The organism is Gilliamella sp. Choc6-1, from assembly GCF_001690385.1.
GTDB classification, from domain to species: domain Bacteria; phylum Pseudomonadota; class Gammaproteobacteria; order Enterobacterales; family Orbaceae; genus Gilliamella; species Gilliamella apicola_A.
On sequence record NZ_LZHI01000039.1, the window covers coordinates 1 to 56,837 of the forward strand.

Annotated in this window: 57 protein-coding genes, 1 pseudogene and 1 CRISPR repeat array; of the genes and pseudogenes, 31 read left to right on the forward strand and 27 right to left on the reverse strand. The window is 33.7% G+C overall.

Annotated elements, in window-relative coordinates; translation table 11 throughout:
• The first annotated feature begins 1,242 nt into the window (after nt 1-1,242).
• Complete coding sequence (locus A9G36_RS05460) at nt 1,243-1,521, forward strand: hypothetical protein (RefSeq protein WP_065569343.1); 279 nt, start codon at nt 1,243-1,245, stop codon at nt 1,519-1,521.
• A 228-nt stretch (nt 1,522-1,749) separates the two neighbouring features.
• On the opposite strand, the gene A9G36_RS05465 is transcribed toward A9G36_RS05460, so the two are convergent.
• The 6 genes from A9G36_RS05465 to nlpD form a co-directional block, all read right to left on the reverse strand.
• Nucleotides 1,750-2,190 carry a hypothetical protein gene (locus A9G36_RS05465; protein ID WP_034945078.1) on the reverse strand — a complete coding sequence of 147 codons (441 nt, stop codon included), beginning with the start codon at nt 2,188-2,190 and terminating at the stop codon, nt 1,750-1,752.
• 23 nt (nt 2,191-2,213) lie between these two features.
• Nucleotides 2,214-2,807 (reverse strand): UbiX family flavin prenyltransferase, encoded by a 594-nt coding sequence (locus A9G36_RS05470; RefSeq protein ID WP_065585484.1) that lies wholly within the window; start codon nt 2,805-2,807, stop codon nt 2,214-2,216.
• Between the two features lie 558 nt (nt 2,808-3,365).
• On the reverse strand, nt 3,366-4,574 hold the full coding sequence (locus tag A9G36_RS05475) for an aldose 1-epimerase family protein (RefSeq protein ID WP_034945071.1): 1,209 nt from the start codon (nt 4,572-4,574) through the stop codon (nt 3,366-3,368).
• 183 nt (nt 4,575-4,757) lie between these two features.
• The gene (locus A9G36_RS05480) at nt 4,758-5,336 is read right to left on the reverse strand and encodes a thymidine kinase (protein ID WP_034945068.1); all 579 of its coding nucleotides are present in this window, start codon (nt 5,334-5,336) and stop codon (nt 4,758-4,760) included.
• A gap of 113 nt (nt 5,337-5,449) precedes the next feature.
• On the reverse strand, nt 5,450-6,202 hold the full coding sequence (gene gpmA, locus A9G36_RS05485; protein WP_065574032.1) for a 2,3-diphosphoglycerate-dependent phosphoglycerate mutase: 753 nt from the start codon (nt 6,200-6,202) through the stop codon (nt 5,450-5,452).
• 117 nt (nt 6,203-6,319) lie between these two features.
• The gene (gene nlpD, locus A9G36_RS05490; protein ID WP_065569346.1) at nt 6,320-7,384 is read right to left on the reverse strand and encodes a murein hydrolase activator NlpD; all 1,065 of its coding nucleotides are present in this window, start codon (nt 7,382-7,384) and stop codon (nt 6,320-6,322) included.
• 362 nt (nt 7,385-7,746) lie between these two features.
• On the opposite strand from nlpD, the gene rsmI reads away from it, so the two are divergent.
• From rsmI to moeA, 3 genes are all read left to right on the forward strand, one after another.
• On the forward strand, nt 7,747-8,574 hold the full coding sequence (rsmI, locus tag A9G36_RS05495; RefSeq protein WP_034945059.1) for a 16S rRNA (cytidine(1402)-2'-O)-methyltransferase: 828 nt from the start codon (nt 7,747-7,749) through the stop codon (nt 8,572-8,574).
• 188 nt (nt 8,575-8,762) lie between these two features.
• On the forward strand, nt 8,763-9,854 hold the full coding sequence (gene ychF, locus A9G36_RS05500; RefSeq protein WP_034945056.1) for a redox-regulated ATPase YchF: 1,092 nt from the start codon (nt 8,763-8,765) through the stop codon (nt 9,852-9,854).
• 155 nt (nt 9,855-10,009) lie between these two features.
• On the forward strand, nt 10,010-11,236 hold the full coding sequence (gene moeA / locus A9G36_RS05505) for a molybdopterin molybdotransferase MoeA (RefSeq protein WP_065585485.1): 1,227 nt from the start codon (nt 10,010-10,012) through the stop codon (nt 11,234-11,236).
• On the opposite strand, the gene A9G36_RS05510 is transcribed toward moeA, so the two are convergent.
• From A9G36_RS05510 to folB, 3 genes are all read right to left on the reverse strand, one after another.
• Entirely contained in the window at nt 11,228-11,656 is a 429-nt protein-coding gene (locus A9G36_RS05510; RefSeq protein ID WP_034945049.1) for an EamA family transporter, read from the reverse strand. The genes moeA and A9G36_RS05510 overlap by 9 nt on opposite strands.
• Nucleotide 11,657: 1 nt before the next feature.
• On the reverse strand, nt 11,658-11,861 hold the full coding sequence (locus A9G36_RS05515) for a hypothetical protein (RefSeq protein ID WP_034945046.1): 204 nt from the start codon (nt 11,859-11,861) through the stop codon (nt 11,658-11,660).
• Between the two features lie 259 nt (nt 11,862-12,120).
• On the reverse strand, nt 12,121-12,486 hold the full coding sequence (folB, locus tag A9G36_RS05520; protein WP_034945043.1) for a dihydroneopterin aldolase: 366 nt from the start codon (nt 12,484-12,486) through the stop codon (nt 12,121-12,123).
• Nucleotides 12,487-12,589: 103 nt separating this feature from the next.
• On the opposite strand from folB, the gene rsmE reads away from it, so the two are divergent.
• The 7 genes from rsmE (at nt 12,590) to A9G36_RS05555 (ending at nt 18,778) form a co-directional block, all read left to right on the forward strand.
• Nucleotides 12,590-13,315, forward strand: coding sequence for a 16S rRNA (uracil(1498)-N(3))-methyltransferase (gene rsmE, locus A9G36_RS05525; protein WP_065569348.1), 726 nt, complete (start codon nt 12,590-12,592; stop codon nt 13,313-13,315).
• Between the two features lie 194 nt (nt 13,316-13,509).
• Entirely contained in the window at nt 13,510-14,466 is a 957-nt protein-coding gene (gene gshB / locus A9G36_RS05530; RefSeq protein ID WP_034945037.1) for a glutathione synthase, read from the forward strand.
• 1 nt (nt 14,467) lies between these two features.
• Nucleotides 14,468-14,920 carry a GNAT family N-acetyltransferase gene (locus tag A9G36_RS05535; protein ID WP_065569349.1) on the forward strand — a complete coding sequence of 151 codons (453 nt, stop codon included), beginning with the start codon at nt 14,468-14,470 and terminating at the stop codon, nt 14,918-14,920.
• A gap of 21 nt (nt 14,921-14,941) precedes the next feature.
• On the forward strand, nt 14,942-15,499 hold the full coding sequence (locus tag A9G36_RS05540) for a YqgE/AlgH family protein (RefSeq protein WP_034945031.1): 558 nt from the start codon (nt 14,942-14,944) through the stop codon (nt 15,497-15,499).
• Nucleotides 15,500-15,502: 3 nt separating this feature from the next.
• Entirely contained in the window at nt 15,503-15,913 is a 411-nt protein-coding gene (gene ruvX, locus A9G36_RS05545; protein WP_065569350.1) for a Holliday junction resolvase RuvX, read from the forward strand.
• A gap of 95 nt (nt 15,914-16,008) precedes the next feature.
• Complete coding sequence (gene purM, locus A9G36_RS05550; protein WP_065569351.1) at nt 16,009-17,046, forward strand: phosphoribosylformylglycinamidine cyclo-ligase; 1,038 nt, start codon at nt 16,009-16,011, stop codon at nt 17,044-17,046.
• Between the two features lie 430 nt (nt 17,047-17,476).
• A complete protein-coding gene (locus tag A9G36_RS05555; RefSeq protein ID WP_034945021.1) occupies nt 17,477-18,778 on the forward strand; it encodes a tetratricopeptide repeat protein in 1,302 nt (433 codons plus the stop codon).
• Nucleotides 18,779-18,995: 217 nt separating this feature from the next.
• On the opposite strand, the gene A9G36_RS10370 is transcribed toward A9G36_RS05555, so the two are convergent.
• Complete coding sequence (locus A9G36_RS10370; RefSeq protein ID WP_255305672.1) at nt 18,996-19,127, reverse strand: hypothetical protein; 132 nt, start codon at nt 19,125-19,127, stop codon at nt 18,996-18,998.
• A 170-nt stretch (nt 19,128-19,297) separates the two neighbouring features.
• Between A9G36_RS10370 and A9G36_RS10275 the strand changes: the two are divergent.
• From A9G36_RS10275 to A9G36_RS05570, 6 genes and pseudogenes are all read left to right on the forward strand, one after another.
• Nucleotides 19,298-19,492: pseudogene (locus A9G36_RS10275) on the forward strand (transposase); the annotation flags it as partial.
• Between the two features lie 105 nt (nt 19,493-19,597).
• Nucleotides 19,598-19,762 (forward strand): hypothetical protein, encoded by a 165-nt coding sequence (locus tag A9G36_RS10280; protein WP_218055769.1) that lies wholly within the window; start codon nt 19,598-19,600, stop codon nt 19,760-19,762.
• Between the two features lie 21 nt (nt 19,763-19,783).
• Nucleotides 19,784-20,041, forward strand: a complete 258-nt coding sequence (locus tag A9G36_RS10285; protein ID WP_081296673.1) for a hypothetical protein — start codon at nt 19,784-19,786, stop codon at nt 20,039-20,041.
• Between the two features lie 58 nt (nt 20,042-20,099).
• Nucleotides 20,100-20,279: an integrase core domain-containing protein gene (locus A9G36_RS10400; RefSeq protein WP_304364039.1), complete on the forward strand. Its 180-nt coding sequence runs from the start codon at nt 20,100-20,102 to the stop codon at nt 20,277-20,279.
• A gap of 244 nt (nt 20,280-20,523) precedes the next feature.
• A complete protein-coding gene (nifJ, locus tag A9G36_RS05565) occupies nt 20,524-24,066 on the forward strand; it encodes a pyruvate:ferredoxin (flavodoxin) oxidoreductase (RefSeq protein ID WP_065585486.1) in 3,543 nt (1,180 codons plus the stop codon).
• Nucleotides 24,067-24,345: 279 nt separating this feature from the next.
• The gene (locus A9G36_RS05570) at nt 24,346-25,527 is read left to right on the forward strand and encodes a pyridoxal phosphate-dependent aminotransferase (protein WP_034945015.1); all 1,182 of its coding nucleotides are present in this window, start codon (nt 24,346-24,348) and stop codon (nt 25,525-25,527) included.
• A gap of 83 nt (nt 25,528-25,610) precedes the next feature.
• On the opposite strand, the gene A9G36_RS05575 is transcribed toward A9G36_RS05570, so the two are convergent.
• From A9G36_RS05575 to zapB, 4 genes are all read right to left on the reverse strand, one after another.
• On the reverse strand, nt 25,611-26,144 hold the full coding sequence (locus tag A9G36_RS05575) for a C40 family peptidase (protein ID WP_051825136.1): 534 nt from the start codon (nt 26,142-26,144) through the stop codon (nt 25,611-25,613).
• Nucleotides 26,092-27,450: a GTPase/DUF3482 domain-containing protein gene (locus tag A9G36_RS05580; RefSeq protein WP_065569354.1), complete on the reverse strand. Its 1,359-nt coding sequence runs from the start codon at nt 27,448-27,450 to the stop codon at nt 26,092-26,094. The genes A9G36_RS05575 and A9G36_RS05580 overlap by 53 nt, the downstream gene beginning before the upstream one ends.
• A gap of 5 nt (nt 27,451-27,455) precedes the next feature.
• Nucleotides 27,456-28,757 (reverse strand): DUF2868 domain-containing protein, encoded by a 1,302-nt coding sequence (locus A9G36_RS05585; RefSeq protein WP_141670379.1) that lies wholly within the window; start codon nt 28,755-28,757, stop codon nt 27,456-27,458.
• A gap of 80 nt (nt 28,758-28,837) precedes the next feature.
• Complete coding sequence (zapB, locus tag A9G36_RS05590) at nt 28,838-29,083, reverse strand: cell division protein ZapB (protein ID WP_034945009.1); 246 nt, start codon at nt 29,081-29,083, stop codon at nt 28,838-28,840.
• Nucleotides 29,084-29,183: 100 nt separating this feature from the next.
• On the opposite strand from zapB, the gene tpiA reads away from it, so the two are divergent.
• A complete protein-coding gene (gene tpiA, locus A9G36_RS05595; protein WP_065569356.1) occupies nt 29,184-29,951 on the forward strand; it encodes a triose-phosphate isomerase in 768 nt (255 codons plus the stop codon).
• A gap of 63 nt (nt 29,952-30,014) precedes the next feature.
• Here tpiA and A9G36_RS05600 read toward each other — a convergent pair whose 3' ends face one another.
• A complete protein-coding gene (locus A9G36_RS05600) occupies nt 30,015-30,251 on the reverse strand; it encodes a helix-turn-helix domain-containing protein (RefSeq protein ID WP_034945004.1) in 237 nt (78 codons plus the stop codon).
• A gap of 149 nt (nt 30,252-30,400) precedes the next feature.
• Between A9G36_RS05600 and A9G36_RS05605 the strand changes: the two genes are divergently transcribed.
• The 8 genes from A9G36_RS05605 (at nt 30,401) to A9G36_RS05640 (ending at nt 38,663) form a co-directional block, all read left to right on the forward strand.
• Complete coding sequence (locus tag A9G36_RS05605; RefSeq protein ID WP_065569357.1) at nt 30,401-31,090, forward strand: LexA family transcriptional regulator; 690 nt, start codon at nt 30,401-30,403, stop codon at nt 31,088-31,090.
• A 291-nt stretch (nt 31,091-31,381) separates the two neighbouring features.
• Nucleotides 31,382-32,509: a tRNA 2-thiouridine(34) synthase MnmA gene (gene mnmA, locus A9G36_RS05610; RefSeq protein WP_034944999.1), complete on the forward strand. Its 1,128-nt coding sequence runs from the start codon at nt 31,382-31,384 to the stop codon at nt 32,507-32,509.
• Nucleotides 32,502-33,149, forward strand: a complete 648-nt coding sequence (hflD, locus tag A9G36_RS05615) for a high frequency lysogenization protein HflD (protein WP_065574035.1) — start codon at nt 32,502-32,504, stop codon at nt 33,147-33,149. Before mnmA ends, hflD begins: the two co-directional genes overlap by 8 nt.
• Before the next feature lie 49 nt (nt 33,150-33,198).
• Entirely contained in the window at nt 33,199-34,566 is a 1,368-nt protein-coding gene (purB, locus tag A9G36_RS05620; RefSeq protein WP_065585487.1) for an adenylosuccinate lyase, read from the forward strand.
• A gap of 81 nt (nt 34,567-34,647) precedes the next feature.
• Complete coding sequence (gene hemC, locus A9G36_RS05625; protein ID WP_065585488.1) at nt 34,648-35,568, forward strand: hydroxymethylbilane synthase; 921 nt, start codon at nt 34,648-34,650, stop codon at nt 35,566-35,568.
• The gene (locus A9G36_RS05630) at nt 35,565-36,311 is read left to right on the forward strand and encodes a uroporphyrinogen-III synthase (RefSeq protein WP_034944987.1); all 747 of its coding nucleotides are present in this window, start codon (nt 35,565-35,567) and stop codon (nt 36,309-36,311) included. Before hemC ends, A9G36_RS05630 begins: the two co-directional genes overlap by 4 nt.
• Nucleotides 36,312-36,322: 11 nt before the next feature.
• A complete protein-coding gene (locus A9G36_RS05635) occupies nt 36,323-37,774 on the forward strand; it encodes a uroporphyrinogen-III C-methyltransferase (RefSeq protein WP_065585489.1) in 1,452 nt (483 codons plus the stop codon).
• Between the two features lie 10 nt (nt 37,775-37,784).
• Nucleotides 37,785-38,663: a heme biosynthesis HemY N-terminal domain-containing protein gene (locus tag A9G36_RS05640; protein ID WP_065569362.1), complete on the forward strand. Its 879-nt coding sequence runs from the start codon at nt 37,785-37,787 to the stop codon at nt 38,661-38,663.
• Between the two features lie 48 nt (nt 38,664-38,711).
• Here A9G36_RS05640 and A9G36_RS05645 read toward each other — a convergent pair whose 3' ends face one another.
• Nucleotides 38,712-39,041 carry an AzlD domain-containing protein gene (locus A9G36_RS05645; RefSeq protein WP_034944982.1) on the reverse strand — a complete coding sequence of 110 codons (330 nt, stop codon included), beginning with the start codon at nt 39,039-39,041 and terminating at the stop codon, nt 38,712-38,714.
• Complete coding sequence (locus A9G36_RS05650) at nt 39,038-39,733, reverse strand: AzlC family ABC transporter permease (protein ID WP_034944979.1); 696 nt, start codon at nt 39,731-39,733, stop codon at nt 39,038-39,040. Before A9G36_RS05650 ends, A9G36_RS05645 begins: the two co-directional genes overlap by 4 nt.
• Before the next feature lie 221 nt (nt 39,734-39,954).
• On the opposite strand from A9G36_RS05650, the gene gmk reads away from it, so the two are divergent.
• Nucleotides 39,955-40,587 (forward strand): guanylate kinase, encoded by a 633-nt coding sequence (gmk, locus tag A9G36_RS05655; protein ID WP_034944976.1) that lies wholly within the window; start codon nt 39,955-39,957, stop codon nt 40,585-40,587.
• 107 nt (nt 40,588-40,694) lie between these two features.
• Here gmk and gloA read toward each other — a convergent pair whose 3' ends face one another.
• Together gloA and A9G36_RS05665 are read right to left on the reverse strand one after the other, a co-directional pair.
• Nucleotides 40,695-41,102 (reverse strand): lactoylglutathione lyase, encoded by a 408-nt coding sequence (gene gloA, locus A9G36_RS05660; protein ID WP_034944973.1) that lies wholly within the window; start codon nt 41,100-41,102, stop codon nt 40,695-40,697.
• A gap of 222 nt (nt 41,103-41,324) precedes the next feature.
• Nucleotides 41,325-41,822, reverse strand: coding sequence for a glycine zipper 2TM domain-containing protein (locus A9G36_RS05665; protein WP_065585490.1), 498 nt, complete (start codon nt 41,820-41,822; stop codon nt 41,325-41,327).
• A 208-nt stretch (nt 41,823-42,030) separates the two neighbouring features.
• Here A9G36_RS05665 and A9G36_RS10165 point away from each other — a divergent pair, with 208 nt between their 5' ends.
• From A9G36_RS10165 to pgm, 3 genes are all read left to right on the forward strand, one after another.
• Nucleotides 42,031-42,183 carry a hypothetical protein gene (locus A9G36_RS10165; protein WP_176701018.1) on the forward strand — a complete coding sequence of 51 codons (153 nt, stop codon included), beginning with the start codon at nt 42,031-42,033 and terminating at the stop codon, nt 42,181-42,183.
• Between the two features lie 22 nt (nt 42,184-42,205).
• Nucleotides 42,206-42,718, forward strand: a complete 513-nt coding sequence (locus A9G36_RS05675) for a hypothetical protein (RefSeq protein WP_034944961.1) — start codon at nt 42,206-42,208, stop codon at nt 42,716-42,718.
• 84 nt (nt 42,719-42,802) lie between these two features.
• Nucleotides 42,803-44,440 carry a phosphoglucomutase (alpha-D-glucose-1,6-bisphosphate-dependent) gene (gene pgm / locus A9G36_RS05680; RefSeq protein ID WP_065585491.1) on the forward strand — a complete coding sequence of 546 codons (1,638 nt, stop codon included), beginning with the start codon at nt 42,803-42,805 and terminating at the stop codon, nt 44,438-44,440.
• 956 nt (nt 44,441-45,396) lie between these two features.
• Here pgm and rluB read toward each other — a convergent pair.
• The 3 genes from rluB to rnm form a co-directional block, all read right to left on the reverse strand.
• Nucleotides 45,397-46,272, reverse strand: a complete 876-nt coding sequence (gene rluB, locus A9G36_RS05685) for a 23S rRNA pseudouridine(2605) synthase RluB (RefSeq protein ID WP_065569365.1) — start codon at nt 46,270-46,272, stop codon at nt 45,397-45,399.
• A gap of 115 nt (nt 46,273-46,387) precedes the next feature.
• Nucleotides 46,388-47,008: an L-threonylcarbamoyladenylate synthase gene (locus A9G36_RS05690; RefSeq protein ID WP_065569366.1), complete on the reverse strand. Its 621-nt coding sequence runs from the start codon at nt 47,006-47,008 to the stop codon at nt 46,388-46,390.
• Nucleotides 47,009-47,112: 104 nt separating this feature from the next.
• Nucleotides 47,113-47,949 (reverse strand): RNase RNM, encoded by an 837-nt coding sequence (rnm, locus tag A9G36_RS05695; RefSeq protein ID WP_218055770.1) that lies wholly within the window; start codon nt 47,947-47,949, stop codon nt 47,113-47,115.
• A 70-nt stretch (nt 47,950-48,019) separates the two neighbouring features.
• Here rnm and rraB point away from each other — a divergent pair, with 70 nt between their 5' ends.
• Nucleotides 48,020-48,418: a ribonuclease E inhibitor RraB gene (rraB, locus tag A9G36_RS05700; RefSeq protein WP_034944952.1), complete on the forward strand. Its 399-nt coding sequence runs from the start codon at nt 48,020-48,022 to the stop codon at nt 48,416-48,418.
• A 91-nt stretch (nt 48,419-48,509) separates the two neighbouring features.
• Here the strand turns inward: rraB and A9G36_RS05705 are convergent, their stop codons facing one another.
• The 5 genes from A9G36_RS05705 to prfA form a co-directional block, all read right to left on the reverse strand.
• Nucleotides 48,510-51,182, reverse strand: a complete 2,673-nt coding sequence (locus tag A9G36_RS05705; protein ID WP_065585492.1) for a beta-N-acetylhexosaminidase — start codon at nt 51,180-51,182, stop codon at nt 48,510-48,512.
• A gap of 11 nt (nt 51,183-51,193) precedes the next feature.
• Complete coding sequence (locus A9G36_RS05710) at nt 51,194-52,609, reverse strand: OprD family outer membrane porin (RefSeq protein WP_202807429.1); 1,416 nt, start codon at nt 52,607-52,609, stop codon at nt 51,194-51,196.
• 418 nt (nt 52,610-53,027) lie between these two features.
• The gene (gene kdsA, locus A9G36_RS05715) at nt 53,028-53,882 is read right to left on the reverse strand and encodes a 3-deoxy-8-phosphooctulonate synthase (protein ID WP_034946047.1); all 855 of its coding nucleotides are present in this window, start codon (nt 53,880-53,882) and stop codon (nt 53,028-53,030) included.
• A 16-nt stretch (nt 53,883-53,898) separates the two neighbouring features.
• Nucleotides 53,899-54,735, reverse strand: coding sequence for a peptide chain release factor N(5)-glutamine methyltransferase (prmC, locus tag A9G36_RS05720; RefSeq protein ID WP_065569368.1), 837 nt, complete (start codon nt 54,733-54,735; stop codon nt 53,899-53,901).
• A complete protein-coding gene (gene prfA, locus A9G36_RS05725; protein WP_065569369.1) occupies nt 54,732-55,817 on the reverse strand; it encodes a peptide chain release factor 1 in 1,086 nt (361 codons plus the stop codon). Before prfA ends, prmC begins: the two co-directional genes overlap by 4 nt.
• Nucleotides 55,818-56,135: 318 nt before the next feature.
• Nucleotides 56,136-56,530: direct repeats of the CRISPR family, unit length 29 nt; unit sequence CGGTTTATCCCTGTGTATACAGGGAACAC.
• Nucleotides 56,531-56,837 lie beyond the last annotated feature (307 nt).

The window sequence follows — 56,837 nt, forward strand, 5'->3', positions numbered from 1 at the left end:
TGGTTAACTTTATTGGTTAATTGGCTAAGCAAGTCTTTCCCTGCTTGTCCTGCTTGTTCGACGATTTTATCTAAATGTTTTACCATTTTTTTTCCTTTACTACCTTGCTACTTATTTTTATTTAGTTTTGTCATATTTATCTATTTTTATCGGTAATTTTAATAATCAGTAATGATAACCAAAATCAGGCATAAAATTACACGATTTTTACACAATTTGCAATATTTAACTGAAGTTAATTTATTGAAATTTAAGATAAGCTTAGTGAGCCATGTTTTTTTAGGTTGCTGCTTTTAAGCCCACTTAAAATATTATCAATTAACTGGGGTTAGGGTTTTAGCATTAAGATAAAGGGGTGTTCCCTGTGTATACAGGGAACACAAAATCTAACTGTTCAGGCTTGATTTGTAGCGCGGTTTATCCCTGTGTATACAGGGAACACAGCCATGTATTACCTCATTTAAATATGTGTCGCGGTTTATCCCTGTGTATACAGGGAACACTCTAATTGTAGCCATCTGTTTTATTTACAGTTATAGCGACCAACAAATTCTACCAGATTTTTTAAATTTTTAAAGATTTTTAACTTATTGATTTTAAAAAATAAAAAAACAAGCTCAATTCAATTTATGTCGCCCTACCAAAATGACTCTATTTTTAATATAAATTCATCAAGATACGAAAATTACATCTCCCTAAATAAAAACAAATATTAATTTTACCCAGTTTTATGTTATAATTTTCGATATTTTTAACATTATGCGGATAAATAGTCTTTGTACTCTCAAGGCTTAAAAAACCCAAACCCCACAAAAAATTGAAAATGGGCTATACTAGCGATAATATGACGCCAAAAGAAGCCCAAAGACTATACTCAAGAATCCGTCAATAATAACTTCAAACCAATAAAATCTTCCTATGCCTATAACGATCGATATTTAGAGATTAGTAGTGGTATGTTTGCAAATTTTAGGAATATTCTAACTTGTATTAGTTTACTTATATTTTTGATTCCTTACAGTGCAGGCTATTTGAATTAAGGTAGTATATTAGATTTATGTATCTGTTATTTCCGCTATATTTATCGCTTTGAACTATTTACCATCCACCATTTTCGGATACGGTTTAATCGAATCACAAAGCAAGTATATATTCAACGCTCTAAATATTGCAGTGGCACTGTGGTATTTAAGTGGGAACATATTATGCCGACCAACTTTGGCGAAATAGGCTCAAACATGGGTGATACCAATATGGTCAACTTATCCCTTGGCTTATAAAATTGGATTTCCCATTGTTCAATCAGTCGGCATTGGCAAAAATAATTATAAGGATCAAGACGATAAATACGAACGGGAATTTATCCGCTGTTATATGGAGCACGGACCTAAAAGCTTGCCTCCATTACCCATGTCCTTTCATGGCTTTGGCGGTCATATCAACCCCATAATTTATGCTTCAAAAAATGCCCCAATTGCATGGATTACTTTATTTTTGGGTGCCTGTGCTGGCAACATCTAGGGCCGAAAGTCATTCGCTATGCAAGTAAAGTGAGCAAGCCTATTTCGAAAGAAAACACCTTCGCGGACTATTCCCTAAGATACAACAAGCTCTATTAGATAGCTATTTAGCATGAATCGTACGAGACGTAAAGCAGGAAAACAGGTTGATTATGGGAATTCATAACATTAATGTGGGTTTTAAAAAAGTAAAACTTTTGTTGAAACAGGCAAAAAAACCAAAAACCAATCATTTATATAAATTTCTTTTCACCCAATGAATTTTGTGAGCAAATCCCATAAGATTATCTGTCATTTTTATTCGCTGTAATTCAAGCGACCAAATAGGTGCTTTTATTATTCTGGCAAAAGGGAATTTTTGATAATAAAGTGAGTAGGCTTGCTTTGCCTTATTGCCTATTAGTTGCAATGCTATTGCTTGAAATTGTATTCCTTGTATTTTTGCCACCGTTTTCGGGGTAAGGCTTATTGTACCTGCTACTTGCGCATGATTTAACATAGCATTACCATGATCAGTTGTTAATTCAGTAAGAATATATAAACACATCAAATCTTCATTAAACACATAAAAAGCATTACATGCCCAAAGGTTAGCATCAGGTAAGATAACACTGAGTGACAACACATGATGTTTTTGTATAAAGGTGATGATTTTTTTATCTGCTTTCATATTAAATTATAGTAATAACGCTATTAAGGCTGTTTAGTGTTTAAAGGTATATCTTCACCCCAGCGAGGTAACGAAGGAATATTAAGATCAAATAGATCAAGCGCTCTAGCTACACTATGCGTAATCATATCATCAAGACTTTCAATATGCTGATATAATGCTGGCACTGGAGGAAATATAACCCCTCCCATAAGTGTAACTGCTTCCATATTTTTAATATGCCCTAAATGCAATGGCGACTCTCTTGTCATTAATACCAACCGACGACGCTCTTTTAACACTACATCAGCCGCTCGAGTGAGCAAATTATCCGATAAACCATGTGCAATTGCAGCAAGAGAACGCATTGAGCAAGGTGCAATGAGCATTCCCATAGTTTTAAATGAACCACTGGCAATCGCTACACCAATATTGTTGATAGAGTAAACTTTATCTGCCAGTGATTTTACCTGAGCTAGGCTTATATTTGGTACTTCGTGAGAATGTGTAAGTTGTGCCGCTTTTGAAATCACTAAATGAGTTTCAATATCCAACGGTTTTAATAGTTCTAACGCTTTTATGCCATAAGCAAAACCTGTTGCACCACTGATACCAATTATCATTCGCCTAGTTGTCATTTTAGTTCCTTTATTTAAAATATAACAAGCCATTTTACATCGACTTCTTTAAAATATGCTCGTTTAAATTAATTTTTTTAGAGTATAAAATATTGTCCAATTAAAAATCATTCTAAGCTTACTGCTTAGTAAAAAAAGCCTATATTCAGGTCGTTATTAAAGATTAAGTGGATGACATCTTATACTTGAAATTATGGAAATGTCTATATCACTGTAACGCCGTGTTTATTATCTATAATACATTGCTATGTATCATAAATATTTATATATTCATCAACCAATATTATCTGTTTTAATTGAGAAAATGCAGAAAAACGAAAATTGCCCTTGTTTGCTAGCAATAGAGAAAATTGGGTAATTCATGATACTTTTAAGTAAAAGCTTTAGTCTATCAGGCTCTTTCAAATCAATTTATAGAGGATAAATTAATTTTTATCCTGGTATAAAAATAATTGATAGGCAAATATAAATATGATTTTTACTAGTATGGTGTGTTCATAATTTGTGTACATAATATCAACCTACAGCTAACTTCCTTGTTAGTTGTAAGATTCAATCTTATTCTTTAGCCATGGGTTGTTCAATAATTTTTGTTTCTTGATCACCTTGAATCGCTTCGATTTGATTTGCATATTTGGCTACTGCATTTTTATCTGTTAGTAAACTATATGTTAAGGTAAACTGCGCACTTTGCCCTGGTCCTAATTGGCGAACGCGTTTTTGTTCTCGTTCAATTGTGACAGGATAAGCAAAACTTGTTCCAGGTTCTAATCCTGTCACATAACCTTGTTTTAACGTATCGGTATTTTTCCATAATGACAATACAGGGAGTTCTTTAATGTTGAAAGCAATTCCTGCTGCTTTATCCCCTGCTTTATTGGTTATCATAACTTGAGTTTGACCGTTTGTATCAGCAAAAGGATAAACATTAAACACCATTTCATCAAAGCCTTTCGTTGGACCTAAATAAGTTTGCCATGTTTTCAAACCAGTTTTGGCATAATCATTAAATGGTGAAATTTCTTTAACTGGTGCAATAAATTTAGCGCCTTCTTCAAGAATTGGTGTGCCAAAGTTACTATGATAGATGATTTGGTAGTCTCGGGCATAATCACTTTTATTGGTGACTACATCATGCACTGTAAATTGCTTGCTACCAGGAACATAACTTAGTGATACCCAAGTTTCTAGATGACTTTTTTTGAAGGTGTTTTCCTTAATCAAGCCTTTAATGGTTATGGTATATGGTTTTTTTTCAGAGACATCAATAATTAATTTTGATACAGGGGTGTTTTGCGCACGCCCATGAAGCGTATACATCATGCCATCCGTTTTTACTGCATGCCCTGTCCATTCAAAACCACAACGCACCATTGTTTCATTAAAACCATCTAGCCAACCTAATCCACCACGACTTTCTAAATTAATAAATTTTGGATTGACAATTTCATCAACGGGTGAATCCCACCCCATGCGAACACCATCACCGATAACAGAAATAATACCTAATCCACGCGTTGGGCTTAATTTAATTGTAAAATCATTGCTGTCTATAGTCAGTAATTCACTGCCTTCTTGTTTGCCACCTTTAAGAACCGTATTTTGAATAGCAAAGCGCTGTTCTTTTATACCCAAATCTTTGCTTGCTATAGACCAATTGCCTTTAGCGATGCCTTTTTCATTATCAATTAATACAAACTCCTTCGCATTGGCTGTGTACGCAGTTAAACTCAACAATACTGCTAATGAAATAGTTTTAAATTTCATGTTGATTCCTCAAGATTTATTAATATACCCGAAACTATATCGTTTCAGGCAATATGACATAAAGCAGACAAAATCAACAAAAAGAAAATATTAAAAATGCGAACTTATTCACACTTTTTATCATGATAAATCATAACAAGAATGGTAACTCACATCTTTAGATAAGAATAAAATATTGAATTATTAAAGGCTCGGTCTTATTTGTCCTACCTTCCAGTGTTTTCGGCATACTGAGTGGTATTCACTGTCTCCTAAATGTATGGAATTACCAAATTTAACAATTTGACCGTCTTGTCCTTCTAATAAGATCATAGTTGCCTTTTTACCACACCAACAAACCGTTTTTAACTCTCTAAAATTATCTGCAATTTCTAAAAGAGTTTTAGAACCTTCAAATAAATGCCCCATGTAATCCGTTTTTATGCCAAAAAACATGATTGGCACACCATAATCATCACAAACATCGGATAATTTCCATATTGTATTTTTAGATAAAAACTGGCTTTCATCAATAAGAATACAAGCGTAATCATTTTGTTTAATGTGTTCAATGATGGCATCAACCGTGTTGTCGTCAAGAAGCAATGCTTTTTTACGTAATCCTAAACGAGAAACAATTTCAATAGCCGAATCACGGGTATCGACTGATGATTTAAGTAATAACGTCTTCATATTATTACTTAAATAATTATGATCAATTTGTAAAAGTTCTGTAGATTTTCCGGCATTCATTACGCCATATATATAATAGATTTTAGACAAAATTAAGTTCTCAAAATTAGATTAAATCAATAAAAGTGGTTAAATAAAATGATAATTTAGATAATAAAAAAGGTAAGTTAAATAACCTACCTCTTTAATAGCTTATTGAATAATTATTTTGCTTTACCTTGGTTGGCAACAGCAGCTTGTTTTGCAGCGATTTCGTCAGCATTGCCTAGGTAGTAATGTTTGATGATTTTCATATTGTCGTCAAATTCATACACTAATGGCACACCAGTTGGGATGTTTAGTTCGATAATATCATCATCGCTGATGTTGTCTAAATGTTTTACCAATGCACGAAGTGAGTTGCCATGAGCAGCAATAATAACACGTTCACCTTTAGCTACACGTGGGGCTATTGTTGATTCCCAGTAAGGTAGTACACGTTTAATGGTTAATGCTAAGCTTTCGGTTAATGGTAATTCTGATTCAGGTAATTTGCTGTAACGCGAATCGTGACCAGGAAAACGTTCATCTGATTTTTCAAGCGCAGGAGGTGTGATTGCAAAACCACGACGCCATAATTTTACTTGTTCATCACCATATTTCGCTGCGGTTTCGGCTTTGTTTAAACCTTGTAATGCACCATAATGACGTTCGTTTAATTTCCAAGATTTTTCAACAGGTAACCAAGCTTGGTCAACTTCATCAAGCACATGCCATAAAGTGTGAATAGCGCGCTTTAATACTGACGTATAAGCATAATCAAATTGGAAGCCCTCTTGTTTAAGTAGCTTGCCTGCTTCGGCTGCTTCTTTACTGCCTTTGTCAGATAAGTCAACATCAGTCCAACCGCAAAAACGGTTTTCTTGGTTCCAAACACTTTCTCCATGTCGAATTAATACTAATTTTTTAACTGCCATGAATATAACTCCTTTGTTACGTAGAATAAATTTTATTATATATCTTGTATTTATTGGTATACACATAAACATTCTTGCATACCCATAGTATTGAGTTAATCATGTTTAACTCGATACTTATAATTTTGGTAAGTATTTTATAGGATCAACAGACTGTGCTTTGTATCGGATTTCAAAGTGTAATCTTACTGATGTAGTGCCTGTTGCTCCCATAGTTGCAATTTGTTCTCCTGCACGCACAACTTGCTGTTCTTTCACTAAAATCGATTGGTTATGTGCATATGCGGTTAAATAATCATCATTATGCTTAACGATAATTAAATTACCATATCCTGGTAAAGCATTACCAGAATACACAACACGACCATCTGCCGCTGCAACAACTTTATCACCTAAAGATCCTGCAATATCTATACCTTTACTTGCATTTGAAAATTTCTCGATTATTTTACCTTTCGTTGGCCATTTCCATGAAATATTAGCGATATTCGAAGCTGGCATACCTGGACTCATCGATTCGCTATTTGAGGCATTAACCGATTGCGTTACTGTCTCAGTAGTTTGCGTTGTTTTAGGTGGATGAGATTTATTATTCGTTGTTGTCGTTGTGGTGGTTGTCGTTGTCACTACAGGCTTAGCATTAGAAGCCCCAACTGTAGTAGGGACAGCAATAGAATTATTTTTCGAGGTCGTCGTTTTTTGGGTAACAACTACTGTAGTTCCACCACTTACATCTAATACTTGACCTACATTAACAGCATAAGGTTCTTTAATATTATTTTTAGCGGCCAATGAACGATAGTCGTTACCTGTCACCCAAGCAATATAAAATAGTGTATCACCTCGTTTAACCGTATAAGTATCGCCTTGATATCCCCCTTTAGGAATATCGTCATAATTACGATTATAAACAATACGTTGATTAGTAATAACCGTACCATTATTACTGTATGTATTTGTATCCACTGTAGTATTGGATGAAGTTGTTTTTGTGTCTGGTGATTTTGTGACCTTGCTATTTGTTGAAATATTTTTAGGTGGTTTAGCATAAGTGGTTGATGTTGAACCAACGGAAGATGTGGTTATATTTTCAATTTTAGCTGGGTTAGTTTGAGTACATGCAGCAATTGTCAAACTTAAACAACTTAATACAAGAATTTTTTTCAAAGCAACACCTTTCATTCATAGCTATTTTTAATTTACACATTTTATCGCTTTTACAACAAAAAGCTATTATATTAATCCTCTTTATGCTAATTCAATAAAATGGGGTTAAAAATAAGCCATCCTGCTTTAAAGCATTAATCGAAATAGCATTAAAATTAATTAAATGAACTAACTGTTAGTTAAGTTCTATATTATGTGTCATTCACTGTTGAAATAAACCCTTTTGTATATAAATTCTAATCATTTATGCATTTTTACAACTACTGAAATAAAGATTATTCGGATTTATTTTGAAAGCGGTGAGTATATACAATAAAATAGGCTTTCGTACAGTCTCTTTATCTATTTTCTACAAAAATTTAATGTGATTTAAAATAATGACTTTATATATTGTTGCAACACCAATTGGTAATTTGGATGATATCTCTCTTAGAGCAATTGAAATACTCAAAAATGTCGATCTTATAGCTGCGGAAGATACTCGTCATAGTGGCTTGCTGTTACAGCATCTAGGCATTAAAGCTAAGCTTTTTGCTTTGCACGATCATAATGAGCAAGAAAAATCAAAAATTTTAATCGAAAAGCTTCAATCTGGATTATCCATTGCTTTGATTTCAGATGCTGGCACACCATTAATTAATGATCCAGGATATCATCTGGTTAAAACTTGCCGAGAAAATAATATCAACGTTGTACCAATTCCGGGAGCTTGTGCTGCAATTGCTGCATTATCTGTTGCGGGATTACCCTCTGACAAGTTCATTTATGAAGGTTTTTTACCCGCAAAAAGCAAGGCTCGACAAGATAGTTTAGCTAAATTAATTAATGAGCCACGTACAATGATTTTTTATGAATCAACACATCGATTATTAGATACACTCAATGATATGTTATCCATTTTTGGCGAAAATAAACAAATTGTATTAGCGAAAGAATTAACCAAAACATGGGAAACGATTGTTAGCTATCCTATAAATGAATTAATCAATTGGTTAAATGAAGATGCAGCTCGTCAAAAAGGTGAATTTGTTTTAATCGTTGAAGGTAATTTTAAACGTGATAATAATATTGATCCTAATGTGATTCATACACTAAAGTTATTACAAAAAGAACTTCCATTAAAAAAAGCCGCAGCAATAACAGCTGAAATTTACGGTCTTAAAAAAAACCAGCTTTATCAAATTGGTTTACATATTGAACAATAAACTTTTATTAAGACCTAATTTACCGCAAGTTGCGCTTTGCAATACATTTGCTACATATAAGAAAAATATGATTACTTTGTTCAGTCAATCACAAACTCATTAATAAGAACATTGGCACAAATAGTACGAACTAGTATATAATCATCCCTCATTTTTTAGATATTTTATGACAAAAGGTAACAAACAATATGGGATTCAAATGTGGCATCGTAGGACTACCGAATGTAGGTAAATCAACGCTTTTTAATGCACTAACCAAGGCAGGAATTGAAGCAGCTAACTTTCCATTTTGTACTATTGAACCAAATACGGGCGTGGTACCTATGCCCGATCCACGTTTAGATCAACTTGCGGAAATTGTCAAACCACAACGCACTTTGCCAACTACAATGGAGTTTGTCGATATTGCTGGTTTAGTAAAAGGTGCATCAAAAGGTGAAGGTTTAGGCAATCAATTTTTAGCTAATATACGTGAAACAGAAGCAATCGGTCATGTTGTACGTTGCTTTGAAAATGAGAATATTATCCACGTGGCAGGTAAAATCGATCCTGCTGAAGATATCGAAATCATCAATACTGAACTTGCATTGTCAGACCTTGAAGCTTGTGAACGAGCTATGACACGTTTGCAAAAACGAGCCAAAGGAGGAGATAAAGAAGCTAAATTTGAACTTGAAATTCTGGAAAAATGTTTACCGCACCTTGAACAAGGTAAAAAATTATTGTTATTAGAGTTGAGTAAAGAAGAACTTAATGCCATTAAATACCTAAGTTTTCTAACATTGAAGCCAACCATGTATATTGCTAATGTGAATGAGGATGGTTTTGAAAATAACCCTTATTTAGATAAAGTTAAAACCATTGCAGCACAAGAAAAAGCAATAGTTGTACCAGTATGTGCAGCTATCGAAGCAGAACTTGCCGAGCTTGATGATGCAGATCGTGATGAGTTTATGCAAGATTTAGGCTTAACTGAGCCAGGATTAAATCGTGTTATCCGTGCAGGATACAGTTTACTAAATTTACAAACTTATTTTACTGCTGGAGTGAAAGAAGTCCGCGCATGGACAATTTCAGTGGGCGATACAGCCCCTCAAGCAGCAGGGAAAATTCATACCGATTTTGAAAAAGGCTTTATTCGCGCACAAACTATCGCTTTTGATGATTTTATTAAATATGGTGGTGAACAAGGTGCAAAAGAGGCCGGCAAGATGCGTTCTGAAGGTAAAGATTATATTGTTCAAGACGGTGATATTATGAACTTTTTATTTAATGTTTAGTGATATGCTTACGTCGCTTTATGGAGACGTAATAATGTAAAGCATTAATAATAATCAATTAATAGTTTTAATCTTATGTAGATAGAAAATCATTTAATTTAATACCTAAATTATCAATAAACCATAATGAGCAATTAACTATAAAGAAAATATATATGTTACTGACTTTCGAACAAGCAAAATGCAAAATTCTACAAGCTGCATTATTAACTAAACCACCTGAAAGTGAAACCGTGCAATTATTCGATGCATTAGAAAGAATCACTGCAGAGCCTGTTATTTCACCAATTAATGTACCTGGATTTGATAATTCGGCAATGGATGGTTATGTGGTTCGATTATCTGATATCAAGCAATCAAAACTATTACCACTATCAAAAACTATTTTTGCAGGCGATGATATCACCAATCTTTACTGGCCAGAACATACCTGTATACGTATCATGACAGGTGCACCGGTTCCACATGGCGCAGACGCTGTTATCATGCAAGAAGATACTGAAAAATCAGATGCAGGCATTGCTTTTTTAGCTGATGTGAAGTTGGGTAATAATATTCGTCGTGCAGGCGAAGATGTAAAAAAAGGTACTGTAACCGTTCCTAAAGGTGAACGTCTTAGTATACCTATTCTATCAACACTTGCGACATTAGGCATTAGCAAACTTGCTGTGTTTAAAAAATTAAAAGTCGCCATTTTTTCCACAGGCAATGAATTGACACCTATTGGCGAACCATTATCTAGTTTTGCTTCAATTTATGACAGTAACCGCTTTACCCTTAATTTATTATTGACCAAGCTCAATTGTGAAATTATTGATTTAGGAATCATTGCTGACGACCCTACAAAAATTAAGCAAGCATTAGAGACAGCTTCACAACAAGCTGATTTGGTAATAACTAGTGGTGGCGTTTCTGTTGGTGATGCAGATTTTACCAAAACAGCGCTTGAACAATTAGGTAACATTAATTTTTGGAAAATTGCCATGAAACCAGGTAAACCTTTTGCATTTGGTCAAATAAATAATGCATTATTTTGTGGTTTACCGGGTAACCCTGTTTCGACATTAGTCACTTTTTATCAATTGGTTCAACCATTGATTTTGGCTCTTTCAGGAATAGAAAACTTATCAAGTGATTCAACATTACGTGTTAAAACTGCAACAAATCTTAAGAAAAGCATAGGTCGAACCGATTTTCAAAGAGGAATACTGCAAATCAATGCTCAAGGTGAGTTAGAAGTTATCACAACAGGTCAGCAAGGTTCTCATATCACACAGTCGTTCAATCAAGCTAACTGTTTTATCATACTTGAGCAAAATCGTGGTAATGTTAATAAAGGGGAACTAGTTTCTGTTGAGCTTTTTAATGAACTACTAAAATAGTGCAACTAATATCGCACCAGCAGAAATCATCACCACACCAATGCCCGCTAACAACGATATTTTTTCACCAAATAAAATAGTGGCAAAGATAACAGCAATGACAACGCTTAGCTTATCAATAGGCGCAACTTGCGATACTTTACCTTCTTTAATTGCCATAAAGTAAAATAACCAAGACAAGGCACCGGCAATACCGCTTAATGCAATAATAAATAACGCCTTTTTGTCATTAATAAACGTATTAATAAGATTAAGTTTTCCTTGAACAATAACAACACCGACTAAAAAAACTGCCATTACAATCGCTCGAATAGCCGTTGCTGTGTTCACATCAAGATGTTGTAAACCAATCTTACCTAAAATAGCTACTAATGCAGCAGTTATTGCTGAAAGTAAAGCATAAATAAGCCATGCACTCATATTAGTTTCTATCGATTTGAATCATAAATTGTTGGTTAGATGAATTTTTTTGGCATTGCTGTGAATTACTCATTACACCACTACAATCTTCAAGAACACCATGAGGCTTTGACCAATGAGATTCTTTACCTTTGCTATTACCACCACAACCAATTAATGCCATGCTTAGTACTACACAAGATAATGGAATAATTTTTACTTTCATGCTTTTCTCCCATCTGATTAAAGGAATGTATGACTCAATTTTATCTTGAACTACTAAAAATCATTCTAATTCGGAATTTAATGATGTATAGGCTAGCACTTATTTTTAATAAATAAAAGACACTTTTTACTCGATAACCGCATAGTAATCGCAGTATTTGATCTGCCAGTTTATTGACCAATTCAAATTCCCATCAATGAATAGCCACTGTAGCATTGCATTTTATCCCTTCAAAAAGAGGTAAGGTTTATTTAATTAACTAAGCAAAACGTTCAATTACTACGGCAACATTATTGGCATTAGCGATCGCTCGTGGTTTTGATATTTTGACTTTTAACCATTGAACAGCAAATTTTTCTATAATTAATTTCGCTATTTGTTCAGCTACACATTCAATTAATTCAAATTGGGTTGATTGAATAAAATTAGTTATTAATTGGCTTACCAAAAAATAATCTAGACATAAAGTGACATCATCAGTCTGCCCTGCTGGCTGATTATCCCATGCCATTTCAAGATCGATGATTAATTTTTGTTTAATCGTTTTTTCCCATTCATATACACCAATAGTTGTATAAACGGTAAGACCTTCAATTAAAACTCGATCGGTATTATTTTTTGTCATATTTTAATTCCAATGCTTTATTTATATTAAATAGAAGATTACCGAATATAAATAAATTACGCTATAATTTATTTTAATTATGATGAAATAATATTTATTCTTTATGACCCGAATCTATCAACCTATTCCCATTGTTCAAAATAGTATTTTTACCCTTGATGATAATGCATTTAATCATCTTATTCGTGTATTACGTATGAAAATAGGCGAAAATATTGTCTTATTTGACGGCTCAAATAACATTACTCCTGCAGTAATACATGAAATTACTAAAAAATCTGTTACCGTAAAAACAGCAATAACGGTTTTAGATAATAAAGAATCCCCACTAAATATCCATTTAGGTCAAGTAATATCGCGTGGTGAAAAAATGGAGTTTACGATTCAAAAATCGGTGGAACTAGGTGTTACGTGCATTACTCCCCTGCTTTCTGAACGTTGTGGAGTTAAACTTGATGTCGCAAGATTAGATAAAAAAGTCCAACAATGGCAAAAAATCGTAATTTCGGCTTGTGAGCAATGTGGACGAAACATTGTACCCGTTATTAATCCTGTGATGAAATTAGAAAACTGGTGCGAAAGTTTAACAAGTGATTTAAGATTAAATGTTCATCCTAAAGCTAAACATGGCATTAAGCATTTACCAAATGATAAACAGAATATCAGTTTGTTAATTGGTCCTGAAGGCGGACTATCAGATACTGAAATCAACAAAACACATAAATATCAATTTACAGATATTTTATTAGGACCAAGGATATTACGGACTGAAACAGCAGCACTTACTGCTTTATCCGCTTTACAAGCCTATTTTGGTGATTTAAGTTGATAAATAGAATCATGACAATTGCATAAGGTTTACATTGCATCTTAAACTGTAACGAGTATGATAGTTTTCATTTGTAGTAATTAAAACACTATCTATTACAACGTTTCATGAAAAACGATAAACAAAAAGATAGAATATTACGTGTTACCACAACGTATACTTAATAAAACAATAAAAACCAGAAAGGAGTTACTATGATTAAACTTGGTATTGTTATGGATCCAATTAGTCATATTAAATTAAAAAAAGATACGAGTTTTGCCATGTTACTTGAAGCACAAAAACGTGGATATCAATTATTTTATATGGAAATGAATGATTTGTTCTTGCGTAATGGACAAGCTTATGCAACCTCACGAAATTTAACTGTTTATAACGATAAAGATCATTGGTTCGATATGGACAATGAGCAAATAATATCACTTAATGATCTCGATGTTATTTTAATGCGTAAAGATCCCCCTTTTGATGCTGAATATATTTATGCAACTTATATTTTAGAACGTGCAGAAGATAGCGGTGTATTGGTCGTGAATAAACCGCAGAGTTTGCGCGATTGTAATGAAAAATTATTCACAGCATGGTTTGCTCAGTTTACACCAGAAACAATTGTCACACGCCAAACACAACTGATTAAAGCTTTTCATCAAGAATTTGGTGACATTATTTTAAAGCCTTTAGATGGTATGGGAGGAGCATCAATTTTTAGAATCAAACAAGATGATCCCAATATATCGGTCATTATTGAAACATTAACAGATCATAACACCCGTTTTTGTATGGCGCAAAATTTTATTCCTGCAATAAAAGATGGTGATAAACGTATCTTGGTTGTGGATGGTGAGCCCGTACCATATTGTTTAGCTAGGATCCCACAAAAAGGAGAAACCCGTGGTAATCTTGCTGCAGGTGGACACGGAGAAGTAAGGGCGTTAAGTGATACAGATTGGCATATCGCTCACAGTGTTGCACCTATTTTAAAAGAAAAGGGATTGCTATTTGTAGGGTTAGATATTATTGGAGATAAATTAACCGAAATTAACGTCACTAGCCCAACTTGTGTCCGAGAAATTGAAGCTGCCAACCCTAGCCTTTCAATTACAGGGTTGTTAATGGATGCAATAGAACACAGACTAAATAAAAAGAGCTGAAATGATTAGAGAATACCAACCTGCGGATTTAGACAAGATCATGGAAATATGGTTGCAAGCTAACCAGCAAGCACATAATTTTATTAATCCGGAATTTTTTAAAAAAAATTATGAATTAGTTAAAATGTTGATCCCTATGTCCACCTTATATGTTCAAGACCTTAATGGTGTTAAAGGATTTATTGGTTTAACAGAAAATTATATCTCTGGATTGTTTGTTGATCATAAATTTCGCCACAAAGGATCGGGAAAAGCTTTGATTGAAAAAGCAAAACAACGACACAATGAGCTGTTTGTTCATGTTTATAGAAAAAATACAGATGCAATTAATTTTTACCTTTCTCAAAATTTTAATATTGTTTCAGAATCTATTAATGAAGAAACAAATGAAGATGAAGTTCTAATGTGTTGCCACGTAGAGCGTAAAGTGAAAATCGGTCTATGTGCATTATAAACTATACAAAAATGTGAGCATATGAATTTAAAAAATCATTTTATTATCGCTATGCCAACAATGAGTGACTCTATATTTTGTCGTTCAGTTGTGTATATTTGTGAACATAATCGTGATGGCGCTATGGGTATTATTATAAATAAACCTATAGAAGAACTAAATGTTGGATCAGTACTTACTCGGCTTGAGATTACCTCGTCTAAAAATTGTGCTGAACTAGAGTATCCTGTTTTTTGTGGTGGTCCTTTAGCTGATGAGCAAGGATTTATTTTGCATACACCACAACTAGGATTTTCCTCTAGTATTCAAATATCAGATGATGTAATGATCACTACTTCTCTTGACGCCTTGAAATCAATAGGTTCACCTCAACAGCCGAAAGATCTGCTGCTGTCATTAGGTTATTCAAGCTGGCGATCTCTACAACTTGAAACCGAAGTTGCTCGTAATGACTGGCTTGTTGCTGAAGCTAATCCGCAAATTATTTTTGAAGTAGCTATTAAAGATCGCTGGAAAAAAGCAGCAGAATCCTTAGGTATTAATATTAATACCATTTCACACCAGTTGGGAAATGCATAATAAATGGCAACCATTATTGCATTCGATTTTGGTACAGCAAGTATTGGAGCGGCAATTGGGCAAGATATTACCAAAACGGCCAATCCTTTATGTTCATTTAAAGCTCGTGATGGCATTCCTAACTGGCAAGAAATTGATAAAATTTTAAAAGAATGGCAACCTGATTTTTTGCTAGTTGGTTTACCATTAAATATGGATGGCAGCGAACAGCCGCTCACAGTAAGAGCAAGAAAATTCGCAAATAGACTACATGGCATGTTTGGATACCAAGTGCATTTACAAGATGAAAGGTTATCAACGGTTGAAGCAAAATCTCATATTTTTTCATCATGCGGGTATCGTGCTCTTGAAAAGGGACATATTGATTCAACTTCAGCAATGATTATTTTAGAAAGTTGGTTCGAAAAAAATTAACTATGTTAATTTTCGTAAGTTTTTAAATAATTGTTAGCAAACAAATTTCTTCCTTGCTAAAATATAGCCAATTTTCTAATGTAAGGACTGCGCCTGTGTCAAATAAGAATTCTCTTAGCTATAAAGATGCTGGTGTCGATATCGATGCTGGTAATGAGCTTGTAAATCGAATTAAATCTGTTGTAAAAGAGACCAAACGACCAGAAGTTATGGGGGGATTAGGTGGATTTGGTGCTTTATGCTCTATTCCCCAAAGGTATAAAGAACCAATTTTAGTGTCAGGAACTGATGGCGTTGGCACAAAACTGCGTTTAGCAATGGATTTAAACCGACATGACTCAATTGGTATCGATTTAGTCGCCATGTGCGTTAATGATCTGATCGTCCAAGGTGCTGAACCACTTTTTTTCCTTGATTATTATGCAACAGGCAAACTCAATGTCGATATTGCTACAACCGTTATCACCGGCATTGCTGAAGGCTGTAAACAATCAGGGTGTGCCTTAATCGGCGGTGAGACTGCCGAAATGCCTGGTATGTATCAGGGCAATGACTATGATTTAGCAGGATTTTGTGTGGGTGTAGTTGAAAAATCAAACATGATTGATGGCAGTAAAGTTAAAGATGGTGATGCATTAATAGCGCTAGCATCTAGTGGTGCTCACTCTAATGGTTATTCCTTGATACGTAAAATTATTGAAAACAATGGTATTAAGCCTCAAAACGAGCAATTAGAAGGTAAATCGCTTGTTGAACACTTACTTGCACCAACAAAAATCTATGTTAAATCAGTGTTGGATTTAATCTCACAAACTAGCGTGCATGCCATAGCCCATATTACTGGGGGAGGATTTTGGGAAAATATACCTCGTGTGCTACCAGATAATACAAAAGCAATACTTAATGAAGCAAGTTGGCAATGGCCTACCATATTTAATTGGTTACAACATGCAGGTAATGTCAGTCGCCACGAAATGTATCGTACTTTTAATTGTGGGGTTGGCTTAATCATTATATTACCTAACCAGTTTGTAGATAAAGCTATTTCACTCTTAAATAGTAATGGGGAAAAAGCTTGGCTTATAGGTGAAATTAAACATACAATATCAGATGAGCGAGTAGTGATTAAATAAACCTAGTTTTTTATATTACCATTTTAATCCTAAATCAGATGAATAGTATAATTTTTAATCCTAACAGAAAATATTATCTCCACTTTTATCTAAAAAGCTGAATGAATTGATATGCAGCTATAGATTTAATGAATAAATCAGAGTTAAAACTTCTGTATTTAACTGCTAATTTAAAAGTGAGAACTGTTTACTTACTATCTCACAGACATCCAGTTTTTAATCCATGAAGCTAGCAATAAATCATGCAATTCATTGTTTAATATTGTTTTTTAACCAAGCCGTTTTGTCAATAACCAAGTGATATTTACATTTTTTTACTAAATAAATGCTTCAATTTTTAATTTGTTTTATAAATTTGATAAACAAACATTTAACTCATTAATAATTAATGTTAAACTGCTTACACTGAAATATAAGATAATGTAGTACTATGTTAATTCGTCATAAATTTTTATTATTAGTTGTCTTTACTATACCCTATTTAACGATTGCACAGGCAAAACCCAAATGTTTACCCACAAAAAGCAATAAGGAAAATATTTCTGCCTGCGCAAGCCTTGCCGAACAAGGCGATGTAAAAGCACAAAATACCCTCGGTGAAATTTATTATCAGACTGCGTTGGAAAACAAAGGCTATCATACTAAAGCAAGAATGCTGTTTGAGAAAGCTGCTAATCAAGGTCTTGCTCAAGCCCAATACAACTTAGGCTCCATGTATCGCGATGAATTTAATAACTTCCCAGTAGCCTTAAGTTGGTTCGAAAAAGCTGCTGCACAAGGAAATCTTGATGCTCAAAATAGTATTGGTTATATTTATGAAAATGGTTCTGGCGGTAAAGCACCTAGATTTTATTTTTTTGATGAAAATGGTGAAAATGATGCGCCAGAACTTACTGATTTATCAGATAAATTTGTACCATATGAATCCTCGTTTCCAATCCAGTCTTATCCTAGAACTATCTTTCCACTAAGTGAATATGGACAAGGTGTAGAACCCGATATGGCTAAAGCTATCGAATGGTATAGAAAGGCTGCCGATAAAGGCCATGCTCTTGCCCAAACTAATTTAGCTTATTTTTACTTAACAGGGATTGGAGTTAAAAAAGACGAAAAACAAGCTTTTGAACTTTATCAAAAAGCAGCTAAACAAAACTGTGTACCAGCATTAAAATCATTAGCTTTTATGCATATGCAAGGCTTAGGTACTAAAGAAGATATACATAAAGCCTTTACTACCTTAGAAAAAGCTTATCGCCTTTTACCTGATGATGAGTTATGGAAAATTATATCACGCATTGAAAATGATAAGAATTATAGAAAATATTCATTAAAAACGACCCTTAAATATCAACCAGAAGCTCATTATGGCAAATCCGAATATACAACTTTGAGCGATGAGGATTTTATTTTTGGGCAATTGAACTATCTTAAATCATTCTATCAATTAAATGTGATAAAAGGCGATGGAATCAAAAATTTTTATTTAAGAAATAGAAAAACATTTTCCATAATTCTAGGAGAGACTGTGGGGGAAGTTACTTCGTTAAAGAATCGTTTCTTACTTAAAAAGGCCATTCAAGGTTATTACAGTGCAATGACTTCACTCAGTCATTATTATAAAGATGAAGAGCAAAATATTGAATTAGCACAGCAATGGCGCCAATATGCAATAAAAATGGGAGAAGTAACTTATAAAAACTTTTGGCCGGGTTATCCTGATATTACGGAATAATGGGGTTTTTAATCCCATTTTCTCTATTTGCTAATGTTATTGAAATAGCTTACATACCTCTTATTTATCACCTTATTAACCTTAAATAAAATATAACATGACAAATAATAACGGAATGATAAGATAAATGTGATATAACAAAATAAACAAGAAAATAATGAAATTGTATTTTGAAAAAAATTACAAAATATGAAATAAAAAATTGCCTAAAAATTGATTAGTCGCCATTAAAATCAAACTGTGTTGATTGTTTTTCTTTTTTAAATTGAGTTAAGTGGTCATAAATATCGTTATAATAATTATTTAAATCTTGAGCAACACCTAATGCATCTTCTATTTCTAGGATCATTGGCGTGTCATCATAGCACTATAATTTTGTATATTTTTGTATAATGTATGCAGTATTGCTCGACTAAAATCGCTTTAATATCTGTCCCTGAAACTGTCATAAAAGATTTTTTTAAAAGGTTCGCATAATTGGTTTGTGCTGTTAAATTTTAGCTTTTCTTTTTTGAATGTATATTAGATAGAATATTCAGTGTTATTTTAAAAGAAGCTGAAGCTGGTATTCCCGTTAAAGAGCTGTGCCGTAAATATGGCATGGGAAATTCAACTTTCTATAAATGGCGGGAAAAATACGGCGGAATGGAAACTTCGGATATCAAACGCTTAAAAGAGCTGGAGGCTGAAACCGCAAGCTTAAGCAGATGTTTGCCGAACTGGGTTTAAAATCCCAGCTTCAGGAAGAAATCATAAAAAAGCTTTAGTGCCCACAAAGGCACGTAAAACGGGGGCACAGCAACGACAACAAAATCATTCATGAGTTGTACCATTGTTGGCTTAAGCCGTTGTGCTTACTATTATAAACCTAAGTTATCGGATGATTCGGTGATTATTTCGGTGTTGAATGCTATCACAGACCGGTATTTACGCTGGGGCTTTCCTAAATGTTTTAATCGTATCAGAAAGCTCGGCTATCAATAGAACCATAAGCGTGTTTATCGGGTGTATTGTGAATTAAAGCTTAATCTCAGAGTAAAACGAAAAAAACGCATTCCTCCACGATGCCCAGAAAAGCTATTGGTGCCTAATAAACAAGGTGAATATTGGTCAATGGATTTTATGAGTGACAGTAGCCGTAATCAACGTCGCTTTAGAACATTCAATGTCATCGATGACTTTAATCGTGAGGCGTTAGGTATTGATATTACAGTAAGCTTACCAACAGGAAGGATTCCCCGTTACTTAGATAAACTGGGCTAAATCACATGATATAGCCATTGATTATATAAAGCCCGGTAGCCCTTATCAAAATGGCTATATTGAACGATTTAATTGTACCTATCGCACTAAAGTACTCTATTTATATCTTTTTAACAACTTAGCACAAGCAAGGAGAATAACCGGAGAATGGCTCACCATTTATAATACCGAAAGACCGCATGAGGCATTAAATAACATGACACCGATTGAGTATAAAACACTAAAACAAGCAGCTTAATTTTCTACGTGAGTTGTGTACTAAATTTGGGGTATTTACAGCTGTTGGAGCACTAAAAATGGAATACAGTAAAATCAGTTGACTTCATAAACAACCCAACTTTTATTAATACTTTTTTCTAAAGTGGTGATGATAAAAAATTTAGCATAAAAATAACGAAAAGCTATGTTAGTTTCTGATACAATAATACAAATTTATACTAAGTTAGTAATGTCATAACACTATAAAATACAAGGTTTTTTTAATGATAATATCAGACGCTAATAGTGCGGTGGCATCCGTCGCTTATCGAGCAAACGAAGTCATTGCTATTTACCCAATCACACCAAGCTCAACCATGGCTGAGCAAGCCAGTACTTGGGCAGAGTTTAATAAGCCAAATGTATTTGGTGATACCCCTAGAGTCATTGAAATGCAGTCGGAAGCAGGTGCAATTGCAACCGTTCATGGTTCATTAATGACTGGTGCACTAGCAACTTCGTTTACTTCATCACAAGGTTTGCTTTTAATGATCCCATCGCTGTACAAAATAGCGGGCGAACTGACTCCTTTTGTTTTGCATGTTGCCGCTCGCACTATTGCAACTCATGCACTTTCTATTTTTGGTGATCATTCTGATGTGATGGCAATTAGGCAAACGGGTTTTGCAATGCTTTGTTCAAGTTCAGTGCAAGAAGCTCAGGATTTTGCGTTAATTTCACAAATGGCAACCTTAAATAGCCGAGTTCCTTTCGTTCATTTTTTTGATGGATTTAGAACATCGCACGAAGTCAATAAAATCTATCCATTAAGCGATGACCAAATCCGTAATTTATTACCACATGAAGCTATTAAAACTTATCGCTCACGTGCTTTAACACCCGACAAACCAGTGACTCGAGGCACATCAGCCAATCCAGATACATACTTCCAGTGTCGAGAAGCGATAAATAGCTATTATGATAGTACCTATCAACATGTTGTTGATGCTATGGATGCCTTTGCTGCAGAAACAGGCAGAAAGTATCAACCTTTTGAATATTATGGAGCTTGTGATGCCGAACGTATTATTGTTATTATGGGCTCAGGAGCAAACACTACCAAAGAAGTTGTGGATGTTTTACTTAAACAAAACGAAAAAGTCGGGGTTGTAATCGTTCGATTATTCCGCCCTTTTTCGGCTAACCATTTACTAAGTGTTATACCTAGTACTGTTAACAAAATAGCCGTTCTTGATAGAACCAAAGAGCCGGGAGCTCAAGCCGAGCCGCTTTATTTAGATATTATAACCGCATTCGCTGAAAGTTTATCTCGTGGGGAACGCACAACTATTCCACTTATTATAGGTGGACGTTATGGGTTATCATCTAAAGAGTTTGATCCTAAGTGTGTACTTGCCATTTTTGCTGAGCTCAATTTAGCAAAACCAAAACCACGCTTTACTGTTGGTATTTATGATGATATTACAGGACTATCTTTACCATTGCCTGATCAATCTATTCCTCAAAAATCTTCACTCGAAGCGCTATTTTATGGGCTTGGTAGTGATGGCACTGTGTCAGCAACTAAAAATAATATTAAAATTATTGGCGATAGCTCGCCTTTTTATGTGCAAGGGTATTTTGTCTATGACTCTAAAAAGGCCGGTGGCTTAACCACTTCTCACTTAAGAGTCAGCTTAGATCCTATTGATTCGCCTTATTTGATAACAAGCGCGCATTTTATTGGCTGTCATCAAGATCAGTTTATCGATAAATATCAAATTGTTGATAAGTTAAAGGACGATGGTATCTTTTTGCTTAACACGCCGTATAGCAAAGATGAAGTTTGGCATCGTCTACCTAAAGAAGTGCAAGCACAATTAATACAAAAACGAGCACACTTTTACATTGTAAATGCAGCAAAAATAGCTCGTGAATGTAATTTAGGCGCAAGAATTAATACTGTTATGCAAGCAGCATTTTTTCATCTTTCTGAAATCTTTAAGAATGATTTTAGTATTACCCAATTAAAAGAAGTCATTGCTAAAAGTTATAGTAGTAAAGGGCAAGATTTGGTTGAAAACAACTGGAAAGCACTTGATTTATCTATTGAATCACTTGAACAAGTTCCACTTAGCTGCGTTGATCAAAGCAGCCCATCAATGCCACCAGTAGTACCTTATAATGCGCCTAATTTTGTTAAAACTGTGACAGCTACTATGTTAGCTGGTTTAGGTGATAATTTGCCAGTATCCGCTTTTCCGCCTGACGGCACATGGCCAATTGGTACAACAAAATGGGAAAAACGAAACATTGCAGAACAGATCCCAATTTGGAAAGCAGAACTTTGTACCCAGTGTAATCATTGTGCTGTTGCTTGCCCTCATGCAGCTATTCGAGCTAAAGTTGTTGATCCTGATGAAATGATCAATGCTCCTAATTCATTAAACTCGCTTGAAGTTAAAGCTCGTGATATGAAAGGTCAACGTTATGTATTGCAAGTTGCCCCAGAAGATTGTACTGGCTGTAACTTATGTGTCGAAGTGTGCCCTGCCCGCGATCGTAATAATTTTGAAATTAAAGCAATTAACATGCAATCACGTATCGATAATATTGAGACTCAACGCACTAACTTTGAGTACTTTACTGCATTGCCTGATCGTGATATCAGCACACTTGAACGCATTGATGTGCGTACATCGCAACTACTTACACCTCTATTTGAATATTCCGGTGCTTGCGCAGGTTGTGGTGAAACACCATACATCAAATTGTTAACCCAACTTTATGGCGACCATTTAGCCATTGCAAATGCCACTGGCTGTTCATCAATTTATGGTGGTAACCTGCCATCATCACCCTATACGATCGATCGCCATGGTCGTGGACCAGCTTGGGCAAATTCATTATTTGAAGATAATGCTGAGTTTGCTTTAGGTTATCGCATATCTTATAACCAACATAAAAAGCGTGCGTTACGATTACTAGAAAAAATGGGCGGTGAAATTTCTCCAGAAATTGCCATAGCTTTACAATCCACAAATATCACTATTGATGAAAAACGGCAACAAATTGCAAAATTACGCGAACAACTTGCTCATTTGGATTCAACTGAAGCTAAAGAATTAATTCAAAATGCAGATTACCTGGTTGATAAATCAGTCTGGGCAATTGGTGGCGATGGTTGGGCTTACGATATTGGGTTTGGTGGGCTCGATCATGTAATGAGCTTAACTGATAATGTGAATATATTGGTGTTAGACACCCAGTGTTATTCTAATACTGGAGGCCAGCAATCAAAAGCCACCCCTATGGGCGCTGTATCAAAATTTGCTGATTTAGGTAAGCATAAAGCACGTAAAGATCTTGGTGTTAGTGTAATGATGTATGGCCATGTCTATGTTGCGCAAATTGCATTGGGTTCACAACTTAACCAAACCCTTAAGGCTTTACAAGAAGCCGAAGCGTATAATGGACCATCTTTAGTTATTGCTTATAGCCCTTGTGAAGAACATGGTTATGACCTTGCTAAATCACATGAGCAGATGAAAGATTTAGTTAAATCTGGCTTCTGGCCTTTATATCGTTATGACCCACGCCGTATGGCAGAAGGCAAGCCAGCTTTAGTATTAGATTCAAAAGCACCAAACAGTGAGTTATTAACTGGTATATTACTAAAAGAACAGCGTTTCCGCCGTTTAGAAACACTTGAACCTATTATTGCCAATACCTTACATGAGCGTTCAACTAACATGGTGGATTCAAAATATAAGTTTTTGCAGATGCTGGCAACCATTTCGACTATCGAGACACCGGCAGATAGTTAACAATGATCACCTATGGTAAAAAAATCACCCATGGTAATTGACTAATCACTATAAGGACTGTATTAATGCAGTCCTTTTTATATACCATTTTTGAGCAATAAAGCACCCAACAGGTGCGTATTTAGATTAATATAATCTAAATAACAACCATCTCCTCATTAATCTTTGATTATTTAATATAGTACAAGTCTATAATCTTAGTAATCTTTAAAAACTTGGTATTATTTTTGCTTAATTAATAATTGACCATATAAATATTAATTAAGTAAGAGGTAAATCATGATATCTAATTTAAATGTCAGTAGAAGAAAATTAATCACATTTTCCAGTGCGGCAATTGCAGGGCTATCTATTAATCAATTATTATCTAAAGCTCATGCAATAGAAATACAAAACTCGGTTTCATTCTCTATACCTATGCTTGAAAATGTAGCAACACCTAATATTAACAATCCAATAAGACTCAACTTTAACGAAAATGCGCTTGGTATGTCGCCACGTGCAAAACAAGCTGCAATTGATGCTGTACCAAAAGCGAATCGCTATGCCAAAGCCGAAATGCCATTGCTTAATAAACGATTAGCTAAACATCATAAAGTCGATGATACTCAAATTTTATTAACTGCAGGATCTTCAGAAGGTATTCGCAGTGCTATTGCTGCCTTTGTTAAGTCAGATGCTCAATTAGTCATTCCAGAGCTTACTTATGGTGATGGAGAACATTTTGCAAAGATCTTTAATCTAAAAATTACTAAAGTACCAAATTTGCCAGATTGGCAGATAGATATAAAAGGCATACAAAAAGCTGCTGAAAATTATAATGGATTTTCAATTGTATATTTGGTTAATCCAAATAATCCTACTTCAACAGTTTTTGCAACAAATGAAATAGAACCTTGGATAAAAAGCAAACCTAAAAATACGATCTTTATTATTGACGAAGCTTATGCTGAATTTGTTAATGATCCTGACTTTAAGTCAGTTGATGAATTTATTGCAAAAGGTTATGACAATATTATATTACTTAAAACTTTCTCAAAAATCCATGCTATGGCCGGATTACGAGTCGGTTATGCAGTCAGTTCAGTTGAAAATATTCAAAATATGGCTCAATATGTAGCTGGCGAGAAACTCAACTATTGTGGTGTTTGTGCAGCGCTTGCTTCTATCGATGATCAACCATTTTTAACTTATTCCAAAAAAGCGGTTGATGTATCACGTCAAATCATGGAAAAAGTATTATCAAATTTAGGTTTACACTATCTAAAATCACAAACTAATTTTATATTTCATCAAAGTCCGATTAATTTAAAGGATTATCGTGAACTCATGAAACAAAATTTTGTTTTAATTGGAAGAGATTTTGCACCTGCAACCAATTGGTGTCGAATATCATTGGGTACGCCAGGTGAAATGTTATATGTAGCGAATGTTATGTATAATTTAAGAAAAAATCAATAAGTTAAAAGAATGATTTCTGTAGAAAAATGAATGTTTTTTAGACTCTCTAATTAAATACAATTAGAGAGCAATTTTTATTGTATCTAAATATCAGTTATACGTCTTGCCATCCAATAACGTTTTTTCCAATAATCTTCTTTTAAACTAGAATAAATAACACCCTTAGATGATGAAGCATGTAAGAATTTACCATCTGCATAATATATTCCTACATGTAAACCTCCGTTACTACGACCTGTTTTGAAAAACACTAAATCGCCGGCTTTAGGTTTACTAACTTTATAGCCTAATTGTGCTTGTTCTGCGGCACTTCTTGGAAGAGTTTTAGAAAGTTTATTCTTGAAAAAATTCATTACTAGCGCTGAGCAATCACTGCCAGCTAAAGTAGTTCCACCATAACGGTAAGGTGTATTTTGCCATTTTTTATAATGTGATTCTATTTTTGCTAGCATTAACAGATCAGATTTAGAATGACTTGTCAAAATCTGACTTTGACAAGATGTGCTACCAAATAATATAAGAAGTGAAAGAAGTAACGTGATAATAAAAGAGCATTTCTTTTCGCTAACACAATTGGTTAGCAACTTCCATGATAGTTGATTGTCTTCTTTTGTCATGTCTTTTCGTTCCCTTATTTAAAGTCGACCAATGCGAATAGCGTCTTGCTATTTTTAAGCTTTTGGGTAATACACCTTTTTCCCAATCGCTTTCATCTAATTTAGACAATTTGATTGGATTAGTATTCGCATGGCTACGATTATTTAAATTTTCTTTTAGACGTATTAAGCGTAATGATAGAAAACATATAATAACATCATCAACACTTAATTTGTTGTATCCAGTTAACTGATAACGTATTCTAGATCCATAATGCTTCGCTGTTTGCATTAAACTACCAACCGCTGCGCCAACAAGCGTTGCTGATCCAAGTGTTAATCCACCTGTTGCCAAATCAATACTTGCTCCTACAGTCGCGCCGGAAACAAATCCTTTAGTCAAATGAATACCCATCATCGTTAAAGCATCTATATTAAAAAGATCTGCTTTATAACGTCCTTTAATTAAAGGTAAATTTTGTTCACTTTCGTGATATACATCAAATTGATAAAGCTTTAGCAACTCATCTATTGCTTTTTGCTCACGATTTCTAACCTTGTTTTGCATATCAATAACAGCTTGCTTGTCATTTGATTTGACCATTTCATAACAAGCGGTAACATCAACCAATGTTTCAGCAATAATTAAATTAGCTGCCTGATTACGAGAGTCACGTTTTTGAGTGATTTTATCTAACCATTCAGCTAATATTCCTTTTGCTGGCTCAACCAATAAAGCAAGACTTTGATATAATCGTTCTTCACCATCCAATGGAGGGAATACAGCATCGAAGCTTATAGTAACATGAATCCCTATTCTAGAAATTAATTTTTTCCATTCATTTTCATTTTGTTCTTCTGATGAAGTAAAATTTAATACAGCCAAAATAGGTTTATCACTTTGAGATAAAATCGCTAATTCATCGCGAAACTTAGCAAGAACTGGTTCTCGCACATCTATAACATAGATAGCTGCATCACTATTCAATAGCTGTCGAATTACTTTTGCTTCTTGATAAAATAAGTTTTCAGCCTCAGGGCTTTTTAAAAAAGTCGTTAATTTATCGACGCCATCAAGCCTTGAGTCTATAGGAGTTAGTTGATTAATATAATCATATAATGCAATGCTGTCTTCTAATCCAGGTGTATCATAAAAAATGATCGACTTCTGTTTTTCCAGTGTTAACTTAATTGACTCCACATGTCTTGTTGTCCCCGGTTTATCCGAAACATCACCAAAATGGCTATTACGAATTAGTGCCCGTAGCAAGGAGGTTTTACCAACATTTGAATGACCAACCACTGCTAATTTTAAGGTTGTAAGCATATTTTCTATTCCTCATTTAACCATGTAGGTATAGATGATTTTAAGGATAGTGATTGCCAATTATGATATTGCTTGCCTTCGTTGATAAACCAAATACGATATTGTTGGGACTTAGTAGCTAGTTGATTGAGTAAGTTTAAAATGCCACGATCTGGCGCTCTATTTGCATCTATAGCAACCAATAATTTTTTAGCCGGTTTTAATTGTAAATAATCTAAAATGTCACGTCTTTGCTGCCGAGTATTAAGAAAACCTAAAAATGAGACAGAATCAGGAACAGGCCAATCTTCAGGAATATCAATTGCCACTAAATAAGCTCCTTGGCTATTTTCTAATAAATTCATAGCTGAATGAAAATGCATCTTTTTTCCCTGCAAATCGTTATCCACTATATCAATTAAAGCAGGTTGTAAATCGTTAGCTAGCAATTGATACTCAGGTAAAGCTAATTGCAGTTTAATTCCACGACAGCTTATTAGCCAACTAATTCCACAAATAATCATGCAAAAAAAGCGTATAGTTAAACCATAAACAATAAACACGCCAAGCAACCAAATAGCCCAAGAAGAACGAACATAACCGGCATTTAATGCTTGGTCGCTAATGCGGATAACATTATCTTGAGGTATAGAAAATCCAAATATGGATGGAATTAAGCCCAAATAATGAGTTAGTTGAATAATAGTATCAGAACTTAATAAAGTTGTTTTCCATTCAAAACTATAATGCTGCGTAGAAAATAAAACGATTAGAACTAACAATGCTGAACTTAGTATAATAGTCCAAAAAAGATTGAGAATAAAACCAATTAACCAGCGGATTTTTCCACCCAAAAGCTGTACAAATGCTGGTATAAGCTGTTGTACAGTTTTTCTTTGTGAAAGTTTTCTAGTTAGCCATAACCAGCAATGAATTAAAACACTACCACCAAAGCTCGAAAAAAAGAAAAAAGAGCAAAGCCAAATAAATAGAGTAATAAAATGAACACCCAATAAACTAAAAAGTGCCCAATAAAGATTAACTGGATTTTGGCTTAATGCACCGAAAGCTAAACTTATACCAATAAAAAAAGAAAAGAATAATAATAAAATAAATGAAAATTTTAAGGCATGTAATAAAGTAATTAATGCAGCGTAAAGCTCACTCTGCTTGGATAACATAACAGCCCGCGTAACAATACGATGAGCAAGTGGTGTTTTCGAAGCGCGTAATTCTCGATTGATATCTTGATCTGCAAACCGTCCAGATTCATTTTCAATCAATCGTATCGTTTCGGTTAGCCATAATGATATTAACTTTTCTCGCATTATACTTAAATCTTTAAAAAATTTTTGTAAAGTATAAATCAACCGCGCCTTTAGTCGCGGTTGCAAATAAGTTAAATAAACTATTGCGCAATTTCACCAATTTTACTTAATAAAGTTTGAATACGTTGTTGCCATAATTGCAGATCTTGTTTTAACTTTTCGTTTTCATCACGTAAAGCTTTCATCTCATCAGAACTGTCATTAATTAATTGTTCTAACTCTTGATTACCTTGTTTTAAGGTTGTAATTTCCTGTTGTAGTGTATTGATTGTATTAATAGTATGTTGAATTTTACTTTCTAATTGATTCAATATTTCTAATGACATATTTTTCCTCAGGCTTTATTTATTTGGTGTATAATACTTACTATTATAACGAATTCATTCTAAAATCAACACCTTTTTAAATCTTAAGTTGGAGAAAATTATGCGTAAACCTCTCGTGATGGGTAATTGGAAACTCAATGGCAGTCTTGATATGGCTAAAAATATAGTTGTAGAACTAAAAAAAGAGCTATCAACAGATGTCGCATGTGATGTTGCTATTGCACCACCCGTCGTTTATTTAGACTTTATTAAACACCAATTAGATAAATCAAATATTATTTTAGGTGCTCAAGATGTTGGAATCAACTTGTCTGGTGCTTACACAGGTGAAGTCTCTGTCAATATGCTAAAAGAAATTGGCGTAACGCATATTATTATTGGCCATTCAGAACGTCGTACCTACCATAAAGAATCAGATGAATTTATTGCAAAAAAATTCGCTATAATTAAAGAAGCAGGTCTAGTGCCAGTTCTTTGTATTGGTGAAACTGAAGCCGAGAATGAAGCTGGTCAAACTCATGCAGTATGTGCGCGCCAAATTGATGCTGTAATTGAAACCCTGGGGATTGAAGCATTTAATCACGCTGTTATCGCTTATGAGCCAGTTTGGGCTATTGGTACTGGTAAATCAGCAACACCTGAGCAAGCACAAGCTGTCCATAAATTTATTAGAGAGCACCTTGCTAAACAGGATGCAAAAGTTGCAGAACAAGTAATTATTCAATATGGGGGATCAGTTAACGATAAAAATGCGGCTGAACTATTTACTCAACCAGATATTGATGGAGCATTAGTTGGCGGAGCATCATTAAAAGCTAGTACATTTGCTATGATAATTAAAGCTGCAGAAAAAGCTAAAGCACAATAATATGTAAAAGACGCCTTATTAGGCGTCCTTTGCCTTAAGCTTGTCTAAATTATTGTTCAATAATTAATATTTCACTTTGTTAGCTTTAAGCTTATAACGAGTAGGCCAAATTTTTTCAGCTGGGACTTTTAAATAATCAGAAATAATTCGTTCATATTTAGGGCAATGACGGTAAAGTGCATTTCTTAGAGTATCAGCTTGCAAACCGCTTGCACGAGATAGACCTCTTAAATTTCCACCTCTAATTTTAATTTCTCCTACTACTCTTGATGGAGTCCAGTCTTGATCTTGTTCGCTCATTATGAGATCCTCTATAAGTTTATTTACTGCTATCGTAAAGATTATCGGTATACAACATCAGTTGATGTAAATTCCAAGCAGAGAATAACACATAAAAAAACGAATTAAAACAAAAAATATAAAAAAGCAATACAGAATGGATTATAAAAATGAAAGAAAGCAGCATAAAAACAACCGAAAACCAAGAAAAAACACGAACACTAACTGAAACTGGTGTTATCAATTTTAAAAATCGACTTACACTGGTATTGGAAGGCTTATCGGGAAATGCATTTGCCAAAAAAGTGGGAATGTCAGAAGCAGTAATTCGGGACTACTTATCAGGTAAAACCTATCCCTCACTCAATAGGCTGGCAATTATTGCTCAAAAATGTGATGTTCCAATTGAATGGCTAGTTACGGGTAAGGGGGAATGTAGATTACTTCCAGATACAGAACATAAAAGCTTTGTAGATATTCCTTTTCATCATTTAAATGAAGTAGGAAATTCTCATTTACAAATTGAATCAATACCATTTAATATCATGCTAATTAAACATCAAGAGTGTAATAATGATGATTTAAGCGCAGTATGGGCAAAAGGTGATAGTATGGAGCCTACTATATCTAATCATGATATTATTATTGTCAATACTTCTCATTGTAAATTGATTGACGGTTATCTGTATGCTGTTCAATATGATGATCAAATCAGTATTAAGCGTGTTCAAAATCAAGGGGCCAACATAGCATTATTGTGTGATAATCCAAAATATCCCACTATCATTATTGATAAAAATGCCCCTCAGGATTTTAAAATTATTGGTCATGTGGTGTATTTATTAAAAGATCTTTATTAAGAACTTTAATTAATATATTGATAAATATAAATAATTATTTATCTGACTTATATAAGTAACTCCATCGATAATTATCGCTGGAGTTGCTTTGCATAGATATTTAATTGTTCGTTTTTTTTCTTTAACGATTGTAAAGATTTATAAAGAAAAAAACGTGGAAATGTTTAACTTTAAGTCTATATTCCAATAAAAAAATTGTAGGCAATTGGAATTCTTATTAGCATTACTTTATGCTTTTTTGGGCATCTATGATAAAATCACCCATCATTTTTAATCTATTATTTAGTTATTATGCAAAAAATAAATGCTTCTCCAAAAGTTGTTGTCGGCATGTCTGGTGGCGTTGATTCTTCTGTTTCAGCTTATTTGTTACAACAACAAGGATACGATGTCATTGGATTATTTATGAAAAATTGGGAAGAAGATGATACAGACGAATACTGTTCAGCCGCAATTGACTTAGCGGATGCTCAAAAAGTATGTGACAAATTAAATATCAAATTACATACGATTAACTTTGCTACTGAATATTGGGATAATGTATTTGAACATTTCCTATCTGAATATAAAGCTGGTAGAACACCGAATCCTGATATTTTATGCAATAAAGAAATCAAATTTAAAGCTTTCTTAGACTATGCAGCCGAAGATTTAGGTGCCGACTATATAGCAACTGGCCATTATGTTCGCAAACGAGAAATCAATAACAAAATAGAATTGTTGAGAGGTATTGATAATAATAAAGATCAAAGTTATTTTCTGTATACCCTTAGTGAAGCACAGATAAGTCAAAGCTTATTTCCGGTTGGTGAACTTGAAAAAACAGAAGTTCGTAAAATTGCAAAACAGCTAGGATTAGCTACAGCTTCCAAAAAAGATTCAACCGGTATTTGTTTTATTGGTGAACGCAAATTTAATGAATTTTTGGCCCGTTATTTACCCGCTCAAACTGGTATTATTCGCACCGTTGAGGGTAAAGCAATTGGTAAACATCAAGGTCTTATGTACCACACACTAGGGCAACGTAAAGGACTTGGTATTGGAGGACTTAAACAAGCCAATGATACTCCTTGGTATGTTGTAGATAAAGATATAAAAAATAATGAATTGGTTGTAGCCCAAGGGCATGATCACCCAGCACTATTTTCAAATGGCCTAATTGCACAACAGTTACATTGGGTTGATCGACAAATAGTTACTAAGTCATTTAACTGCACGGTTAAAACTCGTTATCGGCAACAAGATATTGCCTGCCGAATTAACCCACTTTCAGAAGATAAGATAGAAGTCATTTTTGAACAGCCTGTTGCAGCTGTAACTCCAGGGCAATCAGCAGTTTTTTATCAAAATGATGTGTGTTTAGGCGGTGGAATTATTGAAGAAAGAATTATTGATGCTAAGGAGTTTTTGAGTGAGTAATAAATATTATCATATTGCCATTGCACTTGCAGGTGTTGTACAAAGTACTATGCTTATTCCGCAGCTTGCAAATACCGGCATTTGTAATCCCACTATTTATGAACAATCAATAAAAAGCGTATTTAAAACCTCCCCCCAAACCACCGCTGATGTTTATGATGGTATTAAAAATATTAAAACAGGCTTACTTGCTTTAAAGCAATTATTATCTTCAAATCAAAAAGATCAGGTTGAATTAATACGTTATCTTTTTGGGACACTAAGTATTACCAATAAGCTATTAAGAAATAATGATGTACTCAACAAAATTGATCAACGATTAAAACAAATTTCCGCACTTTATCCGGTTGTGAATGACGAAACGATTAACATAAATATAGATGAACTTTCATACTCGCTAGCTAACATTTATTCGGATATCGTCAGTCCTTTAACAAATAAGATTAAGGTGATAGGAAAAGCACAATTTTTACAAAATTCATTAGTTCAAGCTAAAATAAGAACATCCCTTTTTGGTAGTGTTCGTTCATCCATCTTATGGTATCAGGTTGGTGGAAGCCGGTTACAGCTTCTTTTTGGGCGTAAAGGCATCTATAATGCAATAAACGAATTACTCGATGAAATAAACCAAGTAAATTAATTTATATTTTTCTAAGTGATATTTCAAAATTATCAACGGAGTTAAACCTATGGAATTATCTTCCCTCACCGCCCTTTCACCTATTGATGGTCGTTATGGTGATAAAACAATAGAATTACGCACTATTTTTAGCGAATATGGCTTATTGAAATATCGAGTTCAAGTTGAGATCCGTTGGTTACAAAAATTAGCTTCGCAAGCAGAGATTCTTGAAGTTCCAGCATTAAGCCAATTAGCATTAGATCACCTTAATAAAATCATTGAACAATTTAATGAAAAAGATGCTTTGAGAATTAAAGAGATAGAAAAAACGACAAATCATGATGTAAAAGCTGTTGAGTACTTTTTAAAAGAAAAAGTTAGCACTAACGAAGAGCTACGTGCTATTAATGAGTTTATCCATTTTGCCTGCACATCAGAAGATATCAATAATTTATCTTATGCATTAATGTTAAAAACAGCAAAAGATACAATTTTAGTCCCTTATTGGAAAAAGGTGATTGATAAAATTGTATCGCAAGCTAAAGTCCATCGAGATATACCATTGCTTTCAAGAACACATGGACAACCAGCTACTCCGTCAACCGTTGGTAAAGAATTTGCCAATGTTGCCTATCGTTTACAGCGTCAATTAAACCAACTTGAGTCAATTGAAATTCTAGGTAAAGCAAATGGCGCAACAGGTAATTACAATGCACATATTGCTGCCTATCCAGAAGTAAATTGGCATAAGTTTAGTAAAGAGTTTGTCAATTCTTTGGGTTTAAAATGGAATCCTTATACAACACAAATTGAACCGCATGATTATATCGCCGAATTTTTTGATTGTGTTGCTCGCTTTAATACTATTATGATCGACTTCAATCGTGATGTTTGGGGTTATATTGCATTAAATCATTTCAAACAAAAAACCATCGCAGGTGAAATAGGTTCCTCAACAATGCCACATAAGGTTAATCCTATAGACTTTGAAAATTCTGAAGGTAATTTAGGGATTGCCAATGCAATTATGGGACATTTAGGAAGTAAACTACCGATATCTCGTTGGCAACGTGATTTAAGTGATTCAACAGTATTACGTAATCTTGGTGTGGGTATTGGCTATGCCTTTATTGCTTATCAATCAACATTAAAAGGCTTAAATAAGCTTGAAGTAAACTACGATCATTTACTTGAAGAACTAAACTGTAACTGGGAAGTACTAGCAGAACCAATTCAAACGGTGATGCGTCGTTACAGTATTGAAAAGCCCTATGAAAAATTAAAAGAATTTACTCGAGGTAAACGCGTTAATGCAAAAGAAATAAAACAGTTTATAGATTCATTAGATTTACCTGAAATCGAAAAAACTCGATTAAAACAGTTAATGCCAGCGAACTATATAGGTTATGCTGCTAACTTTGTCGATAATTTGTAAAGAAAGACTAATAAGATTTAGCACTAAAAAAATTATAGTTAGAGCAAACTATATATTTTCAGTATCAAATAGGAAACCCGATTGAAAATCCGTATTGCAACACGAAAAAGCCCTTTAGCACTATGGCAAGCAAATTATGTTAAACAACAATTGCTATCGGTGCATCAAGGTTTAACAGTAGAATTAATGCCTATGGTAACCCGTGGTGATATTTTACTTGATAGCCCTCTCTCCAAAATTGGGGGCAAAGGTTTATTTGTCAAACAGCTTGAACAAGCTATATTAAATAATGAAGCTGATATTGCTGTTCATTCAATAAAAGATATTCCTGTTGAGTTTCCAGCGGGATTGATGTTAGCAACTATTTGTCAACGTGACGATGTACGTGATGCTTTTATTTCAAATCAATATAATAGGTTAGATGAATTACCCAATGGTGCTGTTATTGGCACATCAAGTTTACGGCGCCAGTGTCAGCTAAAAGCTAAATACCCACATTTAAGTGTTCAAGCTTTGAGAGGAAATGTTGGAACACGTTTAGCAAAATTAGATAACCAAGAATATGATGCAATTATTTTGGCTTCAGTTGGTTTGAAACGTTTAGGATTAACAGAACGCATTAAACAGTATATTGATACAGAGTTAATCTTGCCTGCAGTTGGACAAGGAGCAATTGGAATTGAAGCTAGAATTAACGATACTACTATCCTTAACTTACTTGCTCCACTTGATGATCTCAATACTCGCATTTGTATCCAAGCGGAAAGAGCAATGAATCAAGCATTACAAGGTGGTTGCCAAGTACCCATTGCAAGTTATTGTTATTTAAAAAACAACCAAATAAATTTACAAGGTTTGGTTGGTCGTGTTGATGGTTCTCAAATAATCAAAGGGGAAATTGTTGGTAGCGTGACTCAATCTCAAGATTTAGGTTATAAATTGGCTAACCAACTATTGGAGCAAGGTGCTAACAAAATATTACAGGAATTAAATGGTCAATGATTTTTGTAACTAGACCATCTCCTGAAGGTGAAATATTAACCGAATGGCTTAATAACTCGAATTTATCAGCAAAACACCTTCCGTTATTTTCGATTTCTGCAGGAGATGATCTTCAAAATTTACAATATCAATTTAATAATCTTTTACCTAACGATATTGTGATAATAGTTTCGCCACAAGTAATACATACTATAAAAACAAATCTGCCAAATTTTTTATTCCCTACAAATATCAATTATTTTGCAATCGGTAAAAAAACAGCTAAATTATTGAATCAATTTACACCAAATCAAGTGATCTATCCGGCCCAGGAAAATAGTGAAGGATTATTAGCATTATTAACTTATGAATCGGTGAAAAATCGCACAGTTTTAATTCTACGAGGTAACGTTGGAAGGCCGCTATTAATGGAGTCCCTGACTGAAATGCAGGCAAACGTAAAATTATTAGAATGCTACCAACGTCATCCCATTACCTATTCAACGGATATTCTCACAAATAATATTAAAAAGCAGATAATCATTATTACAAGTGTACAACACCTAATGCAACTTGAATTATATTGCAAAACTCAACATAAAAACTTTGCCACTTTGATTGTGACAAGTGAGAGAATTTTTGAAAAAGCCAAACAATTAAAATGGAAAAAAGTGTTACAAGTAAAAGGAGCTAATAATCAAATTCTATTTAAAACAATGATTACTCTATGTCATAATGTTACTTTTAATTTAATAGATTTTTAATGAGGAAAGCTATGCTAATTCGATATTATGGTGCAAATGCAACACTTTCAACTATTAGCACCACTTCATATAGCCAATATTCCTCAACTTATAGCTATAATGGAGCAAAACAAGAGATGAAAGAAAAAGAAGATAAACAAAGTTCTATAAACCTACAAAAAAAAATCACAGAAGAAAAAATGAATGTTTCACCATTAAGTAAAAGCAGCTCAAATAAAACACCGATTTCTAAGTTGTCGCTTGTTGCTATAGCTTTGACTTTAGGTCTGGGGAGTTTTGTTTTCTACCATGGACATCAACATATTGAAAATCAAAAGCGAACAATTGCAGCACTTCAAAATGAAATAACAAATTTAAAACAAAGCACAAAACAAAGTGTTTTAAAAGATTTGCAAACAACTATCACCGAAACATTAAATCAACAAAACCAACAATTTTCATCACTTGAACAACGCGTTGTGAATCAATTAGCTGAACAGCAAAAGCTACAACATCAAATAACCAATCAGGTTACTGATTCCACTAAATTAAACGAACAAGCCTTGCATAGTCTTAATGAACGATTATCTGCAATGTCTTCAACCGATCAAAATACATGGTTAATCTCGCAAGCTAACTATCTGGTCAATCTAGCTGGAAGAAAAATCTGGAACGATCAAGATTATACAACAGCCCGTTTATTGTTAAAAAATGCCGATAAAAGCTTGGCACAGACAAATGATCCAAGTTTAATACCTGCTAGGCAAGCTATTAATAAAGATATTAATTCATTGTCAGAAATCAGTCTTATTGACTCTGACGGAATTATAATGAATTTAATTGGGCTATCAGATGCATTAATTGAATTACCCTTGGTAGGAAATTATAAAGAAGTTGATCTCGGAATGAATCAATATAATGATGAAATTTCAGAAGATAATACATCAACGAGGACAAATCATTCAAGTGACAAATTCATTACCAATAGTTCAAATAATAAATCAAGCGAAGTAACTACATCGTTATCGGATTGGTCAGATAATTTGCTTTCAAATGCAGATACCTTCATGAAAAAATTTATTACCATTGAAAAAATTGATAAAGATGACAATAAATTTTCAACCTGTATTTCTCTTGCAGGAAAAGATGAAAAACAAATTGTACGGTGTCAAATATTGCAAAAACCACTCACTTTAGAACAATCATTATATTTGCGCGAAAATATCCGCTTTCGACTATTAATTGCAGCACAAGCTGTACCTAGACACCAAGAACTTATTTACCAACGAGCACTAAATGATGCATCTATCTGGGTAAATGCTTATTTTGATGGTCACGCACCAAGTGTTAAAGCATTTTTGCATGATCTTGATAATTTACAAAATCAATCAATAAGCAATCAAAAAGTACCTGAAAAACTGATAAGCCAAAGTGAGCTTGAAAAGTTAATGCAAACTCGTGTTCGTGCAATGTTGGCTAAATAGGAGAATCATCATGATAAAAATATTGATTATTTTCTTAGTTTTAGTAGGTGGATTCTTCTTAGGTCCATTATTGCAATTTAATCAAGGTTCAGCAGTATTTATTATTGCTAATTATAAAATCAGCATGTCATTTAATTCTTTTGTTATATTGGAATTATTGGCTATATTGTGCCTTTATCTCCTTGCGAAAATATTAAAAAAAATCTTTAATTCCAAAACAATGTTAGGCAATTGGTTACGCTTTAATTCACCACGTAAATCAGTAAAACGAATTGAACAAGCACAAATTTTACTTCTTGAAGGCGACTATCAACAAGCAGCCAAACTTTTTATGAAAAGTGCTAAAGGTGCAACAAATACTACATTATCCTATTTACTTGCAGCACAGGCCCAAATTGATAATGATCAATTCATTTCTGCCAATCAATTACTTGAACAAGCAGCAAAAAACTGTCAACCTAGAGAAAAATTTGCTTTTAAATTAGTTCAATTACGTCTACAAATCAAAAACAAAGAATATGATACAGCAAAAACATCCGTTGAATCACTTTTAAATGAAAAACCTCGTAATGCTGAAGTTTTAAGGCTTGCAGATGAACTTTATTATCAAATAGGGGATTATCAAGCTGTTATTGAGCTGTTACCCATTATGTACAAAGTGAAAGCTTATAGTGAATCACAATTAGAACAGCTTTCCCAAACGGCTTACATTGGACGTATTAAACAATTATCAACTGATAGCGATCCCCTTGCATTGATAAAATGGTGGAAATCACAACCAAGAGCTATTCTTAATAATATTTCTTACCAAAAAGCGATGGCTAATTATCTTAAACAGTTAGGACAAATTGCTGAAGCTGAAAAAATATTAACTTCTATTAGAACATAAAAGCAAACTTAAAAATGCGGGGCTTTTGCCCTGCTTTAATTTAAACTATTATACCAATACCAGAAAATAACGAATTAAAGCTATAAAGCACATTCCTCCAACCACAACACACATTAAATTTTTTGTCAAAAAAGCGATGATTATTGTTGGAATAGCAGCTAAACAATATTCAATATTAAAATCAGGAAACTGCCCTTCTTTGGCAATAAAAAGATTTTGAACAAACAATGCAGTTAAGATACATAAAGGGACATAGGATAAAAATCGAATCACAATATTTGGTAATTGTAACTTTCTTATTAACATAAAAGGGATTACTCTTGGTAACCAAGTAACAATACCACACCCCAAAATAATAAATAGACTATAATTACTCATGCATCACGCTCCATGGCAAGTCCCATAAAGCAACCAGAAAAAGTACTTATTAAAATCGACAATTCAGGGGAAACAAAACGCATTAAAAAAATTAGCATAATTGCCACTGTTAACATTACAATAATACGATTTTTCATACTTTTACTTTTATCACCAATGAATTGCAAATAAACTAGACCAATAAACATAGCAACCAAAGCATAATCCAACCCAAACATAGCTGGGTTAGGCAACCATTGACCAATTAAAGCGCCTATAAAACAGGAGAGAATCCAAGCAATATAAGCCGTTATATTAAGTCCTTGCATCCAAACCGCATTAACAGGAATTTTATTTGTAATAGCATTTATGGCAACAGCAAAAGTTTCATCGGTCAATAAGCTACCTATGTTAATATTTTGAATAAAAGAGTATCGACGAAAAGTTGGCGCAATTGCCATGCTCATTAAAAAATGACGGGAATTAACCAAAAAAACAGCAAAGATAATCGCTGAAATCGGTGTTGCAACCAACATTAATCCAGCAATAATAAATTGCGCAGCACCTGCATAAACAATTGCTGCAAGTAATGTTATTTCTAAAACGGACAAATTAGCCGAATTACCAACAACCCCAGCAGCAATACCTATACCTATATAACCCAATAAAGTTGGAATACAAGCATAAACGCCATCTCTAAATGTTAATGCCATTGTAATTTCTAATGATAAAAAATATGCTTTATTTTAGTACGTAACATATTACTGTCAATCAATAGATAACAATTATAATAATAAATAGCGCTAATAATTAGTTCAATAACTTAACTAATAGATAGAATAAGCCGCAATCTATTTTTGAATTTGTTATAATGATGATATAAATTTTATTAAGTAAAATCACAAATTTTTTTATGATAAGTGAAAATAACCCCATGTACACAGCTACCCTATTTATTATTTCAGCACCAAGTGGGGCTGGGAAGTCAAGCCTTATTCGGGCATATTTAGCGCAAAAAAATCATCACCCTGCTAAAGTCTCAATTTCGCATACAACTCGTAACCCAAGACCAGGTGAACGTCATGGGGAACATTATTATTTTGTCGATCATAATTATTTTGAATCATTAATTAATGATCAAGCCTTTGTGGAATATGCTCATGTTTTTGATCACTATTATGGTACATCAAAATCTGAGATCCAACACAGCCTACAACAAGGAATTAACGTATTTTTAGATATTGATTGGCAAGGTGCTCAACAAGTAAGAAAAAAAATGCCTCAGTCAAAAAGCATTTTTATATTACCGCCGTCATTAACCGAACTAGAAAATCGTTTAGTAAAACGAGGACAAGATAATGATCAAGTTATTCGTAAAAGAATGGCAAAAGCACAAGCTGAAATTTCCCATTATAACGAATATGATTACGTGATTATTAATGATGATTTCAATACTTCATTAACGGCATTAAATTCAATTATTACCACCGCTAGTTTAGAATGCAATAAACAAGAAGCACTTAATAAAAAACTACTCACAAGCCTTTTGGAAAAAAACAAGGCATAATTAAATAATATTCAAATAAAATACCTTTTAGGTATAAATAAATATCGCCCACACAAAGGGCGATATTTATTTAACTATTCAATGTCATAATTGAGTAAAACTTTATATTAATTTCCTAAAGCTTTATCTGCCTGATCATTCTGAATTAATTCTAGCTTATAACCATCAGGATCTTCGATAAAAGCAATAATGGTCGTACCACCTTTAACGGGACCTGCTTCGCGAGTTACCTTACCACCAGCTTTTTTAACATCATCACACATTTTTGCCACATCATCAACACCGATCGCAATATGACCAAATGCATTGCCATGTTCATATTTTTCAGTTCCCCAATTATAAGTTAACTCAATTACTGAGCTAACTGTTTCATCGCTATAACCAACAAAAACCAAAGAGTATTTATATTCAGTATTTTCACTAGTCCTTAGCACTTTCATACCCATGATGCGAGTATAAAAATCAATTGAACGTTGTAAATTCCCAACACGTAACATGGTATGTAAAATACGCATCGCCAATATTCCTTCTTAAACAAATAAAGCCGTTAACAAATAAAAATAGTGCTAAGTTTAGCTGTTAACTTTTAGTTGAGCAAATTTCTAGTTCAATAAGACGAAAAAACGAAAATTAACAACATTAAAATAATTAAATCGTGAGTTATAAATAAGACTTCTACTCAATATAATATGAAGTAAAAGCCTTAATTTATTCATTTAAACTATGAAAATAATTGTTTATTCTTTTGTTACATGGCTATAACGAGGTGAAGCACTAATTTGTTTTCCATTACTAACTAATCGAACAGGTTGACCAATAAAAAATTCCTTAATTGTACCTTTTTGTACAATAACAATATTAGAACCACCCTCTTGTTTAATCTCTAATTCAACTGCATTAGTTTGACTTGCACTATCTTCAATTTTATTACCTAATAAGGCACCACCAATAGCACCTGTTGCAATGGCTAATGCTCTCCCTGACCCATTACCAATCGTATTACCTAATACACCACCAATAACAGCACCACCTAAAGAACCTACAATATTTTCACTTTGACCATTTGAAGCATTAGTTTGGATTTTAACTGGGCGTACCGAAACTACTGTACCATAACTCACTTGCTGTACTTGTTTTGCTTGTTCTGTCGTATAAACATCGCCAGAATAAATATTACCATTACTACATCCAGAAAGGATTGCTGCTAGTATAGTTAATTTGACGATTTTTTTCATAGTAGATTCCTCATATGATTTTGAAAGATTGGTTTTTTTTAAATTTTTTTAGCATAAACCTATTTTGCAATTACAACAATATTTTTTTCATTATTTTATCAATAGATAATACAATTTAATATCAAGTTAGGGTATACTCATCCCAATAGTTTACATGGTATACAATAAGTATATGAAACGGTTATTTTTTCAATTAGTAATATCAGTTATGATATCGAGCTGTCATGATGCTAATCTACAACATAAAATTGAAAATGCAACGATCATTGAACAACAAACTAATGATTGTTTAAAAGATAATGCAACAAACAATTTACATCAACTAGGCAATATTACAGTACAAGCATGTCCAGTAAATTAAATTAATAGGCATAAGTAACATAATGAAAACTATCGAAATCGACGAAGAGTTATATACATTTATCGCAGCACAAACTAAACATATTGGTGAAGATGCATCAAGTATCATTAGACGTTTATTAAAGATGGAGCATGCTACTCGAGTTAGTTCAGTAGGAAAAGTTAATGCTGAAAGTCGTTATTCAATGTTTAATGATTTACTAACTAGTGACACCTTTAACGGCGAAAAATCAATCATCGGTCGCTTTTTATTATTGCTTGAAACACTTTATAATTACAATCCTGCACTTTTTTCAATTGCAGCAACTTCACTGCATGGCAGCAAAAGACAATATTTAGCCAAAGACAAACAATCTTTAGAAATATCCGGTAAAAATACTAAACCTCGTGAAATAGTGGGCACGCCATATTGGGTGATAAGTAATACCAATACCGCAAGAAAAATTTATATTATTGAATCAATTATGAGTGACATGGGCATATCAGACAACATGATTAACCAAGTTATAAAAGTTTTTTCGCCACCATCTAAGTAAAATAGCATATTACATACTAATTAGAGAAGAAATGTAACTGTTAGCAAACGACTAAAAGTGCAATCTATGAAAGAGGAACAAGAAATGGCAAATCATAGCCGAGCGGGATTATTAGCCGAACCTTCTGATCTAATCAATGTCAAAACATTACAAAATAATTATTACCAAACCATACCTGATACTGATAATGCAAGTGAATTAGTTATTTTTGGTACTTCAGGGCATCGAGGTAGTTCAAATAAAGGTAGCTTTAATGAAGCACATATTTTAGCCATTGCTCAAGCTATCGCTGAATACCGCCAAACAAATAACATCACAGGTCCATGCTTTATTGGTCAAGATACGCATGCTTTATCAGAATTAGCTTTAAAAACCGTGCTTGAAGTATTTGTTGCTAATCAACAACATGTTATAATTGCCCATGATTTTGGATACACCCCCACACCAGTTATCTCACATGCAATTATAACTTACAATCAAAACAAAAAGTCACAACTTGCTGACGGTATCGTTATTACACCATCACATAATCCACCAGAAGACGGTGGAATTAAGTATAATCCAACCAATGGTGGTCCAGCAGACACTGACATAACGAAACAGATCGAAAACAGAGCAAATGAATTACTCAAAAATAATTTGAATGAAGTCAAACGAATAACATTAGAAAAAGCCATTCATTCAGATTATATTCATACAAAAGAATATGAAACCGATTATATCAACGATCTTGAAAACATTTTAGATCTTTCCCTAATTAAATCTTCTTCACTTAAAATTGGCGTTGATCCTTTAGGTGGCGCAGGTATTACTTATTGGCCACGAATTGCTGAAAAATATGGATTGAACCTTGATATTGTTAACAACAAAATTGATCCAACATTTAGTTTTATGCATCTTGATCATGATGAAATCATTAGAATGGATTGTTCAAGTCGTTGGGCAATGGAAGGATTATTAAATTTAAAAGACAAATTTGATTTAGCTTTTGGCAATGATACCGACTTTGACCGGCATGGAATTGTTACCCCAAAAGGTTTAATGAATCCAAATGCCTATCTTTCTGCATGTGTTAATTATCTATTTCAATATCGTCCTAAATGGCATAATGATGTTGCTATTGGTAAAACATTGGTGACAAGTTCAATGATTGACCGTGTAGCAAATAGTTTAAACAAAAAATATTTAGAGTTCCCCGTTGGTTTCAAATGGTATGCAAATGGACTCTATAATGGGCAATTAGGCTTTGCTGGTGAAGAAAGTGCTGGCGCATCGTTTTTAAGAACAAATGGAAAAGTTTGGTCAACTGATAAAGATGGCATTATTTTATGTCTACTTGCTGCTGAAATGACTGCTAAAATTGGTAAAAATCCACAAGAACAATATCAAGAACTTGAAGCCAAGTTTGGGGTATCTTACTATGGTAGATTACAAGCTGCTGCGTCTTTCACCGAAAAACAAAAGCTCGCAAAACTTGATGCAAGTCAGCTCACTACAGATCAACTTGCTGGTGAAAAGATCACTCAATGCCTAACCACTGCTCCGGCGAATAATGCATCAATTGGCGGGTTAAAAGTGATAGCTGAAAATGGTTGGTTTGCAGCACGACCTTCAGGTACCGAAGATGCTTACAAAATATATGCAGAAAGCTTTGTTAGCAAGCAGCATTTATCCACTCTTCAAAAAGAAGCACAAGAAATTGTCGCTAAAGCAATAAAATAAAATTTAAAAAGCCGACTATTATCAAGTTGGCTTTTTAACCTAGTATGAATATAACTATTTAATTGCAAATTTAACCTACAGCACTAAAATTCAAAAATTATTATTTTTTAAGATTTGAGCTACATTATCTTTTTTTCATAACGATTTTCTCTCTTATTAAAAAATAAAACATAAACAAGACATAACTACTAACAAAAATAGTTACAATTGTTAAAATGATTTTAGTTATATCAACATATTGAAATACAATTATATTCAATATAAATAATATTATCCGTAGTGACAACATTAAAATAAAAGCCATAAAAAGATTGGCTAAAATGTTTTCATTCTGCTATTCCTTAATTAACGCTTATCAACATACTTTTTTCTTGCATCATACTGTGCTTAAGTAATGTCCCTAATATTTAATAATTGTTTTAATTTTATTAACTTACTATATATCATCGCTATCGACCTTTTAAAAATCAGAAACGCTTTTCTTATAAGCATTTTTAGTGTGTTTTTTCGGCTTCACTAGCAAACAGATAAACTACAATACAAAAATCAGACAAGATTAAACCTAACTTAATAAATTCATCTATTAAATGTATTTTAACATTTTCAGAGGGTTGGCTTAATTTTGAATTTATTCACAAGTAACTGTACTACACTTGAGCAAGTATACTTATTACTTCTTAAATAATAGGATTTAAAAAATTGCCAATGCTATTGAAAATAATTTTATAGGCTTTACCAACATTTATCATAATTTTTTCTGATCAGTTTAAACAAAAGGATAGATAATAAATGAGATTCATGTTTTTTTCATAAATCTCTTCAAGTTGTGGTAAATTTTAGATTACTAAATATACAGCAAATTTATTAAAAATTTTTAATGGGCTGTGAAAGAAAAGTTAGAAAAATAAAATAATAATCCCAATAATTTTATTTATACTTATTGGAGTAACAAAAATTTACATCTTTGTTGTTTTTTTAGCAGTAAATTTTCTTGGTATTCTATTTAATTTTGTACGCTTAAACCTTAGCATTCTCTTATCTGTTTTAGTTGATATAAGAGATTTTACTTCTGGAGGCAAACTAACTATTTCACGTAGATAATTAACCGCATTGATATCTAATTCCATCCATGTCCCACGTGATAACTCTTTAGGTAACTTGATATTACCATAACGGGTACGTAATAACCGACTAACTTGTACCTCAATAGCTTCCCACATTCTGCGAACTTCACGATTACGCCCTTCAGTAATAACTACGTTAAACCATTGGTTTAGTCCATCTCCACCTTGCGGTTTAATCGATTTAAACGATGCTGGTCCATCTTCTAATTGCACACCTTTGCGTAGCTGATTAATTTGTTGATCAGTAACATTACCAAATACTCGCACTGCATATTCACGTTCTATCTCATGGCGAGGATGCATTAAGCGATTAGCGAGTTCACCATCGGTGGTAAATAACAATAGTCCAGATGTATTAATATCTAAACGTCCAATATTTATCCAACGGGCATTTTTTAAGCGTGGTAACCGTTCAAATACTGTTGCGCGCCCTTGAGGATCGTTGCGCGAACAAATTTCACCTTCCGGTTTATAATAGGCTAAAACTCGACAAACTTCTTTCTGTTTACTTCTTAATTGGACCAAATGACCATTAATCCGAATTCTTGGGTTGGCATTTATATCAACCCTGTCCCCTAACGTTGCAATCTTACCATCAACGCTGATTTTTCCTGCAGCAATCATCGCTTCAATTTCACGACGTGAGCCATTACCTAAATTAGCTAAAACTTTTTGCAACTTTTCAGTATTGTCAGTTACTTTTTTCATTTTTTCCTCGTTACCTTCACAGGTATCAAATTAATCACTATCTATTTTGCGTAAAAAACTAAGACTGGCTTAGGTTTAATTCATATTTTGGATATCTTAATGCAACTGCCAGCAACTATTTAAAAGGTTTTATATCACCACTACCATAACGAATCACATCAGGATAATCATTGGTTAAATCAATAACCGTTGTAGGTTGTTGACTGATATAACCACCATGAACAATTGCATCAAGCTGTTGCCCTATTTTATATTCAATTTCATCAGGATCAGACTGCGCTTCATATTCATTTGGTAAAATCAGTGTTGTTGTCATTAAAGGTTCACCTAATAATTCTAGTAGAGCTAAATCAATTTTATTATTAGGAATACGTAAACCAATGGTTTTTCTTTTTTCATTTATTAAACGACGTGGAACTTCTTTACTTGCTTGCAAAATAAAAACGTATTTACCTGGAGTATTATTTTTCAATAGACGGAAAATAATATTATCCACATAAGCATAAGAAGATAATTCTGATAAATCACGACACATAAGGGTAAAATTATGACACCTATCGAGCTGACGTATTTTACAAATACGATCAACACCATTTTTATTGTCCATTAAACACCCAAGTGAATAACCAGAATCAGTTGGAAAAGCAACAACGCCACTATCTTTTAAGATCTTAACAACTTGCTCCAATAATCGACTTTGTGGATTATCAGGATGTATATAAAAAATTTGGCTCATAATATTCTTCTATATCAATATTTGATTTAAAACACTTTTACAATGTAAAATTTCCACCAAATACATTTTAATGGCACACTAACTTAAAGCAATTTTATTCCATATTAATTTAGCATCCAATTATGCCAAATGGGTATCACACTATCAGGTAAAGGCTTTGTTTTTCCCAAATCTAAATAATTAACAAGGTCATGAAAATCGGATCCTTGTGAAGCAAGCAATCCAAATTCATTTGCTAACTTTGCTAATCTTTGCAAATCATCTTGCATTTGCCTGCTTTGTGAGACTTCAATCGCATCTCCTCCCTCAGATTTAAACTCACTAATTAATAATTTTAATTTCGTCGCCGTTAAATCATAACGTGTTGGGTGTGCTAATACTGCTTGACCTCCTGCTGAATGTATAGCATTAATAGCATCTGCAATACTACACCAATTAGGCGGAACATAAGCATATCCACTTTTACCTAAATATTTTTTAAATGCTCGCTTCACATCTTTAACAAACCCGCCAGCAACTAAAAATCGGGCAAAATGAGCTCGAGAAACAATATCACCTTTAGTAAACTGCTTAGCTTGTTCATAAGCATTATCAATATTTAATTTAGCTAATTTTGCACTAATTGTTTGCGCGCGTTGAATTCGAGCTTGTTCTTGGGATAGTAAAAGATCTAATAATTGAGCATGATCAATATTAATATTCAACCCGACAATGTGAATCTCATTATTTTTCCAATTAGTTGATATTTCAACACCACAAATTAGCTTAATTGGTAAATTCTCATGTTCAATAGTTTTTTTCGCTTCAGCCAATCCTTTAACAGTGTCATGGTCTGTAATAGCCAAAACATTAATTTGGTTTTCCACTGCTCTTTTAACCAGGGCGCTTGGTGTTAGAACACCATCTGATGCTGTAGTATGAGAATGTAAATCAACGATCACTTTTTTCTCGAAAATTATTTTGAAACGTGTAATATACCACACAATTTGTACGACCACTAAAAGGTATATTATGAAAGATCAAATTCTCCTTACCCAACAAGATACTCAATCGATTATCGAAGAACTTTTAGAAGATGGCAGTGATCCCCATGCACTTTATTTAATTGAGCATCATATTTCATCCGAGAACTTTGATAAGCTTGAAAAAGTTGCCATCGAAGCCTATAAATTGGGTTATGAAGCAACCGATCCAGATGAAGATGTAGATGATTTTGGTAATCTTGTTATTGGTTTTGACATTATCGCCGAAACCCCTCTTAATGCAGAATTAATTAATGCTCAGATAGCTCAAATTATAACATTAACCCAAAAATTTGGTGTAAATTATGATGGATGGGGTACTTACTTCGAAGACGGCAGTGATGATATGCTTGATGAAAGTGATGTCGAAAACGAAACACTGCATTAATTTTATAATAAATTTTAAAAATATTTACCATTTTATTCCGTTAACAAATAAAATGGTAAATGCCATTACTAATACTTTATAATTATTTTAATTATTTTACTTGTTCAACTCGACTTATTTTTTTATGATCAGCAAAAGTACTTCGTACAAATACTACATCCCCTTTTGAGATTGCAACCGGATCAGTATAGCGATGCCAATTTTTACCATTATCGACGGAATATTCAATAATTAAACTAGGAAATATAATATTGGCAATAAGTTTATTGTTTTCAATTTTAGCTCCAGGAATAGGTAATCGATAATCAACCCCAGCTAAATCTAATTTCGCTAATTCACGTTGTCCAACCAAATTAGCAAACCGTGTCCAATCTTTTAATAACAATTTCTGATTTACATAATGTGTTTCACCTTGTTTATATTCACGATCTTTAAAGTAAGGTTTTTCCCAATCAGCTTGATGCCATGCTCTTTCTGCTACTGCCAATAATCTTGGGTACATCATGTATTCCATTTGAACATCGGTACGAACAATTTCGCTCCATAATTGAGCCGACAAACCATAACTGTCAAACCAATTCATGGTACCTTTGGCACTAAATGCATTCCCGTCGCGATCAGTTGAAGTTTCAGCATTCTGCGGTAAATTATTAGGCGCAAAACTAAAAATTTTACGTTCATCATTAAATCGAGTTCCCCAATAATAACCACTCTCTTTAGGATTTACTTCATATGGAAAATCGAGATATACATAATCTGGATTAGAGATAACCATTTGATAACCTTTATTGATCCATTCGCTTGCTGAGTCATAACCGCCCCAATAGAGTGCATCCCAAAAGTTAACGGTAACTTTATCAACGGCAAACGCCTTAGCATTTTTTGCATATTTCACGCCGTCTTGCCATGCTTGCATATGATTAATACCGTGATTTTTGATAATTTTACTCACTTCAATTGCAAAATAACTTGGTAGATGCTCAATATCTTTAATCGCTCCTTTTTTAATCAAGGTTTGGCATGCTTGTGATTTAGCCCAAGGGTGATCCTCAATGCTCTGATCAATCAATCCTTTACCATCTACTTTAGGTGATACATTAATATCTTGATATCCGGCCCCCAAACGAATATTTTTGGCTTCATCACCACCAAAATGCCAAACTGAAATAGGCTGACCTGCTTCATTATGCATTTTCGCAATTTCAGTAATCACTTTATCGACAAAGCGTTTAGACGAATCCAAACATGGATTAAGATAACTTTTGCGATCATAAAATTGAACGGTTGTGGTGTTAGATTTGTCGGTTGGATCAACTAAACGAAACTCGTTCGCTTGCTGTTCTTTGCCCTCTGACATTAATCGGCTGTACCGCGCTTCCATAGAAACAATTGCCGCTCTGGCATGGGCAGGCATATCAATTTCTGGTATCACCTCAATAAAACGAGCTTTAGCATATTTAACAATCTCAATATAATCTTCTCGACTAAAATAGCCACTTCCTGAATTATCATTATTAGGACCTGAACCTAATTGTGGTAATAGACATTTTTGTTCACTTAGGTCATGGCATCGTTGGCTACCTACATATGTCAATTCTGGTAAGCCAGGAATTTCTATTCGCCAGCCTTCATCATCACTTAAATGAAAATGGAATTTATTCAATTTGTATGTAGCCATTTGATCAAGCAAGCGTAGAATCACATCTTTACTTTTAAAGTTACGCCCGGCATCAAGCATAATACCCCGATATTCGAAACGTGGTGAATCTTCAACATTAATACTAGCTATAGTTGGTTTATTGTTTACTGGAATCAATGAAAGAATTGATTGTACCGCATAAAAAATGCCACTTTCATCAACAGCTGTAATGGTCGCTTTTTTGTCTATAATATTAAGTTGATAAGCTCCAGGTAAAGCATTTTTAAACTTTGAAGAATCAATATTGGCTTCAATTTTAAACCCCTGAAGGGTTAATGGTATACCTAGCCGTTTAAATTGTTGACTTAATACTGAAAAGCTTGCTCGATTAAGCCCTTGCAATTGTAGATTAACACCTTTTTTGTCGAGTGTAATATCCGATTTACCCACAGTCAATTTAGTTGGTGTTGGAAGGATTTGCCCCCGCAAAGCTTCCGCATTAAGCATTTGCACATCTGTATTGCGCTCAAACCTTGTTATTGGCGTCATTAAAATATTATGATCATTTGGTGTACGCTTCCAATTGTCACCAATTGGTGACACAAAATTAGCTAACATTTCGGTATCAGTATTCTTTATGACTTTCGGTTTAGCGTCCGTTGATGTTACATACCAACGAGGAATAACATCAGTTTCACTTAATTGCCAATATTCACCAACAATTGGAATATCAATCGTTGATTTTGCTGGAAAACCCGTAAATTTTTCTGTTGGTTGAATTTTGTGTAAATCACCAGTAATGTGCGTGATTTTAAACTGATCGTTATTGACAGATAAAATCATACGGATACTACTGAAATAAATAGCCCAGTTGTTATCATTAATTGCAGCACCTTGATTAGTTAGGGAAATCGTCGCCCTATTACAAGCCGCCCAATCAGCTCCTAAAGCAGCACAATTAATACCATGTTCACCTGCTTGATTATCGTTAACAGTGTATTTTACACTAAGTTGGGAACTGATTGAGTCCACAATCGGTTGAGATGCAAAAGCAGTTTGTATCATCCCGATACTTAATAAAGATGCAATCGATGTTGCAAGAACTGCAATTTTGAACTTTTTCATAATGTGATTACCTATTTCTGTTTAGCATTAAAAACGGTAAATGGAATAGTTATGATGAACTTTATATCGTGTTCATCTTGAAAAATATTGCCATATCCACCATCCCAACTTGGTATATTAGTATGATTGTTATATTTGGTATAATGTAATTGGAAGGAAGTATTCTTAACCCATCCATTTGGAACTGTATAACCCAGATCAAAATTATATGCTGATTCTATTAAGCGTTGCTTTTGGTTAAAATCAGGATTAGTGCTTGGCTTTGCATTCCAACCATAAGCATAAGATATTCCAGTTTTCCAACCAGTAAGATAATGTGATAGATAGCTAAAATCATAAGTTGCTTCAGCAAATACGGCTTTTTCACCATTGGCATTAAAATCAGAACGAGAATTCCACCAAACATCCAAACGACCATTTGAAGATGCATAATCAGGCGTCATACGTTGTAAAAAAAAGCCCTGCTCTCCTCTAGCTTTTACGGCTACACCCTCAAGCCTTAAACCTACTGCTCCGATTTGATAACCTAGAGTCACAGACTGTAACCAAGCTAAACCGTCATACACATTCATTCCAGCATGTGACTGATCCTTTGCACCATAGAACTGATAACTCATCGCCAAAGGGTTATCAAACAATTTGGTTTCATAAGAAACCTTACCAAAGTATTGATTCATATAATTATGAGATTGACCAAAAGCACCTTCTAGAACTAAACTATTTTTAAAATCATACTTAAAACCAACTGAATGCAAGTAGCTAATCTCCTTTCCTGCACCCCACTCACGAAATTCATAAAGTCTCTTATACCATGGTGCTTTATATCGATCCGCCCACATATAGGACATTGACAATTCACCAGCATCTTCAAAACTCAATGTGGTACCCAATTCTAATCCACGATAAGTACCAGGTAAAAAACTCAAATGCGTAGCTAATAAGGTTTGACCTGAAGGTTGTATATAACCTATATTCATCCAAAAAGCTTCACCAATTTTAAAATTGACCTGAGCTTTATAAAAACTAAGCCCACTCACGTCTTTTTTGTAATCTTCTTTCCAACGAGTATTTGCCCCACTAAATCCTATTTCATTCGGATGCCCATTACCACCATTACTAACTTCCCAAGCGCCATAACCTCCTAGGTTAACAGCAAACATATTGGCAATATACCCTGATTTAAAATCCAAATTGGTATTAAATGACGTATGTCTAAGATTTTTTTCATACTTATGTTCTTCAACATTTTTTCTTTCTCTATCACGATTCCAGAAAAATACATTTCCTGTCAATTCAGAATCTTTAACAAAATTACTGTAATAAATAGCATGGACAGGTACAATACTTGTTAGCAGCGATAAAAATAAAATCAATTTGGTTAAATGATTTAATGACTGAGGCACTATTAATGCATTACATAAATTCATATCTGCTTCCTTAAAACAACTTTGTTTAATCTACAGTAAGATAAGTCAGCATCTAACTTATCTTAATTAGTTAGAGTAACTATATATATTTAGATTATCAAATTAGATAACCTATAATCGTGATCCTAATCACCAAAATAGTATTTTTTTGTGTGATTTTTTCGATAAATATCACAACTTCTTTTACTTTTAAAAAGTATAGTATTAAGTTTTAATAATAATATTGTGTAAATTTTTATATAACCAATTAAATTATAAAAAATAATAAGATGTTGTAAAAATGAAGAGTATAATAGGGGATAAATAGAAATTTAAAAGAGAAATTTCTTAAACTTCTCTTTTAAAACTTTAATAAATATACTTTTAAACTACCTTAAAATTGATATTTCTTTTAACTAGGAAAACATACTCATTCAAACTATTTTTCAGTATCAAGTTCTTCAAAACTTTTAACTAATTCGTCAATCGCTTTCACCTGTTTTAAGAAAGGTTCAAGTTTAGCTAATGGTAAGGCCGATGGACCATCACATTTTGCATTGTTTGGATCTGGGTGTGATTCTAAAAATAGTCCAGCAATACCAACAGCCATACCGGCACGAGCAAGCTCAGTAACTTGACCTCTACGCCCCCCCGAAGAAACACCCATAGGATCACGGCACTGAAGCGCATGTGTTACATCAAAAATGACAGGCGAGCCATGACTAGCTTTTTTCATAATATTGAAACCAAGCATATCAACAACTAAGTTATCATATCCAAAGCAACTACCTCTATCGCAAAGGATCACTTTATCATTACCTGCTTCTTCAAACTTTTCGACAATATTCCCCATTTGCCCAGGACTAACAAATTGTGGCTTTTTGACATTAATCACGGCACCAGTTTTTGCCATAGCAACAACTAAGTCGGTTTGTCTTGCTAAAAAAGCAGGGAGTTGAATAACATCAACAATTTCAGCTACAGGCTTACACTGCTGCTCAGTATGGACATCGGTAATGATTTTAACACCAAATTGTTGCTTAAGTTCTTGGAAAATTTTCATTCCTTCTTCTAAACCAGGACCTCGATAAGAATGTACTGATGAACGATTAGCTTTATCAAAAGAAGCTTTAAAAATATAAGGAACATTAAGTTTATTAGTCACTGTGACATAATGTTCACATATTTTCATCGCTAAATCGCGCGACTCAAGCACGTTCATGCCACCAAATAAAACAAATGGTAAATCATTAGCTACAGTGATATCACCTACTTTTACTCTTTTTTGCTGCATCATAAAATTTTCCTAATTAAGGTTTAAACCAACGACCAAGGGTTACTCTATCATTACCACTATAGTCTTGAAAGGTTTCAACTAACTGAAATCCGTGTTGTTTAAAAATCGTTTGAACATCTTCACCTTGTTTCCAACCATGTTCAATCAGTAACCAACCATATTGAGTTAAATGTCTGGTTGCACCTTGTACGATTAATCTAATATCAGCCAATCCTTTATCTTCTGAAACCAAAGCACTTTTTGGCTCAAAACGTACATCACCTTGAGATAAATGTATATCTGAAGGTTCGATATAAGGTGGATTGCTGATAATCATCGAGAATTTACGGCTTTTAATCGGTTTATACCAATCACCTTGCAAAAAATAAACATTATCAACCCCAATTTGGGTTGCATTTTGTTGTGCAAGTATTAACGCATCTCGATTTTTTTCTACTGCCGTAAATAAGCTGTCTGGTCGCTCTGTTGCCATAGCAATCGCAATAGCACCAGTTCCTGTACCTAAATCTAATACTTCACAAGGCACTTTAGGCAAGAATTCTAACCCTAATTCAACCAACTTTTCGGTATCTGGTCTTGGAATCAACGTTGAGTTAGAAACCTTAAATTTTAAAGACCAAAACTCTTTTTCACCAGTAATATAGGCAATAGGTTCACCTTTTTGGCGGCGTCTTAAATTTGCTTCTAAAGCGGTTAATTCATCACTTGTTAGTAATGTTTCACTAAAAGCCATTAAAAATGTTCGCGTTTTATGAGTAACAAAACTCAATAGAATTTCAGCATCACGCTTTGGGCTTTCACTTTCAATTAGTGTTTGAGAAGCATATTTAAGCCATTCTAGGTAGTTCATTCATCTTGTTCCGATAAAGCAGCAAGTTGATCTGCTTGATATTCTTGAATAATCGGCTCAACCAACATATCCAACTTACCTTCCATGACTTCATCTAAACGATAAATAGTTAAATTAATACGATGATCGGTAACTCGCCCTTGTGGGTAATTATACGTCCTAATTCGATCTGAACGATCGCCTGTACCTAATAAATTACGCCTTGTTGAAGCTTCTTCTTGTTGACGTTTTCGCATTTCAGCATCTTGAATACGCGCAGCTAAAACTGACATCGCTTTAGCTTTATTTTTATGTTGCGAACGCTCATCTTGACACTCAACCACAATTCCAGTTGGAATATGAGTAATACGAATTGCTGAATCAGTAGTATTAACATGTTGACCACCTGCGCCCGAGGAGCGATAAGTATCAATTTTTAAATCGGCTGGATTAATTTCTGGCATTTCTGCTTCAGGGATCTCGGGTAAAACAGCCACAGTACAAGCAGAAGTATGGATACGACCTTGTGATTCGGTTTCTGGCACACGCTGCACTCGATGCCCACCTGACTCAAATTTTAAATTACCATAAACACCGTCACCGCTAACCAGCATAATGACTTCTTTGTATCCCCCATGTTCACCATCATTTGAACTCATGATCTCAACGCGCCAATTGCGTGATTCAGCGTAGCGAGTATACATTCTGGCTAAGTCACCTGCAAAAATAGCGGCTTCATCACCTCCTGTTCCAGCTCTAACTTCAACAAAGCAATTATAGTCATCATTAGGATCTTTAGGTAATAATAAAACTTGAAGTTGTTTTTCTAAACTTTCAACGCGGTTTAAGGCTTCGTTTAATTCCTCTTGAGCCATATCACTCATTTCAGGATCCGACAACATCATTTTAGCTGTTTCAATATCTTCTTGCGTCCGTTTCCAGTCAGTAAAACATTTAACGACATCGGTTAATTGTGAATATTCTTTAGAAAGAGAACGAAAACGATTTTGATCGGCGATAACTGATGCGTCAGACAATAATGCTTGAACCTCTTCATAACGCTCTTGTAGAGCTTCTAACTTACTGATAATTGAAGATTTCATAAAAGTATAAGTTTAGTAATAATCATTAATTGAATTTGCAAGGTATTATATACTTAATTGCCTTGGAAATACAGTTTCGTCACTATGTCAATAGTTTACATATCAATAATCAGCTGAAAAATATAAACATATTAAACTTTCGATTTTGTTTCTTACTCTTTTAAAAGTTTGATTTCTGATGTTTTCATTTCACTGTATTTTCTCGCCATTTATAGAAAAATTGAGGTACCGATTCCATATTTATGGCAAAGTTTTTTGACTGTAGAATCAATGCCTATTTTTTTAGCAATGTTAGTTTAGGAGAACAAGTTACATATTCAGTTTATCGCTGTGTATACAGGGAACACTTAATTGTTATTGCGCTCAAATAACGGTACTACGGTTTATCCCTGTGTATACAGGGAACACTTTTATTTTTTTAGTATCACCAGTCCACAATGCGGTTTATCCCTGTGTATACAGGGAACACGAAATACCTGTAATACCGTCTAATGTAAATGCCGGTTTATCCCTGTGTATACAGGGAACACAAAAAATTTATAGCAGAAAAAATATTATTTTTCGGTTTATCCCTGTGTATACAGGGAACACAACTATTGCTATTGCTCGCTCTAATTCCTGTTCGGTTTATCCCTGTGTATACAGGGAACACGACTAAACCCAATGTGCACCCATTGATTATGCTGGTTTATCCCTGTGTATACAGGGAACACTCTAATTGTAGCTATCTGTTTTATTTACAGTTATAACGACCAACAAATTCTACCAGATTTTTTAAATTTTTAAAGATTTTTAACTTATTGATTTTTAATAAGTCGTAAGTAGGCTTTTTCCAATTTCTATCGTTCCACCAAGAAACACCAATTTTTAATTTAAATTCAAAAAGATATAAATATTCGAATGTACCTAAACAAAAAATATTGTCTTTTACTTTCGTATTAGCGTGAGCTTTGCCCTACTTATTTATGGTGTGTTTTTTACACAATTACGATCATACAAGGTTTATTATCCTCTGAATTA

Excerpts from the sequence above, each read along its gene's own strand:
- A9G36_RS05465 (WP_034945078.1), bottom strand. The coding sequence starts at position 2,190 with ATGAAAGCAGATAAAAAAATCATCACCTTTATACAAAAACATCATGTG.
- A9G36_RS05470 (WP_065585484.1), bottom strand. The coding sequence starts at position 2,807 with ATGACAACTAGGCGAATGATAATTGGTATCAGTGGTGCAACAGGTTTT.
- A9G36_RS05475 (WP_034945071.1), bottom strand. The coding sequence starts at position 4,574 with ATGAAATTTAAAACTATTTCATTAGCAGTATTGTTGAGTTTAACTGCG.
- gpmA (WP_065574032.1), bottom strand. The coding sequence starts at position 6,202 with ATGGCAGTTAAAAAATTAGTATTAATTCGACATGGAGAAAGTGTTTGG.
- nlpD (WP_065569346.1), bottom strand. The coding sequence starts at position 7,384 with ATGAAAGGTGTTGCTTTGAAAAAAATTCTTGTATTAAGTTGTTTAAGT.
- rsmI (WP_034945059.1), top strand. The coding sequence starts at position 7,747 with ATGACTTTATATATTGTTGCAACACCAATTGGTAATTTGGATGATATC.
- ychF (WP_034945056.1), top strand. The coding sequence starts at position 8,763 with ATGGGATTCAAATGTGGCATCGTAGGACTACCGAATGTAGGTAAATCA.
- moeA (WP_065585485.1), top strand. The coding sequence starts at position 10,010 with ATGTTACTGACTTTCGAACAAGCAAAATGCAAAATTCTACAAGCTGCA.
- A9G36_RS05510 (WP_034945049.1), bottom strand. The coding sequence starts at position 11,656 with ATGAGTGCATGGCTTATTTATGCTTTACTTTCAGCAATAACTGCTGCA.
- A9G36_RS05515 (WP_034945046.1), bottom strand. The coding sequence starts at position 11,861 with ATGAAAGTAAAAATTATTCCATTATCTTGTGTAGTACTAAGCATGGCA.
- folB (WP_034945043.1), bottom strand. The coding sequence starts at position 12,486 with ATGACAAAAAATAATACCGATCGAGTTTTAATTGAAGGTCTTACCGTT.
- rsmE (WP_065569348.1), top strand. The coding sequence starts at position 12,590 with ATGACCCGAATCTATCAACCTATTCCCATTGTTCAAAATAGTATTTTT.
- gshB (WP_034945037.1), top strand. The coding sequence starts at position 13,510 with ATGATTAAACTTGGTATTGTTATGGATCCAATTAGTCATATTAAATTA.
- A9G36_RS05535 (WP_065569349.1), top strand. The coding sequence starts at position 14,468 with ATGATTAGAGAATACCAACCTGCGGATTTAGACAAGATCATGGAAATA.
- A9G36_RS05540 (WP_034945031.1), top strand. The coding sequence starts at position 14,942 with ATGAATTTAAAAAATCATTTTATTATCGCTATGCCAACAATGAGTGAC.
- ruvX (WP_065569350.1), top strand. The coding sequence starts at position 15,503 with ATGGCAACCATTATTGCATTCGATTTTGGTACAGCAAGTATTGGAGCG.
- A9G36_RS05555 (WP_034945021.1), top strand. The coding sequence starts at position 17,477 with ATGTTAATTCGTCATAAATTTTTATTATTAGTTGTCTTTACTATACCC.
- A9G36_RS10370 (WP_255305672.1), bottom strand. The coding sequence starts at position 19,127 with ATGATCCTAGAAATAGAAGATGCATTAGGTGTTGCTCAAGATTTAAAT.
- A9G36_RS10280 (WP_218055769.1), top strand. The coding sequence starts at position 19,598 with ATGAGTTGTACCATTGTTGGCTTAAGCCGTTGTGCTTACTATTATAAA.
- nifJ (WP_065585486.1), top strand. The coding sequence starts at position 20,524 with ATGATAATATCAGACGCTAATAGTGCGGTGGCATCCGTCGCTTATCGA.
- A9G36_RS05570 (WP_034945015.1), top strand. The coding sequence starts at position 24,346 with ATGATATCTAATTTAAATGTCAGTAGAAGAAAATTAATCACATTTTCC.
- A9G36_RS05575 (WP_051825136.1), bottom strand. The coding sequence starts at position 26,144 with ATGACAAAAGAAGACAATCAACTATCATGGAAGTTGCTAACCAATTGT.
- A9G36_RS05580 (WP_065569354.1), bottom strand. The coding sequence starts at position 27,450 with ATGCTTACAACCTTAAAATTAGCAGTGGTTGGTCATTCAAATGTTGGT.
- A9G36_RS05585 (WP_141670379.1), bottom strand. The coding sequence starts at position 28,757 with ATGCGAGAAAAGTTAATATCATTATGGCTAACCGAAACGATACGATTG.
- zapB (WP_034945009.1), bottom strand. The coding sequence starts at position 29,083 with ATGTCATTAGAAATATTGAATCAATTAGAAAGTAAAATTCAACATACT.
- tpiA (WP_065569356.1), top strand. The coding sequence starts at position 29,184 with ATGCGTAAACCTCTCGTGATGGGTAATTGGAAACTCAATGGCAGTCTT.
- A9G36_RS05600 (WP_034945004.1), bottom strand. The coding sequence starts at position 30,251 with ATGAGCGAACAAGATCAAGACTGGACTCCATCAAGAGTAGTAGGAGAA.
- A9G36_RS05605 (WP_065569357.1), top strand. The coding sequence starts at position 30,401 with ATGAAAGAAAGCAGCATAAAAACAACCGAAAACCAAGAAAAAACACGA.
- mnmA (WP_034944999.1), top strand. The coding sequence starts at position 31,382 with ATGCAAAAAATAAATGCTTCTCCAAAAGTTGTTGTCGGCATGTCTGGT.
- purB (WP_065585487.1), top strand. The coding sequence starts at position 33,199 with ATGGAATTATCTTCCCTCACCGCCCTTTCACCTATTGATGGTCGTTAT.
- A9G36_RS05630 (WP_034944987.1), top strand. The coding sequence starts at position 35,565 with ATGATTTTTGTAACTAGACCATCTCCTGAAGGTGAAATATTAACCGAA.
- A9G36_RS05635 (WP_065585489.1), top strand. The coding sequence starts at position 36,323 with ATGCTAATTCGATATTATGGTGCAAATGCAACACTTTCAACTATTAGC.
- A9G36_RS05640 (WP_065569362.1), top strand. The coding sequence starts at position 37,785 with ATGATAAAAATATTGATTATTTTCTTAGTTTTAGTAGGTGGATTCTTC.
- A9G36_RS05645 (WP_034944982.1), bottom strand. The coding sequence starts at position 39,041 with ATGAGTAATTATAGTCTATTTATTATTTTGGGGTGTGGTATTGTTACT.
- A9G36_RS05650 (WP_034944979.1), bottom strand. The coding sequence starts at position 39,733 with ATGGCATTAACATTTAGAGATGGCGTTTATGCTTGTATTCCAACTTTA.
- gmk (WP_034944976.1), top strand. The coding sequence starts at position 39,955 with ATGTACACAGCTACCCTATTTATTATTTCAGCACCAAGTGGGGCTGGG.
- gloA (WP_034944973.1), bottom strand. The coding sequence starts at position 41,102 with ATGCGTATTTTACATACCATGTTACGTGTTGGGAATTTACAACGTTCA.
- A9G36_RS05665 (WP_065585490.1), bottom strand. The coding sequence starts at position 41,822 with ATGAAAAAAATCGTCAAATTAACTATACTAGCAGCAATCCTTTCTGGA.
- A9G36_RS10165 (WP_176701018.1), top strand. The coding sequence starts at position 42,031 with ATGATATCGAGCTGTCATGATGCTAATCTACAACATAAAATTGAAAAT.
- A9G36_RS05675 (WP_034944961.1), top strand. The coding sequence starts at position 42,206 with ATGAAAACTATCGAAATCGACGAAGAGTTATATACATTTATCGCAGCA.
- pgm (WP_065585491.1), top strand. The coding sequence starts at position 42,803 with ATGGCAAATCATAGCCGAGCGGGATTATTAGCCGAACCTTCTGATCTA.
- rluB (WP_065569365.1), bottom strand. The coding sequence starts at position 46,272 with ATGAAAAAAGTAACTGACAATACTGAAAAGTTGCAAAAAGTTTTAGCT.
- A9G36_RS05690 (WP_065569366.1), bottom strand. The coding sequence starts at position 47,008 with ATGAGCCAAATTTTTTATATACATCCTGATAATCCACAAAGTCGATTA.
- rraB (WP_034944952.1), top strand. The coding sequence starts at position 48,020 with ATGAAAGATCAAATTCTCCTTACCCAACAAGATACTCAATCGATTATC.
- A9G36_RS05705 (WP_065585492.1), bottom strand. The coding sequence starts at position 51,182 with ATGAAAAAGTTCAAAATTGCAGTTCTTGCAACATCGATTGCATCTTTA.
- A9G36_RS05710 (WP_202807429.1), bottom strand. The coding sequence starts at position 52,609 with ATGAATTTATGTAATGCATTAATAGTGCCTCAGTCATTAAATCATTTA.
- kdsA (WP_034946047.1), bottom strand. The coding sequence starts at position 53,882 with ATGCAGCAAAAAAGAGTAAAAGTAGGTGATATCACTGTAGCTAATGAT.
- prmC (WP_065569368.1), bottom strand. The coding sequence starts at position 54,735 with ATGAACTACCTAGAATGGCTTAAATATGCTTCTCAAACACTAATTGAA.
- prfA (WP_065569369.1), bottom strand. The coding sequence starts at position 55,817 with ATGAAATCTTCAATTATCAGTAAGTTAGAAGCTCTACAAGAGCGTTAT.